General features: G+C 39.8%; 58 protein-coding genes and 2 pseudogenes (1 of these 60 running past the window's edge). 28 read left to right on the top strand and 32 right to left on the bottom strand.

Annotation, left to right across the window (positions count from 1 at the left end):
- From AC4EHK_RS18245 to AC4EHK_RS18225, 5 genes are all read left to right on the top strand, one after another.
- Positions 1–30: the 3' portion of a competence protein CoiA family protein gene (locus AC4EHK_RS18245; RefSeq protein WP_490980155.1), read on the top strand. Its footprint begins 1071 nt before the window's first position; only the last 30 of its 1101 coding nucleotides appear in the window; its start codon lies off the left edge, out of view; it ends in the stop codon at positions 28–30.
- 10 nt (positions 31–40) lie between these two features.
- A complete protein-coding gene (locus tag AC4EHK_RS18240) occupies positions 41–835 on the top strand; it encodes a hypothetical protein (protein WP_490980154.1) in 795 nt (264 codons plus the stop codon).
- A 194-nt stretch (positions 836–1029) separates the two neighbouring features.
- Complete coding sequence (locus tag AC4EHK_RS18235; protein ID WP_490980153.1) at positions 1030–1389, top strand: hypothetical protein; 360 nt, start codon at positions 1030–1032, stop codon at positions 1387–1389.
- Positions 1390–1737 carry a type II toxin-antitoxin system RelE family toxin gene (locus tag AC4EHK_RS18230; protein WP_490980152.1) on the top strand — a complete coding sequence of 116 codons (348 nt, stop codon included), beginning with the start codon at positions 1390–1392 and terminating at the stop codon, positions 1735–1737.
- A 290-nt stretch (positions 1738–2027) separates the two neighbouring features.
- Entirely contained in the window at positions 2028–2537 is a 510-nt protein-coding gene (locus tag AC4EHK_RS18225; protein ID WP_490980151.1) for a MepB family protein, read from the top strand.
- A 318-nt stretch (positions 2538–2855) separates the two neighbouring features.
- On the opposite strand, the gene AC4EHK_RS18220 is transcribed toward AC4EHK_RS18225, so the two are convergent.
- From AC4EHK_RS18220 to AC4EHK_RS18195, 6 genes are all read right to left on the bottom strand, one after another.
- Complete coding sequence (locus tag AC4EHK_RS18220) at positions 2856–3353, bottom strand: ferritin (protein WP_490980150.1); 498 nt, start codon at positions 3351–3353, stop codon at positions 2856–2858.
- A 311-nt stretch (positions 3354–3664) separates the two neighbouring features.
- Positions 3665–4732 (bottom strand): NAD(P)/FAD-dependent oxidoreductase, encoded by a 1068-nt coding sequence (locus AC4EHK_RS18215; RefSeq protein ID WP_490980149.1) that lies wholly within the window; start codon positions 4730–4732, stop codon positions 3665–3667.
- A 16-nt stretch (positions 4733–4748) separates the two neighbouring features.
- Positions 4749–5534 (bottom strand): ABC transporter ATP-binding protein, encoded by a 786-nt coding sequence (locus tag AC4EHK_RS18210; protein WP_490980148.1) that lies wholly within the window; start codon positions 5532–5534, stop codon positions 4749–4751.
- A gap of 27 nt (positions 5535–5561) precedes the next feature.
- A complete protein-coding gene (locus tag AC4EHK_RS18205; RefSeq protein WP_490980147.1) occupies positions 5562–6596 on the bottom strand; it encodes a FecCD family ABC transporter permease in 1035 nt (344 codons plus the stop codon).
- Entirely contained in the window at positions 6589–7605 is a 1017-nt protein-coding gene (locus AC4EHK_RS18200; RefSeq protein ID WP_490980146.1) for a FecCD family ABC transporter permease, read from the bottom strand. The genes AC4EHK_RS18205 and AC4EHK_RS18200 overlap by 8 nt, the downstream gene beginning before the upstream one ends.
- Positions 7606–7671: 66 nt before the next feature.
- On the bottom strand, positions 7672–8592 hold the full coding sequence (locus AC4EHK_RS18195; protein ID WP_490980159.1) for an ABC transporter substrate-binding protein: 921 nt from the start codon (positions 8590–8592) through the stop codon (positions 7672–7674).
- Positions 8593–9441: 849 nt separating this feature from the next.
- Here AC4EHK_RS18195 and AC4EHK_RS18190 point away from each other — a divergent pair.
- The 3 genes and pseudogenes from AC4EHK_RS18190 to AC4EHK_RS18180 all read left to right on the top strand — a co-directional run.
- Positions 9442–9867: a hypothetical protein gene (locus tag AC4EHK_RS18190; RefSeq protein WP_490980145.1), complete on the top strand. Its 426-nt coding sequence runs from the start codon at positions 9442–9444 to the stop codon at positions 9865–9867.
- A 73-nt stretch (positions 9868–9940) separates the two neighbouring features.
- Positions 9941–10198: pseudogene (locus AC4EHK_RS18185) on the top strand (IS3 family transposase); the annotation flags it as partial.
- Positions 10199–10351: 153 nt separating this feature from the next.
- Positions 10352–10654 (top strand): annotated as a pseudogene (locus AC4EHK_RS18180) (transposase); the annotation flags it as partial.
- 355 nt (positions 10655–11009) lie between these two features.
- Here AC4EHK_RS18180 and AC4EHK_RS18175 read toward each other — a convergent pair.
- The 9 genes from AC4EHK_RS18175 to AC4EHK_RS18135 form a co-directional block, all read right to left on the bottom strand.
- Positions 11010–11456, bottom strand: coding sequence for a DUF7878 domain-containing protein (locus tag AC4EHK_RS18175; protein WP_490980144.1), 447 nt, complete (start codon positions 11454–11456; stop codon positions 11010–11012).
- 120 nt (positions 11457–11576) lie between these two features.
- On the bottom strand, positions 11577–12116 hold the full coding sequence (locus tag AC4EHK_RS18170) for a hypothetical protein (RefSeq protein WP_490980143.1): 540 nt from the start codon (positions 12114–12116) through the stop codon (positions 11577–11579).
- A gap of 78 nt (positions 12117–12194) precedes the next feature.
- Complete coding sequence (locus AC4EHK_RS18165; protein ID WP_490980142.1) at positions 12195–12497, bottom strand: hypothetical protein; 303 nt, start codon at positions 12495–12497, stop codon at positions 12195–12197.
- A 497-nt stretch (positions 12498–12994) separates the two neighbouring features.
- The gene (locus AC4EHK_RS18160; protein ID WP_490980141.1) at positions 12995–13357 is read right to left on the bottom strand and encodes a hypothetical protein; all 363 of its coding nucleotides are present in this window, start codon (positions 13355–13357) and stop codon (positions 12995–12997) included.
- A gap of 106 nt (positions 13358–13463) precedes the next feature.
- Entirely contained in the window at positions 13464–13814 is a 351-nt protein-coding gene (locus AC4EHK_RS18155; RefSeq protein WP_490980140.1) for a hypothetical protein, read from the bottom strand.
- Between the two features lie 767 nt (positions 13815–14581).
- Positions 14582–15424: a metal ABC transporter permease gene (locus AC4EHK_RS18150; RefSeq protein ID WP_490980139.1), complete on the bottom strand. Its 843-nt coding sequence runs from the start codon at positions 15422–15424 to the stop codon at positions 14582–14584.
- Entirely contained in the window at positions 15370–16077 is a 708-nt protein-coding gene (locus tag AC4EHK_RS18145; protein WP_490980138.1) for a metal ABC transporter ATP-binding protein, read from the bottom strand. The genes AC4EHK_RS18150 and AC4EHK_RS18145 overlap by 55 nt, the downstream gene beginning before the upstream one ends.
- Positions 16078–16096: 19 nt before the next feature.
- Positions 16097–17674 carry a metal ABC transporter solute-binding protein, Zn/Mn family gene (locus AC4EHK_RS18140; protein WP_490980137.1) on the bottom strand — a complete coding sequence of 526 codons (1578 nt, stop codon included), beginning with the start codon at positions 17672–17674 and terminating at the stop codon, positions 16097–16099.
- 86 nt (positions 17675–17760) lie between these two features.
- Positions 17761–18774, bottom strand: coding sequence for a ZinT family metal-binding protein (locus tag AC4EHK_RS18135; protein WP_490980136.1), 1014 nt, complete (start codon positions 18772–18774; stop codon positions 17761–17763).
- A 528-nt stretch (positions 18775–19302) separates the two neighbouring features.
- On the opposite strand from AC4EHK_RS18135, the gene rarD reads away from it, so the two are divergent.
- The 5 genes from rarD (at position 19303) to AC4EHK_RS18110 (ending at position 24324) form a co-directional block, all read left to right on the top strand.
- Positions 19303–20214: an EamA family transporter RarD gene (gene rarD, locus AC4EHK_RS18130; protein WP_490980135.1), complete on the top strand. Its 912-nt coding sequence runs from the start codon at positions 19303–19305 to the stop codon at positions 20212–20214.
- A 785-nt stretch (positions 20215–20999) separates the two neighbouring features.
- Positions 21000–21701: a response regulator transcription factor gene (locus tag AC4EHK_RS18125; RefSeq protein WP_490980134.1), complete on the top strand. Its 702-nt coding sequence runs from the start codon at positions 21000–21002 to the stop codon at positions 21699–21701.
- The gene (locus AC4EHK_RS18120) at positions 21698–22645 is read left to right on the top strand and encodes a sensor histidine kinase (protein ID WP_490980133.1); all 948 of its coding nucleotides are present in this window, start codon (positions 21698–21700) and stop codon (positions 22643–22645) included. Before AC4EHK_RS18125 ends, AC4EHK_RS18120 begins: the two co-directional genes overlap by 4 nt.
- Positions 22646–22715: 70 nt before the next feature.
- The gene (locus AC4EHK_RS18115) at positions 22716–23648 is read left to right on the top strand and encodes an ABC transporter ATP-binding protein (protein WP_490980132.1); all 933 of its coding nucleotides are present in this window, start codon (positions 22716–22718) and stop codon (positions 23646–23648) included.
- Positions 23632–24324 carry an ABC transporter permease gene (locus AC4EHK_RS18110; protein ID WP_490980131.1) on the top strand — a complete coding sequence of 231 codons (693 nt, stop codon included), beginning with the start codon at positions 23632–23634 and terminating at the stop codon, positions 24322–24324. Before AC4EHK_RS18115 ends, AC4EHK_RS18110 begins: the two co-directional genes overlap by 17 nt.
- A 327-nt stretch (positions 24325–24651) precedes the next feature.
- Here the strand turns inward: AC4EHK_RS18110 and AC4EHK_RS18105 are convergent, their stop codons facing one another.
- Complete coding sequence (locus tag AC4EHK_RS18105; protein WP_490980130.1) at positions 24652–25554, bottom strand: DMT family transporter; 903 nt, start codon at positions 25552–25554, stop codon at positions 24652–24654.
- A 166-nt stretch (positions 25555–25720) separates the two neighbouring features.
- Here AC4EHK_RS18105 and AC4EHK_RS18100 point away from each other — a divergent pair, with 166 nt between their 5' ends.
- Positions 25721–26281 carry a helix-turn-helix domain-containing protein gene (locus AC4EHK_RS18100; protein WP_490980129.1) on the top strand — a complete coding sequence of 187 codons (561 nt, stop codon included), beginning with the start codon at positions 25721–25723 and terminating at the stop codon, positions 26279–26281.
- A gap of 414 nt (positions 26282–26695) precedes the next feature.
- Positions 26696–27397 (top strand): LuxR C-terminal-related transcriptional regulator, encoded by a 702-nt coding sequence (locus AC4EHK_RS18095; protein WP_490980128.1) that lies wholly within the window; start codon positions 26696–26698, stop codon positions 27395–27397.
- Between the two features lie 122 nt (positions 27398–27519).
- Here the strand turns inward: AC4EHK_RS18095 and AC4EHK_RS18090 are convergent, their stop codons facing one another.
- Positions 27520–27663, bottom strand: coding sequence for a hypothetical protein (locus AC4EHK_RS18090; protein ID WP_490980127.1), 144 nt, complete (start codon positions 27661–27663; stop codon positions 27520–27522).
- 735 nt (positions 27664–28398) lie between these two features.
- On the opposite strand from AC4EHK_RS18090, the gene AC4EHK_RS18085 reads away from it, so the two are divergent.
- From AC4EHK_RS18085 to AC4EHK_RS18075, 3 genes are all read left to right on the top strand, one after another.
- Positions 28399–28623 carry a hypothetical protein gene (locus tag AC4EHK_RS18085; protein ID WP_490980126.1) on the top strand — a complete coding sequence of 75 codons (225 nt, stop codon included), beginning with the start codon at positions 28399–28401 and terminating at the stop codon, positions 28621–28623.
- A gap of 421 nt (positions 28624–29044) precedes the next feature.
- Positions 29045–29287 (top strand): hypothetical protein, encoded by a 243-nt coding sequence (locus tag AC4EHK_RS18080; RefSeq protein ID WP_490980125.1) that lies wholly within the window; start codon positions 29045–29047, stop codon positions 29285–29287.
- A 111-nt stretch (positions 29288–29398) separates the two neighbouring features.
- On the top strand, positions 29399–29623 hold the full coding sequence (locus AC4EHK_RS18075) for a hypothetical protein (protein WP_490980124.1): 225 nt from the start codon (positions 29399–29401) through the stop codon (positions 29621–29623).
- A 192-nt stretch (positions 29624–29815) separates the two neighbouring features.
- On the opposite strand, the gene AC4EHK_RS18070 is transcribed toward AC4EHK_RS18075, so the two are convergent.
- Both AC4EHK_RS18070 and AC4EHK_RS18065 read right to left on the bottom strand, forming a co-directional pair.
- Positions 29816–30094 (bottom strand): hypothetical protein, encoded by a 279-nt coding sequence (locus tag AC4EHK_RS18070; RefSeq protein WP_490980123.1) that lies wholly within the window; start codon positions 30092–30094, stop codon positions 29816–29818.
- A gap of 81 nt (positions 30095–30175) precedes the next feature.
- The gene (locus AC4EHK_RS18065; protein WP_490980122.1) at positions 30176–30598 is read right to left on the bottom strand and encodes a hypothetical protein; all 423 of its coding nucleotides are present in this window, start codon (positions 30596–30598) and stop codon (positions 30176–30178) included.
- A gap of 196 nt (positions 30599–30794) precedes the next feature.
- Here AC4EHK_RS18065 and AC4EHK_RS18060 point away from each other — a divergent pair, with 196 nt between their 5' ends.
- Both AC4EHK_RS18060 and AC4EHK_RS18055 read left to right on the top strand, forming a co-directional pair.
- Positions 30795–31223: a DUF4181 domain-containing protein gene (locus tag AC4EHK_RS18060; RefSeq protein WP_490980121.1), complete on the top strand. Its 429-nt coding sequence runs from the start codon at positions 30795–30797 to the stop codon at positions 31221–31223.
- Positions 31224–31372: 149 nt separating this feature from the next.
- On the top strand, positions 31373–31744 hold the full coding sequence (locus tag AC4EHK_RS18055; RefSeq protein WP_490980120.1) for a hypothetical protein: 372 nt from the start codon (positions 31373–31375) through the stop codon (positions 31742–31744).
- A gap of 32 nt (positions 31745–31776) precedes the next feature.
- On the opposite strand, the gene AC4EHK_RS18050 is transcribed toward AC4EHK_RS18055, so the two are convergent.
- The 5 genes from AC4EHK_RS18050 to AC4EHK_RS18030 all read right to left on the bottom strand — a co-directional run bounded on the left by AC4EHK_RS18050 (position 31777) and on the right by AC4EHK_RS18030 (position 35094).
- Positions 31777–32094, bottom strand: coding sequence for a hypothetical protein (locus AC4EHK_RS18050; RefSeq protein ID WP_490980119.1), 318 nt, complete (start codon positions 32092–32094; stop codon positions 31777–31779).
- Positions 32095–32556: 462 nt separating this feature from the next.
- Complete coding sequence (locus tag AC4EHK_RS18045) at positions 32557–33045, bottom strand: hypothetical protein (protein WP_490980118.1); 489 nt, start codon at positions 33043–33045, stop codon at positions 32557–32559.
- A gap of 99 nt (positions 33046–33144) precedes the next feature.
- Positions 33145–33801, bottom strand: coding sequence for a tetratricopeptide repeat protein (locus AC4EHK_RS18040; protein ID WP_490980117.1), 657 nt, complete (start codon positions 33799–33801; stop codon positions 33145–33147).
- 497 nt (positions 33802–34298) lie between these two features.
- Positions 34299–34724 (bottom strand): hypothetical protein, encoded by a 426-nt coding sequence (locus tag AC4EHK_RS18035; protein WP_490980116.1) that lies wholly within the window; start codon positions 34722–34724, stop codon positions 34299–34301.
- A gap of 118 nt (positions 34725–34842) precedes the next feature.
- Positions 34843–35094, bottom strand: coding sequence for a hypothetical protein (locus AC4EHK_RS18030; protein WP_490980115.1), 252 nt, complete (start codon positions 35092–35094; stop codon positions 34843–34845).
- 468 nt (positions 35095–35562) lie between these two features.
- On the opposite strand from AC4EHK_RS18030, the gene AC4EHK_RS18025 reads away from it, so the two are divergent.
- Positions 35563–35766: a hypothetical protein gene (locus AC4EHK_RS18025; RefSeq protein ID WP_490980114.1), complete on the top strand. Its 204-nt coding sequence runs from the start codon at positions 35563–35565 to the stop codon at positions 35764–35766.
- 44 nt (positions 35767–35810) lie between these two features.
- Positions 35811–36044, top strand: a complete 234-nt coding sequence (locus AC4EHK_RS18020) for a DUF3953 domain-containing protein (RefSeq protein ID WP_490980113.1) — start codon at positions 35811–35813, stop codon at positions 36042–36044.
- Positions 36045–36351: 307 nt separating this feature from the next.
- Here AC4EHK_RS18020 and AC4EHK_RS18015 read toward each other — a convergent pair whose 3' ends face one another.
- The 5 genes from AC4EHK_RS18015 to AC4EHK_RS17995 all read right to left on the bottom strand — a co-directional run bounded on the left by AC4EHK_RS18015 (position 36352) and on the right by AC4EHK_RS17995 (position 41042).
- Positions 36352–36738, bottom strand: a complete 387-nt coding sequence (locus AC4EHK_RS18015; RefSeq protein WP_490980112.1) for a replication initiation protein — start codon at positions 36736–36738, stop codon at positions 36352–36354.
- Positions 36739–36883: 145 nt separating this feature from the next.
- Complete coding sequence (locus AC4EHK_RS18010) at positions 36884–37726, bottom strand: site-specific integrase (protein WP_490980111.1); 843 nt, start codon at positions 37724–37726, stop codon at positions 36884–36886.
- A gap of 150 nt (positions 37727–37876) precedes the next feature.
- Positions 37877–39388 (bottom strand): primase C-terminal domain-containing protein, encoded by a 1512-nt coding sequence (locus tag AC4EHK_RS18005; protein WP_490980110.1) that lies wholly within the window; start codon positions 39386–39388, stop codon positions 37877–37879.
- A 459-nt stretch (positions 39389–39847) separates the two neighbouring features.
- Complete coding sequence (locus tag AC4EHK_RS18000; RefSeq protein WP_490980109.1) at positions 39848–40195, bottom strand: DUF5388 domain-containing protein; 348 nt, start codon at positions 40193–40195, stop codon at positions 39848–39850.
- A complete protein-coding gene (locus AC4EHK_RS17995; RefSeq protein WP_490980108.1) occupies positions 40188–41042 on the bottom strand; it encodes a ParA family protein in 855 nt (284 codons plus the stop codon). The genes AC4EHK_RS18000 and AC4EHK_RS17995 overlap by 8 nt, the downstream gene beginning before the upstream one ends.
- 1101 nt (positions 41043–42143) lie before the next feature.
- On the opposite strand from AC4EHK_RS17995, the gene AC4EHK_RS17990 reads away from it, so the two are divergent.
- Positions 42144–42599, top strand: a complete 456-nt coding sequence (locus AC4EHK_RS17990) for a hypothetical protein (RefSeq protein ID WP_490980107.1) — start codon at positions 42144–42146, stop codon at positions 42597–42599.
- 732 nt (positions 42600–43331) lie between these two features.
- Positions 43332–43520, top strand: coding sequence for a hypothetical protein (locus tag AC4EHK_RS17985; protein ID WP_490980106.1), 189 nt, complete (start codon positions 43332–43334; stop codon positions 43518–43520).
- Between the two features lie 460 nt (positions 43521–43980).
- On the opposite strand, the gene AC4EHK_RS17980 is transcribed toward AC4EHK_RS17985, so the two are convergent.
- Positions 43981–45093 carry an AAA family ATPase gene (locus AC4EHK_RS17980; protein ID WP_490980105.1) on the bottom strand — a complete coding sequence of 371 codons (1113 nt, stop codon included), beginning with the start codon at positions 45091–45093 and terminating at the stop codon, positions 43981–43983.
- A gap of 425 nt (positions 45094–45518) precedes the next feature.
- On the opposite strand from AC4EHK_RS17980, the gene AC4EHK_RS17975 reads away from it, so the two are divergent.
- The gene (locus AC4EHK_RS17975; protein WP_490980104.1) at positions 45519–45659 is read left to right on the top strand and encodes a hypothetical protein; all 141 of its coding nucleotides are present in this window, start codon (positions 45519–45521) and stop codon (positions 45657–45659) included.
- A gap of 937 nt (positions 45660–46596) precedes the next feature.
- Here the strand turns inward: AC4EHK_RS17975 and AC4EHK_RS17970 are convergent.
- Positions 46597–46719, bottom strand: coding sequence for a hypothetical protein (locus tag AC4EHK_RS17970; protein WP_490980103.1), 123 nt, complete (start codon positions 46717–46719; stop codon positions 46597–46599).
- A gap of 600 nt (positions 46720–47319) precedes the next feature.
- Entirely contained in the window at positions 47320–47484 is a 165-nt protein-coding gene (locus AC4EHK_RS17965; protein WP_490980102.1) for a hypothetical protein, read from the bottom strand.
- Between the two features lie 4543 nt (positions 47485–52027).
- Here AC4EHK_RS17965 and AC4EHK_RS17960 point away from each other — a divergent pair.
- From AC4EHK_RS17960 to AC4EHK_RS17950, 3 genes are all read left to right on the top strand, one after another.
- Positions 52028–52243, top strand: a complete 216-nt coding sequence (locus tag AC4EHK_RS17960) for a helix-turn-helix domain-containing protein (protein WP_490980101.1) — start codon at positions 52028–52030, stop codon at positions 52241–52243.
- 298 nt (positions 52244–52541) lie between these two features.
- Entirely contained in the window at positions 52542–53981 is a 1440-nt protein-coding gene (locus AC4EHK_RS17955; RefSeq protein ID WP_490980100.1) for a DNA primase family protein, read from the top strand.
- A gap of 962 nt (positions 53982–54943) precedes the next feature.
- Entirely contained in the window at positions 54944–57019 is a 2076-nt protein-coding gene (locus AC4EHK_RS17950; protein ID WP_490980099.1) for a phospholipase D-like domain-containing protein, read from the top strand.
- The last annotated feature ends 652 nt before the right edge of the window (positions 57020–57671 follow it).

Genomic DNA, 57671 nt, shown 5'->3' with positions numbered 1-57671 from the left:
TTAAAAGAGATGATGATCAAAATCCAGTAGGAGGAGCGAAATGCAAAGGAAACAGCTAGCAATTGTTCCAAGAGAAGAAGTTCCTTGGTTGAAGAATGACCAGGTCATTGAATGTGAAAGTAACTTGCCTTATCCATACGTCCATTACCCACCACGGATTTCAGGTGCTTTCTTTGGCTTCCAAGAAAGTTGGGACAGCCCTTTGTACTTTTGTTCCTGTCAAAAAGTAGGAATAGAGCAGATTTTATTAGGTGATGGCACAAGAAACAGAAATGCCTTTCCGCGAATAATTGGCGACATGTGCTCCTTTAACTTTCGCTTTAAGGATACTCTATGTCATATTTGCAATCAGTTTCCCCCAACCTATGCGTATGCCTCATTAACAAAGACTCTATCGAAATTCCGTAGTATTTATGGCTACTATATTTTAGGGAAAACCTTTGAGCTTAATGAGGACTTTAGAATTTGCGAAAACATTATTCGAAATCGCATCGGCTATTATGAAATTGGAAAGAAATGGACACAGGAAGCTAAGCTCCTCGAACAGGTTAAGAAAGTCTTTCCTAATTACACGATTATCCATCAGTATCCCCTCAGCCACTTGCGTGCAGATATCTATATCCAGGAATTAAAATTAGTGATTGAATACCAAGGAGAACAGCATTTCAAACCAATTCAAGCTTGGGGTGGAATTGAACAGTTCAAAAAAATTCAAGAGAGAGATGCAGAAAAAATAGATTTGTGTGCCGTTCGCAGAATTCAAATTATTTATTTCACCTTTCAAGATGATTTAAATGAAGACTTGGTAAGAAATCGTATTTCTAAATTAATATAGATAATCCTCTATTTCCAAAACTAATTGATACTAGTTATGACGATTCCTAAAAAATAAAAAAATAAGAGCTGTAAAAAAAGACAACATACCACAGTACGTACGAAAATACGTATGATACTACAGACTTTTTTCTGTACTCGAATAATGTTCTATAGTATACTTTACTTAAATGAAACAATAAGGAGTTGATCACGATGAGTATTCATATTCCAGAAAGACCTAAGTTCAGCGATGAACAAATCACAGCGGCTGGAGTTGCTTCTAAAACGTTCGGTAAAGTACGAGCTGCTGCAAAAAATTCACCCCAATACATTTTGGCCAATAATAAGCTCGACAGTGTTGTGTTAGATTACGCACACTACCTCAAAATGTATCAAGAGCTTGAAACTTATCGCGAACTATTCTATATGGACGAAATCGCTCGTCGTGCTGAACACGCTGCTGCCCATCCCGAAGACTCTATCTCACTACGTGAAGCTGTAGGGGAAGTTAGTTATGCTCAAATTATGTCTAGTGATCCCGATGAAATTGAAGATGACGAGTTATTCGAATAAATGAGCCAAGATCGGTTTAAGATTCGATTCGATAAGAAGGCTCAAAGGGAATACGATAAGCTAGATGGCAGCGTAAAAGGACATGTGAATAAGGGATTAGCAAAGCTACGAACACGGGCTGATACACTTGGAAAAGAACTTGAAAATAAGCGAGATATGAAATTGCATGGTTGTAAGGAATTGAAGTTTAAAGGCAGTGGCATTCGAGTTATTTATCGAATTACAGGAAGAACAGAGGACGAGTTAGAAATCGTCATGATTCTTGGCATAGGAGATCGAGACGAAGATAAAGCGTTTAAAGATGCTTCTAACCGACTTGCAGATTTTTTAAAAAACCTAGAAAACTAAATAATTTTAAGAGACCTCCAGTAAGGAGGTTTTTTTATTTGATCATACTTTCAACAGTAAGGCTTCTATAGTAGAAAGTATAAACATACTATTTACTCTGCAAAATAATGGAGGAATAATAAAGGCAGTCTCCTACTTTCTATACTCAAGTGGTACATTTATAAAAGGATTCGCAAGAGTGCACACTCATGTCATGGCTTCCTGGTATGTTGGCTTAACAAGTTATTCGATTAAGAAAAGCTATTTTTCAATACACTGACCAACTAATTTTTAATTTAAGGAGTAGAACAGTGAAAGATTTTTATAAAGCATTATGCTATGTGAATGAACTAATTTACAAACCAAATCACTTACTTTTAAAATCGGTTCAAGAAGAAAAACAAAACGCTAAGTATGGTGCTGGTATATTTCAACTTTCTTCTAAAACCGTTCGATTCAGAGTGGCGAATACTACATCTACGAAAACAGGACAATTTGTTGCATTTTGGGAAAAAGATGAAAACAATAAAAATCAACCCTATTCATATGAGGAAGCACCAGATCTACTAGTTATAACTACTTTTAAGAGTGATTATGAGTTTGGACAATTTGTTTTCCCAAAAGAAGTTCTTCTCAATCAGCATATTCTTAAGTCCAATGCAACAAAGGGGAAAATGGCAATAAGAGTATATCCAGGTTGGGATGTACCAACCAGCAAGCAAGCGATGAAAACACAAGAATGGCAGTTGCCTTATTTTGTTGATTTGAGTAATTCAAATAATGCACCCAAAGAAAAAATGACAAAATTGTATTCTTATTAATTTTCTGCAGTCGTGGTGTACATTTACACGGAGTTAGTGAAACCAAATGTTGGGGATAAAAATGAGTATAGTATCGACAAATCCTCTAATACTAATAGCTTCTAAAAAATCATCAAAAAGGAAACTGAGCGACAGTGATGAAGTTTTCTAACTCATATGCAAATAACGTTTAAATAAAGTATCAAATAGCACTCAAGGTGACGTGATGTACTAAATCGATGGTTTAAACAGAACCATGGATAATACTCAATCTATCACTTCTTTCCATAAAATAAACAGCACACGATCTCAACCGTGGGCTGTTTGTTTTTGCTCGTATTATTCTTCCGGTTTTCTTGCAGCGAACTCGTCGTCCATTTTGAGGAAATACTCGCCACCTTCTTCGATGCCTTTTAAGCGAATAATCATATCCCGAAACATTTTTTCTTCTTCCGTTTGTTCTTCAATAAACCAATCCAAAAACGATAAGGTGGCATGTTCCTGCAGCTCATCCGCCAAACTTACCAATGCATATATGTTTGCCGTCACGGATTTTTCCTGCGCAAGTGAAGCTTCCACAACATCCAGGGCATTCGTATAATGGTTTTTAGGTTCTGTTAGCGCTTGGAGTATAGGTTGCTCATCCATCATCACCAAATATTGATAGAATTTCATCGCGTGAACATGTTCTTCTCGTGATTGGATTAAATAGAAATTGGCAAATCCATGGTATCCTTTTCTTGAAAAGTAGGACGCCATCGCTGTGTATGCATGTGACGCCTGAAGTTCGTTATTGAATTGATCGTTTAACGCTTGTGTCAAATTTGTTGGCAACATCTTAACTTCCTCCTCGATCTTAATTAACGTTATTGTAACATGGGTGTTGATTAACCATTGAATGACATAATTTACCTCAAGAATATGAAGCCAAAACATTCACTGTGGTAAAGCGCCTATTGGAGACGATTCTTTTCGACGATAAAAGGGAATCCGTAGAAGCCGTTTGGGAATCTCACGTGCGTTGAGTGGCCCAATTGCATCAATCGACAACCAAGGCGCAGTATTTTTGGCAAGTAAAAAAGTGTAAGACCTTTTTAGAATGACATTTATCTATGAAAAACGGTTTTCTTCACTTGTACTATTTTTAGTCACTTACCGATTAATTTATCGAGCTTTGTATTCTTGAAGATCGCTTTATTTTTGTCTTTAAACATATCATTATGCGTAGAGACGATCCCTCGATTGCTGGCACCCGGTTCAATAAACAATTTTGCTTGATTGACAGCCGTAGCTCCATCTGTAAAAGCCCCTGCAATAAGACGCAGCTTTCCATCGTGCTCTAAAATATCCCCGGCCGCAAATAATCCCGGCACTGAAGTTTCTCCTTTCGAATTGCCTGCTACTGTTCTTGAAGAGGCCATTTCTATGGGAATGGGACTGTTTTCCACTAACTCTCTTTCTCTTTCAAATCCATGATTAATAATGACTTCATCTACATCAATACGGATGGAGTCATTTTGGTTTTGATCCCATAAAATAACTTGCTGTATTGTTTCGTGATCAGGTGAAGCGACTAATTTTTCAATTTCCGTGTTCAATAAACATTGCACTGAGCTTTTTTGTAATTTAGAGATTTCAGCCTCATGTCCTTTGAATAACTCTTTTCGATATGTCAAATACACTTTAGCCGCAATCGATTCTAGTTCGTTCGCCCAATCAATCGCTGAATTTCCGCCGCCCGAAATCAGGATTCGCTTTCCCTTAAATTGAGTGAGTGACTTCACCGTATAGTGCAGATTTGTCACTTCAAAGCGTTCTGCCCCATCAATCTCAAGTCGTGTAGGCTCTAATATCCCACCCCCAACCGCCAATATAATGGCTTTAGAATAGTGTTCTTCGCCCGTTTGAGTATAGATGGTGAAAATGCCTTCCTCGTCTTTTGAAATGGAGGTAACTTTTGTATTGAGTACAATTTCAGGTTGAAATATTTTGGCTTGTCTCACTAAACGATCGACTAATTGATGGGCAGGAGCCGGATCCATGCCACCTACATCCCAAACCATTTTTTCTGGATAGACATTTAATTTCCCTCCAAGAACAGAATGGTATTCGATTAATTTCACCTTCATCTCACGACATCCACTATAAAACGTAGAAAAAAGGCCTGCCGGTCCACCACCAATTATGCTCACATCAAAAATTTCTTTAGGCTTCATGTCAAAACCCCTTCCTCTAGATTTTTCTTCCTTTTCCATATGGAACGCATACAGGTGTACCGTATAATGGATCTTTTCCAATTTCACAGCGCATGGAAAATACATCTTGCACCATCTGAGGTGTAATAACCTCCTCTGGTTTTCCTTGGGAATAGATATTTTTATTAAAAATGGCTACGATATGATGTGCATAACGACACGCTAAATTTAAATCGTGCAGAACCATAACTATCGTTCTGTTCTCCTTTTCATTTAGCTCAAAAAGAAGATCTAAAATTTCGATTTGATGGGATAAATCTAAATAGGTTGTCGGCTCATCTAATAAAAGAACATCTGTTTTTTGAGCAAGCGTCATAGCAATCCAAGCACGCTGCCTTTGTCCACCTGATAAGGAATCGACTGTTTTTTCTTCAAATTCTTTCATGCCTGTCAGTTCCAACACACGATTTACGACGGACTCATCTTCCGTTGACCATTGCTTTAGCCAACTCTGATGGGGATACCGGCCTTGTTTGACTAGTTGAAGTACCGTTAACCCTTCTGGAGCTAAAGGAGTTTGGGGAAGAATAGCAAGATTCTTAGCAACTGCTTTAGTAGACTGCTTTTTCAACTCCATACCATTTAATATAATTTCACCAGACTGGGGTTTGATAAGGCGTGCTAGAGATCGGAGTAATGTAGACTTTCCACAACCGTTGGCTCCTACAAAAACCGTAATCTTCCCCTTAGGTATGGTTAATTGTAGATCTTCAATTACTTGTGTCTGACCGTAACCTAAGGTTAAAGAGTTTGCTTGTAACATATTTTTTCTCGTCTCCTTTCTACTTCATTAGCTATTTCGATTTCTAAACAGGAGATAAATGAAAAAGGGTGCGCCAATAGCTGCGGTAAATACCCCTGCCGGAATGTCCAAAGGCAAAAAGGCAGTTCGAGCTACAAAATCAGCCAACACGACCATCATTCCCCCAATTAATGCAGAAACAGGGATTAGTGCAGCAAATGAACGCCCAATCAACAATCGGCCAATATGTGGCGCAATTAACCCGACAAATTCAATACCACCTGCAAAGGCAGCTGCAGAACCCGCTAGGATTACACTAATCAATAAAAGCAAAAAACGTCTGGATTGAACATTTACGCCTAGCCCAGTCGCAATTTCGTCGCCCAGTTCCTTTACACTTACAGAACGAGCGAGAAAAGCTGTTAACGGAATAAACAGAAGGACGAAAGGAAGCATCGAGTATACATGTCCCCAATTGGAGCCATATAGACTTCCTGTTAACCAAAGATACGCTTTCGTCGTGACAGCTGTATCACTCAAAACAAGCATCATCAGGACAATCGCTTTCATCGCAGCTGCTATGCCGATTCCGATTAACACGAGACGAATGGGAGTGACACCATTATTCCACGCTAATAGATAGATAGTTGCTGCCACGATGACGGCACCCAGAATCGCTGCTAGTGGCATGAATGTGGCGCTAACAGTTCCTAAGAAAACCACGATAAAGATAATCGCCCCCGCAGAAGCCCCGGCTGTTATACCGATGATGTCCGGCGATGCCAATGGATTTCGAATAATTGCTTGTAAAATAGATCCTGCCACACCTAAAGCTGCACCTACCATAAAAGCAAGATAGACTCTCGGAAGTCTCAATTCATTTAGTATAAAGTCTGGTTCTGCTAGGCCCAGTAAGTTTTTAATGACAACCCACGGACTGATAAAACTACTGCCGATCGAAAGACTCATGATAAGAATCACTATCGCTAATAAGCTTAGGATTATTACGGTGATCATCGTTTTCTTATCAACTTGAAACGAAAATTTTTCTGATTTATTTTTAACTGTGATGTACCTAGCCACTCTTCACTACCCCTTTCCTAGCAATGTAGATGAAAAAGGGGGTTCCGATTAACGCAGTCATTACACCAATCGGCATTTCTTGTGGCGCAATGATAAATCTTGCAATCACATCTGCCAGTAGAAGTAAACTCGCACCGATCAACGCACTCAAGATGGTCACCCAGCGATAATCAGGTCCGACTATCCCCTTTACTAAATGAGGAACAATTAAGCCAATAAACCCAATCGAACCAGCTACCGCGACTGAACCGCCAGCTAACACAATGACAACGGCACCAATTATAATTTTCAGCAAGACCGTTCGTTGACCTAAGCTCTTGGCTACATCTTCCCCTGCCAGTAATATCGTAACGGGTTTCCCGAGGAATAATGCAATTCCTAGCGCAATCATCATATAAGGTAAAATAGGGAGAATCATCTCTAAACTTCTGCCCGAAACGGAACCCGCTAACCAAAATAAGATGCTTTGTATTCGTTGTTCATCAATCACAAGTAATCCCTGTGTGAACGAAATAAAGAGAGCAGAAATAGCAGCACCCGCTAAAACAATCTTAATAGGCGATAATCCGTCTTTCCCCAGCGAACCAAGAAAATACACAGAAACCCCTGCGATCGCTGCACCTAAAAAGGCAACCCACATGTATGACTGCAACGAATCTATTGAAAAGAAAGTGAACGAAAGAACAATGAAAAATAGTGCTCCTGCATTTACTCCCAAAATATCTGGTGCAGCCAGTGGGTTTCTAGTCATTGCTTGCATCAATGCACCTGCAACAGCTAAATTGGCCCCAATAAAAGTAGCGATAATCGCTCTAGTCATTCGAGAGGTTGTCACGATAATGTGCTCGGTATTCGTTGAATCAAAATAAATAAGCGCTTCGATCGTCGTACGGAATGGAATTGAATTTTGTCCTACTGAGAGACTCAAGATAAATGAAAGGCTCATCACAATAATAGAGACAAGTAAAACAACTAATTTAAAAGGTTTATGAGATGATAACTTCCCCATATTGATCCCTGCTTTCTATGCTGATAAAGAGAATAAGGGACGGGATTTCTCCCACCCCTTACCTTTTTATTTTTCTAACCCAAATCGATCATACATATCATCTAACATGAGATTTGCTGACAGTATGCCTCCAGCCAGATTCCATACAATTTCGTCTACCTCGTAGACTCTGTTGGATTTAACCGCGTCAAGGTTTTCCCACAATGGATGACTGGTCCATTCTTCATAGTTTTTGACGACTGCCGGATCATTTTTATCCATGAAAATATAAAAAGCATCTGCATTCATTTCCGTAATACTTTCTTTATCTGTTAGCGGGAGGATCTCGAGACTATCATCCGCCATATTTTTAGGGCCCTCAAATCCAAGTTCAGTTAAAATCGATCCTGCAAAACCAGTATAGTAAATCCGCGAATGATCTGCTCTAAAATTCAACACAGAAACATGTTTTGGCGCTTCTTCACCCATCTCCGCTTGCAACTTTTCTTTGAAATCGATTACTCGTTCATCCCAATCCTCTAACACTTCTTGAGCTTCCTCTTCTTTGTTTAGCGCCTGTCCCATTAAATCCACCGTTTCTTTAAAAGCAAAAACAGTTTCATGAGTAATAGTCGGTGCAATGGCTGAAAGTTGTTCATACACTTCTTCATGTCGAACTTTTGAAGCAATGATTAAATCTGGTTTCAGTTTTGCGATTTCTTCTAGATTGGGTTGTGTTTCTTGTCCAACAATTGGGATACCAGCTAAATCATCTTTCAAATACTCATAAACGGGTTGTTCTGCCCAAGACTCAACAACTCCCACAGGCTTTACACCAAGTGCGACTGCTGCATCGTTTGCGCCTTGATAAAGAGTCACAACACGCTGTGGCGTTCCTTGAACTTCTGTTGTGCCCATCGCATGTGTAATGGTTTGACTCTCTTCATCACTTGCTCCAGCTGCAACATTACTTGTACTCGACGATTCAGATTTCCCACAACCTGCCATAATTAAAACTAGGGAGAATAACGCTATACTTAAAAATATTATTTTCTTTCTACTCCAATTCGAGCCCAAATCTCTTCACTACTTTCCTTTTTTGATTAAGTTATAAACGATAATGAAAATCATTATCAATTAGAACTTCTGTTTTTTATTATAAGCACTCTTTGCGCGTATTGCTACCTTTTCTTAAATTTTTTTCGATCTGACGAAAGAAAAAAAATAAAGTAACAATATTTCAAAGTTGATTCAAAACGTCTTCATTCGTCTTCCAATACGATTCTGCTTCTAATTTATGCAAAGAACCAACAAGCAACGTTAAAACCCGATCAAAAAAAGATACTAAAGTAATTAGTAGATCAGCTAAAAAGCTCGTATACTTGCGAAAAGATGGATGGAAAATGAATGAAAACTAGTTTTTTGATGACCTGAAATCCAGTTTAGGCCAAGCCATTGAATATGCTGAAGGCAACCAATCAAAAGCAAGAACAAAAACCGTAGCGATTAAGGAATTGGCAAATTTTTCTGCACAAGACATCAAAAGTCTTCGTTTGCAGATGAATTTAACTCAAAAGTCATTTGCTGCCCTCATCGGGGTGTCTGTCAAAACGAGCGAATCGTGCGAACACGGCACCAACCAACCTAGCGGTGCAGCCCGACGATTGCTAGAAATCTTAAGTAATCAACCGCACGTAGCAGAAGTACATCAAGTCGTCTTTGTCTAACCCAACTCTCATTGATTCAATTCATTTAGTAGAAAAAGGCTGACAAGTGGTAGTGCACCCCAAAAGTTAGAGTTAATAATCTAACTTTTGGGGTGTTTTTTCTCTGGTAAAGTACAATGAAGAATTTAAAGTGATGATTGTGAATGAGTATTTGAATGAGTGGTTAAGTTATGATCGATTAGCCGAAAAATACGGAATTCCAAGCAGCTCGCCAATCAAACAGTGGGTTCATGCGTGGAAAGTTTTTGTGAAAAATGGCATGCGGAAGAAACAGAATAATGAAAAGTATTCTGTTCAATTCAAGCTGGATGTCTTACACTTTATGAAACAGACAGGCGCTTCTTACCAAGATACGGCGATTCAGTTCAAAATGAACAACCCTTCCCTGATTGCGGCTTGGAACCACCGATTCCTGAAAGCAGGGGTTGCCGGCTTGGAAGAGCGAGGAAAAGACGACCATCCATGTCCAAGAAACCAAAAAACAAAGCTGAAGAACAAGGGAAACTTCCGTCCCGTGAAGAACAGCTTGAACGCGAGAATGAGTTACTTCGCTTAGAAGTGGCGTACCTAAAAAAGTTGAAAGCTTTCCAGGAAAATCCGAATGCCTACCTCGAAAAGCACAAACAAAAATGGCATTCGAACTCCAAGAAGAAGGATTCCGATTGAAGGATGTGCTGAAGATCATCGATCTTCCGGAAGCGACGTATCATTATCACCGTTCTCGTTCCGATTCAGCTGACCCCGACCGCGAATGGAAGGCACGGATCTTGGCGTTGTTCGAGAAACACGAGGGCCGTTATGGCTATCGCCGAATCCATGCGGCACTTAAGGTGCAAGGATACGTCATCAACCACAAGAAAATCCAGCGCCTCATGGGCGAATTGAACTTGAAATGCGTGAAATTCATCCGGAAATCCCGTTACAGATCGTATAAAGGAAAAGTCGGGATGAGTATGGCAAAACGGCCGACCCTCGACTTCGTGATGGAGTCACTGCATCAAGCCCTGCCGATCATTGAGGAGCAGGCGGTCTATCGCACAACTATTCATTCCGATCAGGGCTGGCATTACCAGCACCCCGCCTGGGTGAAGGCATTGAAGAAGCAACGGATCTTCCAGAGCATGTCCCGGAAAGGGACCTGTGCAGACAATGCGGCCATGGAGAATTTCTTCGGCCTCCTGAAGCAGGAGATGTATTACGGAGAAGCATTGGTGTCGTACGAGGAATTAAAACAGCGGATCGAACAATACATAACCTACTACAATAACGAACGCATCAAACAAAAATTGGCCGGCATGAGCCCGGTGCAATACCGGACACATGCCAGCCAATTAGCTGCATAAATAAAACTCTAACTTTAAGGGGTCACTACCCCTTCCCTGAAACCTGTCAGCCTTTTTCTTTATATTGTATGGGCTATGGAATGAACTATCTCTTATTTATAAGATTTCAGTACCCTTCTTTCTCAAATCCCTTGCCCCATCGAGAACGAATCCACCTATAAACCGAGTGGTTTTACATTTGTGCCAAACTAATAGATAGCAGACGTATAAACGCAAAAGAAAAGTGAGACTAATAGAATCAACAATTTGAATGTATCATTTTTTCTACTAAAATCAGTTTGCTCATTTTTCTCATAAGTCAATGGAATCAAGGTTTTGAATGGAACTTAATTAAATTTATATTACATTCAAATTGCTAGAATTTAATGAAATCTGAGTACCGGATATTGAATCTATTGATTAGCATTTCTTCTAATTCAGCCAAATATTGATCCACTGCTTGCAGTAAAACATCGGTATTTATCGTATCGTCATGTTTAAATTCTTGCCAAATCGAAAAGAGGTGCCACTGATTTTCGCTTTTTTTAATAAATGCTAAGATAGGCCCTTCTCTTTCATCATGTTCCATTGTGAAGTGATAAAAGCTGTTTATTGCATCTGAATCTTTCATTCGCCACTCTTTCAAATAGACTCCTAATTCAAGTAACGCAAGGGACGACTCTCTAAGGAAGCAAAAATGTTCAATTGTAATGTTCAATTCTCCCTCTACATCAATTAATAGTTTCCCACTTCTTTGGTGAAGTAATGCTTTCTCCAGTTTTAATAATGGATCTAGTTCAAAATCAATGGCTAGATTCACCATACAAGCCCTCCTCAGATGTCATTTTTGAATGTAACTTAATTGGCATTAAGTTACATTCGCACGAAAGAAAGCTATCTGGATTTCAGATGGTTTTTCATTAAACACGAACCTTTGGTTGATTCAATCTTCTTGCCGCCTATGCCAGATATCTTTGAAGTACTCGGACAATAACCCTTTTCCTTGGAACCTGTCTTCCAGAACAACTTGCAATTGTTGAAATTCATTCCTCAGTTCAAATTCATTATAGGTAAAGGAACCTATGTAAGAATACCGATATACGGGGTCGTCTGGATTTAGTTCATGAGCACGTTTCAACATCGATTTACCTTTTTCTTCTCGCTCTTCATCATCACCAAAGTAATACGGAAACAGAGAAATCATCCATCCGAAAATCCAGAGGAAATCTTCATGATCCTCGAAATTAGCTAATCCAAAATTCGTAACTTGAATTAATATGGTCGTTAACTCATCCAAGTCTACATTTTTGACCCCTAGAGGGACTTCTTCGACTAAGAGATACCAACAAAAGAAACCTAGGCGAATATTCACTTTTAAGTCCTGGGGGTTTCCCTGCCAGTTCTTTATTAAAAGCGATCTAGCTTCATTCCACTTTTCCTGACTTTCTAATGCATCCACTTCTGTCCATTGCCAATCTATCACAGTGCTTCACCACCCATCTTGAGTACTTGATATGAATGTAACGTAATTGGAGTTATGTTTTACATTCAACTCCACTTTTTATGGTTCTGAAATTCCGTGGCCGAGCAAGAGCAAGTAGATAAAAGTCGACAGTAGTACAAAGAATGCACCATTAGCTAGCACACTAAAGATAATAATAGGTATCTTTTTTGTTCTAATTCCTAATAACATAGCGATCAAGAAACCAACATCAATTAATAAATATAAGCTCATGCTAATCCAGAAATTCGCATTAGGAAATTCCCGAAAAATCATTAAAACCGCTAATGCAACAATAGGTAAAATCATGGTTAAAATAATTGGCTTTGCTTCGTTCTGACCTTCTTGAACTTGAGTTCTCACGCTTTCACCTCCGGTTCCTTTCCTTTTGTAGAAACCACTTTGAATGTAACTTAATTAGACTTATGTTACATTCAAAACCTGTAAAATTTCATTTCAAAAAAAGAAACCTTTACTGGAGAAAAATGGTATATACTATTAATTAAATTATTAAAAAGGGTCTAGTGAAAGGGACGATGACATGTTTAAATCAAATCTCACAAATCAGCTGATTAAGATTATCCTGATTTGGATTATTTACTTTGTAACATTTACTAATGGGTTTTTTTCCTATCCTCAAGATAGAATCTTTATTATTTTAGCTACAGTATTTTATATTATATTAACGATTTTTTACCTTTGGAGAATAAAAAATCCAAGCAAAAAAGTGCGGGCTGAACAAAGTGGAGTTTGAAAATAATACAGAATAGCGATAAAGGCCAGGCAAAAGATTCCCCTTTTTCCTGGCCTTTTCGAATGTAACTTAATTGCTAATAAGTTACATTCAGAATCTCGGTCGGTTACAACATTTTCTCTCTGTCAGGTTCTTTCAAAAAAGCATCTTCACCTTCATCAAAGCCTTCAGGCCTCCAATGATCTTCCGGCAATTCACTCTCCACGAACAATTCTCGGAGCTTTCTAATAGCTTCATTCCAAGACGAAAATACTTCAAAAACGTATGGTGGTTCTTCCTCATCATCATTCCAGACAGCCCATTTTTCATTAGGAAGCTGAGTAGCATGGTACCAGGTATCGCCTTCCATTTCATAGATGCCAAAAGTATTTTCCGAAGCAATATTCCAATCCGGATAACCCAAATCCTTCGCAAATTGATCGTATTTTTTAAAGAACAATTTATGCAAAAACTTTTTTAAATGTCCCATATCTTCATTTCCTACTTCCCCTATTTCCCTCGTACTTGAATGTAACTTAATTCACAATAAGTTACATTCAAATCAAAGAATTTATAAAACTGAAGTTGAACTGAAATTACTTTACAGCATCGTTTTTGTTATATAAATTTTTATAGCTAATGACCAGAAGAATGTAAATAAACACTAGGGATATAAAACTTCTAGCATTGAATCCATCAGTCGCTGAAGTTTCATCAAGTATAATGCATGCCGCTATAGCTAATATGCTAATGACACTAAAGAGAATAAATAATGGCTTGCGTGTTGAGAAATACTCTTGCTTTACTTCAATTACTAAATAAACGATTGCGAAGATAAGTGAAGCAATACGAGTTAGAAATAAAAATTCATACTGAAGAAAAAACGTTGCAACTAAAAAGCCGATCAATGCCAAAATCACGATTATAGTACTTAAATTTTTTTTCATCCTAAACTCCTCATATTTCATTCTTGTCTAAACAATATTTTTTAATACTTTAACTAAGTTTGAATGTAACTTAACTGCACTTAAGTTACATTCAGTTTCTAGTGAAAGACATATATGAGAATAAGTAAAGAGAAGGCCAGCAGAACAGATTTCACCCAAATTACCTTATTACTAACACCGGTCTTTTTTTCTAAATAGTATATGTAGTGGACTAGTATGAAAAAGCTAGCAAAAGTTAATAAAAAATTGGATGTACTCGCATTTCCTGTAAGTACTAGGTATTTCAAAAGTCCAAAAGCCAGTAAGACCATGCCTATTGAGGCAATTATCATATAGATGTAAGAAGTGCCAGTATTTTTCCTCTTCATATTTCCTCTTCCTCTCAAAAGTACAGGGGTGCTGAATTTAACCCTCTTTTCGTTTGTTTGTTTTTACTTATTAATTCATATACTTATTTTACCATTTTAAAATTTTAATAATAGATTTGTAGATTAACTTATTTATAATAAAAAGCGTTCGTAAAAGTACACTTACACAAACGAAATTAGGAAGAGACTTTGTATGAAGTCCCTTCCCTGCCGATAAGCTCTCATATGTAACTATATATTCAGTGCCACTGCGAAAATTCTACAATAAACGATTAATATCGATTTAAACGTTCAAAACGTTTAAAACACGAGCTTACTCATAAATAAGCCACAGCATTAATACATGCTGTGGCTTATTTTTCAGTTCCAGTACTCTTGTAAAAACTTTATATTAACTTACTAAATACTACCTTTATTAGAGATCTTATTCGACTTCATGTAACGTATGAACGTTTTGACTACAGTGCTAATACCAAAAATCGAAATCAAACACAACGTGATAGAAGCTCCTGGAGGAGTCCCCAGTTCGTAGGAGGCAACCAGTCCGCTCATCATCCCGATTAAAGCAATAACAATTCCAATCAAAGTCACTCCGTTAAAACTTTTACTTAAACGCATCGAGATAGCCGCGGGCAATACGATAATTGCTGAGACAAGTAAGGCGCCAACAATCGGCATGATGACGGCAATCGTGACTCCTGTCAGTACATTAAACAAGATGGACATGGCTTTAATAGGCAAGCCTGCTGTGTACGCGGTATCCTCATCAAAAGTCAACACATACATCGGCTTGCGAAAAAGGAAGTACAGAATCGCAATAATAATTGATAACCCTAGCAACACCCATACTTGTTGAACGCTTATGGTGACAATGGAACCAAATAAAAACTGATTGATGCTCAAGGTAGCTCCATTGTCGTTTAATCCCATCAAGACCAGTGCTAATGCCATTCCGACCGACATTAAAATCGCAATAGAAAGTTCGGAATAGGTTCGATAAACTAACCGCAAATACTCTAACAGCACGGCTACTATGACTACTATCAGGATATTGGTCAAAGTCGGATTTACTCCAATCAACAGTCCCAATGCGACTCCTGCCAGAGAAATGTGAGATAAAGTATCTGCCATCAGGGACTGTCTACGTAAGATCAGAAACAATCCCAATACAGGTGCGATTAATGAGATCAGGAAGGTGGCTTGGAAAGCTCTTTGCATGAATCCATGGAAAAACATCTCCACGGGGAGTCCTCCTTCCGCACCAGCTCAATATGCTTGTTTGCGTAATGACGAATTTCTTCATGATCATGGGTAACCATTAGGATGCCCTTCGCATGCACTTCACTGTTGTGCTTTAATAATTGATAAAATTCTTCACGGGAGCGGACATCCATTCCGGTCGTGGGCTCATCCAGTACAAAGAGGTCAGGGTCTGTTGCGAAAACTCGTGCAATGGAAATCCGCTGCTTTTGTCCGCCTGATAGTTCCCCTATTTTTTTATGGCGCATCTCCCACATCCCGACAGACTCCAATGATCGGCGTACGTGCTCCTTGTCTGCCAGCTCTAACCCCTTCAACCATTTCCCTCTTTGGTAGCGTCCGGATTGGACCAGTTCCAAAACGGTACTTGGAAATCCGGCGTTGAAAGCGGAAACCTGTTGCGAGACGTAGCCAATGACTAATTTCTCACCATCAAGGTTTTTAGGTGAAAGCTCGACGCTTCCTTTCGAAGGCTTTAACAAGCCAAGGATGTTTCGGAGCAGCGTCGTCTTTGCTGCTCCGTTTTCTCCTGTCAGCATGACAAAGTCACCTGCATCCACTTTAAATGAAATATTTTCAAGCAATGGTTCCTCTTCATATTGGAAGGCCAAGTTTTTTACTTCTATATAATGCATAAGTAAGCGACCTTTCTTTCTATTGAATACTTATTTGCAAAGCTTCTAAATTTGTACGCATCGCATCTACATAACCGAGATCCTGAGATTGCAATTCCTCGGATAATACTTCCAAGTCATATAGAACGGCCGTCTCTGTTCCAGTTTCATTCGCAACGGTTTCAGCAATTGCCGAATTGGCTCCTTGCTGATAATAAATAACAGGTACGTTATACTGTTCAACCAAATCACCAATTTCAGCAATACGGGAAGGGCTCGGTTCAACTTCTGTCGATAATCCGCCAATGGCAATCTGTTCTAGGTCATACCGCTCAGCGATATATCCGAATGCCTGATGCTGCACGACAAAAATGCGATCTTCCGCTCCTTCAAGGGCTGTTTTGTATTCTTCGTGCAAGGTTTGAAGTTCTTCATTGAAAGTTTCAGCGTTTTCTTGATAGACGCTTTCCCCTTCAGGATCCGCTTCAATGAGTGCATCGCGCACTATATTCACTTGCTCTTGCGCTAAAACCAAATCTAACCATATATGAGGATCTTCATTTTCATGATCGTCGATGACCACAGATATGCTTTCAGATTCGGCATACGTGTTGTCCTCGTCATCCAATAAAACTGCCTTTACTTCAAAACTGCCATTCTCCGCTTTGTATTCAAAGAGTTTCGTTTCTTGATCAGGTGCTGCCTCCCATTCGTCTTCAACGCTTTCGCGTGTGTACCAGTGCCAATGATCATAAGCTGTTTCTTCTTGTATCTCGGCGTTTAGCGTAACCGTGTCCCCAGTATGATAATGTTCTGCGAGCCCACTAATTGTCAGACCACCAGCAGCTTCATGGCTGGTATCCTCATGATCGTGTTCAGCTTCTTCACTATGATCATCATGCCCCTCTTCTGCATGGGAGGTTTGTCCATGATCATCAATCATAATTTCCACCGGTTCTGATTGGGCATACTCGCTGTGGTCATCACCAAAAAGCACAGCGCGCACTTCAAAACTTTCTCCTGCCGCTTCAAGTTCAAATGTAGATCCGCCTTGTCCAGATACAGCTTCCCATTCTTCAGCGGGATTTTCTCTCGTATACCAATGCCAATGGTCCAAATCCACCGCTTCATCCAGTTCTGCAGTCAATTCAATGACATCGCCTGTGTGATAGTGCCCAGCAACTCCGTTGATGGTTAAACTCTGAAGCGCACTTGACACCGTTCCTTCTTCATGGTGGTGAGCATCTGCTTCTGTTGAGTCCGCTCCATCCGCAGTCCTCGCAATGATCAAATCTTCTTTTTCAACGGTATTCAGCAAACTGCTCACCCAATGTTCCATTTCTTCACTGCTGTAGACAAAAACGTCTGCTTCGTTGACTCCGGCCACATCTTTTGCGCTCGGTTCAAAATGGTGGGCATCTTGTCCGGCAGAGACCATTAACGAAACGTCCGCTCGGTCCCCTGCCACGTGTTGGGCAAACTCATACATTGGATAAAACGACGCCACAACAGAAATCTGGTCAGTTGAACTGTTTTCTCCGTCTTCTTGATTGCATCCGGCAAGAACAGCAGCTGAAAGTATGCCCAGTGACAATGTAGTTAGCCAGGTTTTCTTCATAGTCTTGTTCTCCTTTTTTCAACACGCTAAATCTTTATTCAGGCATTGTTTGTAGTTTGTTCATTTTTGAAAGTAAACAGAGGCAATTAATGCGCCAGCATGTCACGAACTAAACCATCGGCATCCAGATCCGAAGGGTAATACGTTGGCCAATGAGTCACTTCTTCTAATAATTCCTCGCGGTCATCTCCCCAGTACAAATGATAGTGATGGGAATCGATTGGGTAGATGTTATGGTCGCTGAACTGGATATACTGAGGTGCCTGCTCGGCTCCGCCCGTCTTTTCAAAGATAAAGCGCACGCCCCGATTTCCTTTTTCATATTCCAGAATTTCATAGCCGCCAGAGGCATATTCTCCTGAATACTCTTCCTCCCCGTCAAAAAACGTAACGGTGCCCTCTTGGATGACAACGCGGTCTACATCGGTTACATAACCTGTTGTATAGTATTCTTTGTACTCCTCTGCTGTCATGTCGCCAGTTTCCGCTTTATGTGCGAACACTTCATCTAAATCGCCTGATACTAAATACGGATACACGGACTGCCAGTCGCCGTCCCAATCCGATAATTCGCGTTCTTCCACTTGGCTGTCTTCAAAATAACCGTTATAGATTTGGGTTGTTTCTTCGTCATGACCGTGATGATCATCAATAACGATCTCTACAGGTGCAGACTGAACTTCAGGTTCATGGTCATCTCCATAGAGCACCGCTTTTAGTTCGGTTCCATTGCTCGTTGCTTCCCCTTTAAAGTCGGCTGTTTCCTGACCAGAAACGGTCTCCCATTCTGCGCTGCTGTTCTCTCTGCTATACCAGTGCCAGTGGTCGCTCTCAGCGTCCTCTTCCAGAACTGCCGTTAGCTCGACTGCATCTCCCGTATGGTAATGATCCGCAATGCCTTCAACTGTTACTTCTTCGGGAGCCTCGTGATTCGTTTCTTCCCCCTTAGCATGTTCGTGTTCCTGTTCTTCTGTTGCATCTGTTTCAGCAGCCTCTTGTTCACCGGCATTACTGCTTGCTGTTTCTTCTGTTGACTGACATGCTACTAGAGCAAAAATGAGCAATAATAATCCTAATCCTTTTACTAACTGACTTCTCATAATTTCTTCCTCCTAATATTTAAATCGTAATAATTACGATTTAAATATTATATTTCTTAGTTGAAAATTGCAAGTACTTTCTAAAATATCTTTAATCACATCTTCAAATTCAGTATTTTTAATAAAAATATTACGACTCAGCGAAAAAAAGAAGCACATGCTTGAGCTTCTCTCCTGCGATAACCTATAGATATGTAATCCTATATCCTTTTGAAATTTGTTTCTTAAAACCTTGAGAACATTCTTTTAAATATATTTTTTTACAAAATTGGTTTTATAGGATTTTTTGATAAACTCTATGGGATTAGGATTTAGAATGTAACTTAGTTTTGTTTGTGTTACATTCATTCTCTACTCCTCAAACCGGATTAAAGAATATAAAAAGTTCTTGAAGTCTGGTAATATCTAATATTTTTGTAGTAAAGTTATTCAACTGATGAACTTTATCTATCCTTTACGTCATGTATTGTGGGACAACTATTAAAATCTGTTCTAATCTCTGTAAGAAATCAAGAAAGGCGGTTCTTTGTGAAACCAATCAACGAAAAAGACGGAATTATGTATGCAATTATTTCCTACATCATGTGGGGATTAACTCCAATTTATTGGAAACTACTTCAACACGTATCGCCTGGAGAAATCCTAGCTCAGCGGATTTTTTGGTCTTTTATTTTCATGCTTGTTCTCCTATTTTTTTTAAAGAAGCTCGAACTATACCTTCAGTTTGTAAAAGAAATTATTCAGAAGCCCAAATTATTCTGGTCTTTGTTTATAGCTTCTATTTTAATTAGTTCAAACTGGGGCATTTTTATGTGGGCGGTTATCAATGGAAGAATTTTAGAAGCCAGTCTGGGACAATATATCAATCCCATCACCAGTATGTTAATTGGTGTTATTGCACTAAAAGAAAAACTTAGAGGACAACAGATTGTCGCATTTGTATTGGCCGGAATCGGAGTACTGATCATTACGCTGCACTACGGCGTGGTTCCATGGATTTCATTGAGCCTAGCACTTACCTTTGGCTTTTATGGCCTCTTTAAAAAAATTATTAAAGCAGATTCTACGATTGGCCTGACGCTAGAGACGATGGCAATTGCTCCCCTCGCCGCTATCTACTTGACGTATCTTTTTTTTCAACCCGATTTCCAATTTTTCGATTCTGCTTCTACAACTATATTACTTATAGGAAGTGGCATTATTACAGCTCTTCCACTTTTATTATTTACTAAAAGTGCCCAAAAAATATCACTATCGATGTTGGGCATTCTGCAATACATCTCCCCAACCTTGTCTCTGTTCACTGGCGTCTTTCTTTACCAAGAAGCTCTGAGCACAGCCCATTTCATCTCGTTTATTTTTATTTGGTCAGCTCTTGTTATTTATACCTATTCTTCTATAACTGTTCAGAAAAAAAAGTATAAAGCAAAGACTTTGTGATCTAAGAACCTATTGAGTTTTATAACGATTCATAATAATGGATGTGAATGTAACTTGATTCACAATTAGCTACATTCACTAGCCTAATAAATAATGCTAGAATCGAAACTATCTTGCACCATTGTTTTTCTCATAAAAATCTCTATAGGCAATTGCTAAAAGACTAAACATAAATATCAAGCTCAAAAAAATTCTCGCATTAAGTTCATCAGTCCCAAAAGTTTTATCAAGCAAGATGCTGATAGATAAAGCACACATGCTGATGACACCAAAAAAGAATAAATAATGGTTTGTGTGATGAAAAATACTCTTGCTTCACTTCAATTACTAAATAAACGATTATATATCATACCAAAATAACCCAATACTCCCTGACTTTTGATAATGATGGATTAGAGCCAAAAAAGCATTAGTAAAAGGACAGTTCTGCGAACTAAAGGTCGAAAAATGAAATTATTATTCCTTTTTAATATGATAGTGTATATAAATAAAAAGAATTTCTACTACTACTTAAATTATTCAATTCTTCTTTTGCAGACTACGTTTTATAAATATTGAAATTTAGTAGTCATTAAATTGCTGTGAAAACATTAGAAGTTTTACCAAATTTACATGATCTCTTACCTTACACCTCTTAAGAAATAGAAGAGTTGTTACGAAATTTGAGGACGGAGAACAAGAAATCTCTATTCCGGCATGAAGAGTCGCTGTGCACCATTTAGCTGCTCTACCTGCATTAAATATTTGCTACTTTTAAACGAAGATGAAAGAAGGAAGTGATATAGGTGAACGAAGCAATTCTGCTAGTGGAAGATGATCACCACATTCATGAGATGGTTTCAACTCATATGAAAAGAGAGGGATACACTGTTACATCAGCTTTTGATGGAGGCGAAGCAATGTCCCTATTCTCAAAAGGGAATTACGATTTAGTCATTTTGGATTTGATGTTGCCAACTTCAAACGGATTGGATGTTTTGCAAATGATTCGAAATGAAAGTACGCTGCCCATTTTAATTATGTCTGCAAAAGGAAGTGACTTGGACAAAGCACTGGGACTGGGCTTTGGAGCGGATGACTATATTGCTAAACCTTTTTCTTTAATCGAAATGACAGCCCGTGTGAGAGCTGCCTTGCGCCGGTCAAAACAATATAGTCAAAAAACTCTAAATCAGTCAGAACAGGTTGTTAAAATAGGCGACATAGAAATTAACTTAGCAAATTTTTCTGTGATGAAAAAGGGAAAAGAATTAAATCTGACAGCTAAGGAATTCCAGATTCTCTGCCTGCTTGCGACAAATCCAAACCGCGTCTTTACAAAAGGCCAATTATTTGAGAATGTCTGGAAAGAAGCTTATTACGGAGATGACAATATCATTAATGTTCACATCCGACGCCTAAGAGGAAAAATTGAAGAAGATTCGTCTTCACCAAACTACATAAAAACCATTTGGGGTATTGGCTACAAGATCGAGGTAGAAAAATGATATATGTGTGTATAACTCTCCTTCTGCTGTTGATATTTGTCAGTTATCGCTATTATAAAATCCAAAAAACAATCGAAGTAGATCTTCCATATATTTCAGACAAACTAGACAAAATCATTGAAAATCAAACGACCGAAAGGCTCCTAGTAATGACCGAAGAAAAGCCCTTAAGGGAATTGCTAGTCAGCATTAACTCATTATTAGACTATCATCAGGAATATATGGCTGACGGTACACGGTTACGGATGTCCATGAATCGGATGCTCTCCAATGTTTCCCATGATTTGAAAACACCGTTGACTGTGGTGTTGGGATATATCGAGATAATTCAGCACGATAGACGCTACACATCCGCAGAACGGGAAGAACTGCTGGCAAAGGTAAATACAAAAGTAATCGAAGTTGGAAATCTTATCAGTAAATTCTTTGATTTAGCCAAGCTGGAATCAAATGATTGGCCTATCGAAATGCAAAAAATCAATATAAACGAAGTATGCCGTGAAACTATCCTTGGCTATTACGATATTTTAAGCTCTAAAGGTTTTGAAGTAGCTGTTGATATACCAGAAGAAGCAATTTTTATTCATGCTGATAGGCAAGCTATAAAGCGTGTTCTGGAAAATCTACTGTCCAATGCAATCCGGTACGGCAAAGAAGGAAAAGTGTTAGGTCTTGCACTGCAGCAAGAGGAAAATCAAGTCATCATTGATGTTTGGGACCGTGGCAACGGTATTAGCGAAAAAAATTATCATCAAATTTTTGAACGCCTCTACACTTTAGAAGATGCGCGAAGTTCTTCGACTGAAGGCAGCGGGTTGGGGTTAACCATCGCTAAAAGACTAGTGGAACGAATGAAAGGAAGCATCAACTTTACGAGTATTCCTTTTAAAAAGACCGTGTTTACCGTTAAATTTAAAAGCTGGGAAAACGTAAGGAATTCGTAAGGATTTAGTAAGTGAAACGACAGAACCTTTTGGTAAAGTGATTCTAAGAAGCAAGAGAGGAGAATTCAGTATGACTCATATTCTTAGAACGCATCAGCTGAACAAGACTTATAATGGCGAAGCAGTAGTTTCTGGAGTGGACATGAACATCAAATACGGAGAAATTTATGGATTTTTAGGCCCGAATGGTGCAGGAAAAACAACTATTATGAAGATGATCACTAATTTAGTGCGACCTTCAGGCGGGGAAATAGAGGTATTCGGAGAAAAAGTACACGATACTTCTTATGAATTGTTAAAAAGAATGGGAAGCATTATCGAATATCCAGTCTTTTTCGAAAAACTTACAGCAAGAAAAAACTTGGAACTTCATTGTGAATACATGGGCTATTACGATAAACAAGCAATTACAGAGACCCTAGCACTTGTTAATTTGGTAAATGTAGAAAATAAGCCTGTTAGAGACTTTTCACTTGGGATGAAGCAACGGCTTGGTCTTGCGCGTGCAGTTATAACAAAACCTGAAATCCTCATTTTGGATGAACCAGTCAACGGACTGGATCCTGTAGGAATGCATGAACTTCGTGATTTATTTGTGAAACTCAGCCGACAATACGGTATTACGCTACTCATCTCGAGTCACAATCTTTCAGAAATTGAACAGATTGCAGATACAATCGGTGTTATCCGTAAAGGAAAACTAATTAAAGAAGCTCCGATGGAGGAAATACGCAATGCTCATACCAATCACATAGAGTTGGTAGTAAAAGATTATTCCAGAGCAGCCTTCGTGTTGGAGAATAAATTGAACGTGCGAAACTTTCGAGTCAGAGAAGATAAAAATATCATTAACATTTATGATGATTTTTCACAGAATGATATCATTCAAATAATGACTCAAAATCAAGTAGCAATCGAGTCTATTATTTATAAAAAGCAGCCTCTTGAAGATTATTTCCTACAACTCATAGGGGGAGATGGTCCTAATGTTGAATTTAATTAAACTGGAATTAAAAAGGATGAACTTGAAAAGTGTAGCTTTGAGTTTTGTACTTATTAATGCGGCGATTATAGGTATGTTGATGTTACTAAGCATTGAACCGGAAGCAGCCTCTGAATTTTTAGCCAACGCAGATGACATCCGTGTATTAATTGAACTGTTTGCAATTGCAGCCTTTGTCATCTATGCTTCGGTCCTTTTGTCTCAACTAATTATTGAAGAATTCAAGAATAAGACCATTTCATTTCTATTCCTATATCCAATCAGCCGAAAGAAATTGCTCATGGCCAAGTTAATCATTGTCAGTGTCCTCACTTTTTTTTTCGTCTTCGCTTCAGTATTGATTGTCTACTACAGCTTTTCAGTTTTTAATAGCGTGTACACATTTACCTCTGTCAACTTAGGAGGTACATTGTCTCTGAGTTACATCGTTCACTTAGTGGTTTTAGCCATTGCATGTGCTGGACTTTCACTGATTCCGTTATTTTTTGGGATGAGGAAGTACTCAGTTCCGGCTACCATTATTTCAGCTATTGCCATAGTCGCCCTGCTGTCGTCTTCAGTGGATGCGAGCGATACCAATCTTTTTTCAATTACCGCAGTTCCTTTATTTCTGGGAATTCTCGGATTTTTCATTGCCAATTTAGTAGTAGGAAGAGCAGTAAAAAAAGATTTTTGATCAGTTGGGTAATAGAGACCGATTGCAATAGCTAAGACAAATATTTCTTAAAAAAGGCAATTCTTAGAGAATTAAGTGTGGGTACTTAATTCGACAAGAATGCCTTTTCAACTTTATTTTAACAATGTAAATCACTAGCTCTTTACATATATTTATGTTTTTGAATTGATATTCCTTAAAATCCCATTAAAAAATATAAGTAAGAGAAAAAGAGCTTCTAGTGAACTCGTGAAATGTAAACTTAATATTTCAATGTTTAGTTCCAAAATTATTTGATGTTCCATTTAAAATCATTAATTCTCCGTCGGATACTTTTAGCTTTTAATTTTAACTATCTGTATCAGAGACAGGTTTCTTCGTTCTTTGCTGCAGTAGAAATAATGTTAAGCCGATCAGAACGAATCCGATACCCAAGCCTTGCTGCAAAGTAATAAACTCACCCAAAATGAAATAAGCAAGCAGGCACGTTCCAATGATTTCCCCTAATATAGCCATTGAAATAATTGAAGTACTTAACCATTTCAACAGATAATTGAAAACGGTTTGCCCTAAAATTGTGGCAATAAACGCTAATCCGATAAAGGACCACCAGGTATTCGCAGAATAAGTGAAGAAAGGAGTTTGCTGACTGAAGGCAAAAATCCCTAAAAATACGGCACTGCTCCCATACCCAATAACCGCATAGGGGACAAGAGACAGACTTTTCCGAACATGCTGGCCAATGAAGAAGTAGGCAGTGATGATGCCAGCTGCGATAAATGCCAGTATATCGCCAAATAAGGCTAGACCACTGATTTGAAAATCCTGCCAGCCAATGATAATACTTCCGGCAAGCGCGACGAGAATGCCTGTTATAGCTCCTGTGCTGAAGCGCTCTTTGAATAGAAAATAGCCCCCAACCACTGAAAAGAGGGGCTGCAAGGTAACAATAACCGTCGAGCTTGCTACAGAGGTATAATTTAAGGATTCAAACCACAATACATAATGGGCTGCCAAAAATACGCCTGATAACAAGCCGAATCCCCATTGTTTTTTTGAGAGCAAGCGTAATTCTTGCCGGTTCTTTTTACTACCTAATAGGAAGGGCAAAAGCATTGCTGCTGCAAAGAGCATCCGGTAAAATGCGGTGATTTCTGCAGGTGCACCTGCCAACTTTACAAAAATGGCTGAAGTCGATAATGCAAATACACCCAAGAATAAAGCCATGTAAGCAATAAATGGTGATTTCAATGCTGGTTCCCCCTAAATGTCTGTTTACAATAATGAAATAAATCTACTATACTGTACAGATGTAAGTATAAAATACTTCTTTGGTAGATGGGAGTTTAATTCTCTGTGTTTAGTAAGTCAGCACAGAATGAAGGAATCAGACATTATGTTAGAAAGGAGTTATTCGATGAACAATCATCGCCTCGGGCAAACCGTGTTAAATTATCGGAAAAAAAATGGCATGACCATTCGTGAGTTCGCCGAGTCTGCAGGCATCAGCACCTCACTTATTAGTCAAATTGAACGAGGACAGGCAAATCCCTCGTTAAGTGTGCTTACACTGATTGCGCAAACTTTGAATGTCCCCCTCTTCACCCTCTTCATCAATGAAATTGATATGGATTCGCTTATATCCAGAAAACAGGACCGAAAGAATGTATATCGTGAGAATAGTGATCATATTGTCTACGATGTGTTGACACCCGACTTCATGAAAGCTCCTATTGAACTTTTAATAATGGATTTAAAGGCACAGGCAAGCACGACGGAAAGTCATTATTCACACGACAACCAAGAAGAAATTGCGGTCGTCATGAAAGGCAAAGCGTATGTCGAACTAGAAGGCACCGAATACTTTTTAAATGAAGGAGACGTGGTTCGCATTCCGCCAAATGTGAAACACCGTTTTTTGAACAAGAGTGATGAATCGAATCATATTTTATTTGTCCTAACTTCATCATTAGTGTAGATAGTGCCTCCCCATGTAAGTAGTAAAAGAAAAAGTAACTTGAAGTGGTTTCATAATAATCAACTTTCTCAACTTCATCATAAAAAGGCATGAACAGGTTCTCACTTGTTCATGCCTTTTTATTGCCTATTACTTTTAGAAAACCGTTCGTAAAAGTACAGTTTTACAGACGACGTGAGAGAAAAAGTGTACCAACTTCTATTTTTGTTAGTCTGATTTTATTTACAAAATTTTAGAATTCGATAGGATGCAATACAGTTTATGGCCTTCTACTAGAAAATGAATTAGTGATTTCATATAGTTAGCAATTTTAAATATAGATTTCAAGAAAACTTTGTTAAAACCAATTAATGTAAAAAATGGTATAATAGCTATTGTTCAATGAATACTTCAACTGGATAAAGGAGATATGCAATGTCTTATCAAGATACCAGTAATGGCACATCTATTATCTTAGCCGATTCAAATCGATTACTTGGAGAAGGATTAAAATTAATTCTAAATGAGGTAGAAAACAACTTTTCTGTCTCGTATCAAGAAGATAGCTTGAAGGATCTTAAGAAAATACTTGACCAAAATCAATCCGTTATTGTTTTAGCCGAATTATTTGATGGGGATACAAAGCGAAGTCATGAACTGAAAGAATTTCTCTCTGAATTTTCAGGTGCTGAAGTGATAGTCTACTCAGTGTCCACTGAAAAAGAAGATGTTTTAGAAGCTTTTAGGAGTGGGGCGGTCGGTTACTTGTCAAAAAGAGCCGATATTACAGTCGTTGTTGAAGCTTTAACAGCTGTTTCTAAAGGGTATTATTATATAGACCCTTATATTACACATTTTTTACTACAAGAATTTCATTTGTTAAGTCAAAACAGTCATGATACCGAACTTTTTTCGGTACAAATGAGTTCTTCTATTCCTCCTTCTCTTACAAAAAAAGAAATGGAAGTAACTCGGCTAGTGTCTCAGGGCAAGAGTAATAAACTGATTGGAAAATCTCTTAGGATTAGTGAAAAAACAGTCAAAAATCATATTTCTCATATTCTTACTAAACTGGAATTGAATGATCGAACTCAGTTAGCGGTAAGAGCCATTAAAAATGGATGGGTACTTTTATGAGGAAGTTCAACAAACTTTCTCAGTCCTTAACGGCAGTTAATTGGGTTTGGTAGAATTTTCTTTTACAAGTTTTTGCTTGCAGAAACCTTCTGATAGAGTGCGTGAATATCGACATTCTGCCGTTACCATTCGGGATTACTTTGAATCGGCATATCAAAAGTCTCCTCCATTTCGTTCATCAAGTTAATAAGCATTATTTTTTTTCGATTCTCGGGGTAATTGCCCTGCACGATCACTTCGTAGCGCTTAGTGTAGTAATTTAACATCGTTTTGCACTCTCCCTAAAGTGACTATAAGTCACAAGTAGTTTGGAAACTTCTTGTGTTTGTAAATCCCTCAACTTCTTAACCTGAAATTATATCTTAGTACTAAATATACCAAGTAGAAGAGAAATAGCTAATTTTGGAAAAAAGCATGTTTTTAAAGTTCTCCTCCAATACAAAAACTGATATGTAAAGTTGAAAAATTTTAAAAATAGTGTTTACATCTAACTCTAAGTCACTCCTTTTCTTTAAAAGGAAATATATTGTGAAGAAGCAATCGTCTTGTCTATAAATATAAAGCAGCGAAGATCAAGTCTAGCTCGCCTTTTTCAAAAGCCAGAACGCGTATCTCTCTGCATCGGGAATAATTTTAAGCATCAACGTTTAAGTCCCTATGCTTTCTCTCTACTATTCAGGATTTCAGGTAAATGTTGCATACTCATCTTTTTTGTAGTCAGTAAGCACCCATGACCCTGTCCCTCCCGATTCTGCAATTCCTTTGGAAGTACCTCAGTCTTCCGGAAAACCAGATTCAGCCAAAAAGCGAACCGGACGAGCAATAGCTAAATTCTGAAGTGCTGGATAGTAAGGCTCCGTTAGGATCATCTTGAATGTCAACTCGTCGATAGCTTCTATTTTTTTATTTTGATTAAACCTTGAAAAAAAAGGGTAAAACTAAGAATAAATAAACAAGTTCAGTCCAAAAGGACCTCAACGTCAGAAAAGAGCGCGATGGTTATGACCTATGATCACATTAAAAGTTTGCTTCAGCATTCGTTAAATTTCAATACCTCTTCCATCAGTCACTCTTTCTCGATTGGCGAGGAGAACCGATTGACGGTCCGGTGCATCCCCAGTACCTTCATCCTCGAAGTTACATCCAGTAAGGATCAGCAGGTCAATCATTACCTATCGATTGATCAAGCCGCTGAAGCCCTTTATCAAAAAATCAATGCGTATTGAGTGAACTGACCTGCTTGAGCAAGTATTTTTGTTTGATCGTTTCAACTAACTAGACTCATGGTTTTCTACGATACTATTTGAAACCTGTTTCTTGGGAATGAGTGTGCAACACACCCTCCCTCAATCTTTCACAAAAAATAGGTGAAAGATTAGGGAAAAGAGATGCAAAAAACACAGCTAGAGGTGCACCCTTGGCTGTGTTTTTTGTATTCAAGCATAATTCACAACACCAGTAACTTCTTCAAATGGAGTTGGCTTACTGTCTCTCCATTTCAAATAGCCGGTTCAGCTATTAGCAGTAAAGACCAACTTCAACGATTAGGGAACGTCGCTGCTTTGTGCTATACTAAGTACCTATAAAACAACTGGATTCTACCCGACTTTTCTTAGTCACTTTCCAAGATTGGAAAGGAGCTGCCGTATGAATTCTAGCAGCATTAAGAGCTTCCTCGAAACGATGTGTCAAAACAACACAGCCAGCATTAAGCAGGTATTTGCAACCGAGGAAGGGCCGAGTTTAACCGTTCGTTGTGTACATGGAACAAATACATTTGAGCTCATCCATTCAGAGAAGCAAGAAGTCCTCCATATCGAATCGGCTGATCAAGCAACAGTATATATTATGACGTTCATCACTTCCTATGAGTTGAGTAAAAACTTCTGATTTTTCAGGAGTTTTTTTATTTCGATTAAATCCAACGAAACAGGGTAAAATAAACATATAAAACAAGTTTGCCTAAAAAGGACCCCAACGTCAGAAAAGAGCGCAACGGTTATGACCTATGGTCACATTAAAAGTTTGCTGCAGCATTCGTGGAATTTTAATACCTCTTCAATCAGCCACTCTTTCTCGATCGGGAAAGAGAACCAGTTGACGGTCCGATGTATAACCGGTACCTACATCCTTGAAGTGACATCCAGTACGGATCAGCAAATTGATTATTACACGTCGATCGATCAAGCAGCTGAGGATCTTTATAAAAAAATCAATGCTCGTTAAACCAACTGACTTCCTTGAAAAGAGAGTCAGTTGGCTGGCTGTTCTCATATATTCAATTTCTGAATTACAGTCAAATCATGAAAACACAGACTAAAGTAAACCTTTGGCTGTGTTTTTTTCTGCACTTAAGGGCAATCAGTTGTTGGAAAGTGAATGTAACTTAATTGCTAATAAGTTACATTCAAAAACTGATTAAGGTTCTTTAAAACCATAGATGGCTACAAAAGTAAGGAATAGATATACGGCTAGACCACAAGCATTAAACGAAACTAAATAGAGTCTTACATTGCCTTTAAGCCCGAGTAATCCTAGAATGATCCCTGCTACACCGAAAATTAGCGGCAAATAGAAGTTTATCTCCATGATAAATACTAAAAGGTCAAAGCTTCCTGGAGAAGAAGGAAGTGCAAACGGTAAAATCATTAAAGCAAAACAAATTGCTGAAAGAATCGAGTAGATTTTTTTAAGCAAAATATCCCTCCTTCTGATTTACATCCTGTCTATATCTGAATGTAACTTAATTCACATTAAGTTACATTTAAACCAACCGCTTTAATTCATTTTAGGTCTTTTTAATATATACCTTGGCGCAGGTCCAAATCCTTGCTCAGCTTCAAAATAAGCTAACTCACCGGGAACGCATGAAATGATTGAAGGAAAGCCAAAACCGACAGCCTGTTCCAAAGCTTCTTGCAGCGGCAGTTCTTTTCCATCTATCTTTTCATTGTAAGATAGGGAGTAGCATTTTTTTTCAGCTCCGTTTTTTATAAGCAGCTCGTAAATGTCTTGTGGATCGGAGTTAGGCGGTGGAATTTCAATCATGTATTTCCCTTTTAACATCCTCTGATATTCATGACAAAGCCGATTCAAAGCATGATCTCTTTTCTTTGAAGAAAACAATTCGTAAAGCACTCTTTCTTGAACGTTTTTTTCGAAGAAAGATTTCACAATCAATTCTTCCATTTCCTTCTTCATTTTGTCTCCCTCTATTCTCTTTTTTTGTTAGGCCTTTCCTAATTCAAGCTCTTCTGAATGTAATTTAATGGCAGTTCAGTTACATTCAAAACTAATAAAAATTTCTAAAATTCCACTTTCTTGAAAAAGTGAAACTTTATTGGAAATTGATTGGTATAGTAATTATAGCTAATTAAACACTCAAGGAGGCAATTTCATGTATGTCATTGAACCATCGTTCTGGTTAAAATTACTTCTCTTACTCGCCGTTTATTTTTTATTAATGACTTTATTTAATACCATTTCGAGGCGTTTGTTAGGAGTCGAAAAACCAAAAGCGTTCTCACATAACCATGTTAATGATCTACATAAGAAAATTGATTGGGGTATCAGGATTCTTTTTATGGTCTTTATCGTAATCGGTAGCTTTATCAACGCAGTAAGACTTCCTCGTGAACCCTATTTACTACTGCAGCCTTGGTTTTTTTTATTTGTACTTATATCTATGACTGAAATTGTAAGAGCGATTATGGAACGAAAATATGCGAAGAACCCCAATGCCTATATTTATACGGTTGGCCAATTGGTTTTTATACTTGTATTTCTTATGTCGCTCTTTGCGACTGACTTTTTTGGTATTTTCTGACCTGATTGTTTACCTGTTTTTGAATGGAACTTACTTGCTATTAAGTTATATTCACATAGATAAATTAAGACTGGTACTTCTGTTGGGAATCGCCGTTTGTTATTCTTACTACCAGTTACGAAATTATCCTGTTTATAGGGGTGGATGAAATGCCAGAATTTCCAGAGGAACTAGACTTTTTAACGTTATTTGAATGTGAACCAAGCATGTTGGACAACTCGAAAGATTCTCCGTTTTACTACAGCCAAGCAACCTATCGTTTTTCAAATGGGGATGATGACTTCATCATTGAACTTTCTCCTTCGTATGGAGAAGTAAAAATCCAAGTCATCAAATCCGATTCGAACCGATTGGTTTCACTGATCGATTTAAAAAGAGTCCAGAAGTTTGAAATAACAGCAGATACAAAAGAACGCGCAAGCATACTTCTAACGATAATAAATGAAGACAGCCAACAAACAATTGAAATTGATTTCAAGCCTTACTTTAAACAGATTTTCAAAGAACATCTAAGCAGATAAGACAAGTTTCTATTCAATCAAATTCGAGTGAATTAATAATCAAAATGGAGATTAATCATATTTAGGCTTTCTAGATGGATAACACAATCTTCCATTGCTTTAGAGGCTAACAATTCATCAGGTAACTTCACCCATTTAGAGGCAATTTGGCTCAAAAATTTTTGTAATTGGTTTTCAGATAGATCATCTGTTTTTAATTCAATTTTATACATCTCGTCTATTTTCCAATAATCTTCAATTTTAACGATGGAAGCATTTATATTAAGGTTCTTGGTTAATTCTACAAAGGAAGCTGAGAATTTTGCTGCCTTTTCTTCGTTAGAAGCCTCAACGAATAAGGTAATTAACATATTTATCTCCTTTCAACTTCTCTATTCTACTTAGTTACGCTTTGTGAGATTTTGATTCTTTGATGTTCGAAATAAAGATAAGCGGAGAGATAATCAGTCCAGTCAAAAGAATCCAAGTAAGTAGCCAGTTATCCCCCCACGAAGTGAGTAGATAAACTAAACTAAAAAATGCAATGATTAGCGAACTATACTTTTCTAAAAATTTTACATAAGACCCGAACAAATTAACCAACTCCTCGTCAAAATATTTTTATAAACTGTCTTTATATGTACATGTAAGTCAAATTCTTCTTTTATATATAATACCAAAATAACCCAATATTCCCTGGCTTTTTATGATGATAGATTATAGTCAAAAAACTGTTCGTAAAAGTAAACTGTTACAGACACCAAGAGAGAAGAAGCCCTTTAATCAGCCTCTTCTCTCTTCGAATTCAAGCACTTTCTTATAAGTAGGGGTATTTAGATTTTCCCTTTTAGTTTATTGACTGCCTTTAAAATCTCTTTCCTATTTTTAGCACTCTTCATCCACTTAGGCAATCGGCTTTCAATACTCATATAATAAGTCTCGGACGGTCGAATGTTTTTTTCAAGATATGTTTCAACATAAATTAAATTGCTCTCGTTCAAGAACCATAATTGATGCCCACAACATGAAACCTGAAGATACAGAGGGAGGCCAAAATACCAATCAGCTTCTGGATTTTGTTCAAATAAGTTAAATTCATATTCATAATGATTTGATCGTTTTCTTGGATGCATATCTTTTGAGAAGCCACAAGTTTTACAAGCCACCCTCATGGGCTCATGTCCTTCTACTATAATTGACTCATCAATATCTAGCGCATTTTTAGGAGTAAACACTCTGGCACAGTTCTCGCACTTTGGACACTGGACCAAAAAAAGATCTGCGAAACTAAGCAACATTAGATTTCCCAACTTATCTTCCATCTGTACACCTCTATTCTTTAGTTCTGCTGCTAATCTGAATGTAACTTACTTGATATTAAGTTACATTCACACTGAGAAAAAATTTCAAATACGTTTAGCTTACTGGCGCAGCAACTTCTCCAAGTCGCGATAATTAACTTCAGTGATAAAGACGCCCGATACCATTTCATTGATGTACCGGATAATATCCAATTCATCATGGCCGTTCTCTTCACCTTCTATGTAGACAAACTTCACATTGGCTAAGCCTTTTTTAATCAATGTCTTCCCCAGATCTTTTCGTCCATATCCCATATAATGCTCCCCTAAATCTGTGTAGTTCCTAACAATATAGGGGTAATATTCGATTGACCGTTTTAATAAGAATTCGTACTTGTCCTTGTCCTTACCACGATAGTGATCGGCAAGCAGAAGCGAAATGACGGATGCCATTTCCGGGTCCGCCACGCTTTGTACTTCTTCGGCTTGATCCGCCAGTTCGTCGTCCAGTTCTCCTTGGAACCACGGGGTGAAAGACAGAATTAGGATAAAGAAAAGCAAATTTTTTTGGTGGTAATACAAAGCACCCCGGGCAAAGTCAGCTGCCTGTTCATAATCCTCATGTGGAGCTAACGCTTCCAGCATGATCAATCTATTCCATCCCTCGACATCATAGGGATTCTGCTCGACGTAGTCGATCAATAGCCTTTCAGCTGTATCCATTTTCCCTTCAATCACCAATGTGGTGATCTTTTTTTGTAATTCCTCATCAACCATATTCTCACACCACTTCTCGGACGATTATTTACATGCTAGAGTTACCAATAAACTTCAGAAGTGAATGTAACTTACTTGCTATTAAGTTACATTCAAAAATAAACACTTAATAAATACCCACTAGAAAGAATTGCAACTATTCCAGCTGTGATGCCTAGTGGAAACCTCGTTTTCTTGGAGACGGATTGGAAATTTTCATAACTCTGAGAAGAAGTACTCGCAGCCAGAAAAATAATAATAAAGACGATGCAAGATCGAATAACATCTGATGAATTAAATTCTTGAAGTGATTTACGAAAATTGTCTTCAGCATAAAAAAAACCTAGAAGTACAATTAGGGTTTTAAAGAAATAGAATGAGAATAAATGTACATATTTTATATTACCCAAAGAATAAAGACTCCTTTCATAAAGTGCCTACTGTTCAACAATTGAATGTGACTTAATTCACAATAAGTTACATTCGGATCCCTCGTTCTCTATTGCTTTCAAAGCGTATTATTTTTCTTTCTTTTTCGCATCTTCATCTTCTTGCCAAAAAGCTGGCCCCGTTACATCCGACAACCAAAACAAAACATCTTGTTCATGATTCTCGGGCTTTAAGTTGCTAATGGGCCCGGGATTAAAGGTGTAGTCCCCTTGTTGAATTTTTTCTTCCCTCACGTAGTCTTTGAAATGGTAAGCTCCATATCCTTGTACCGTATTTGTTCCTTCTGGTTGAGGAGATTCTTCTCTAATCGACGTATGGACCTCTGCTAAATAGCTAAAGAACCTGGACAGTGAAAGGTATCCTTCCGAATTTCCGACAAATGAAACGCCAACTTCATCGATTTTGATTTCCATTTTCGCTTTTTTTGAAAAATATGGATCAAAATCGTAAAATATCTCTTTCTCTTTTTTCATTTTCTTCTTTTTTTTCGCCATTTTATTTACGCTCCTCGATTGTTTTTCATAGGTTGTGAATGTAACTTAACTGCACCTAAGTTACATTCAAGTGTGCTAAAAACCTAATGATTTCCATAAAGTTTTTGAGTTTCTAACTCTACAAAGAATTAGCTTTTTTCTTAGTAATTATCTCTTCGTATTCTGCCCAACCAATATAGACAATCCCCATCAGTAAAGACAAGAAGCCCATTATACTCAATGGGTTTCCGATGTAGGAAAGCATAGCTTTAAACAACTCTTCATCCCACGAGACAACGTTACTCCCAAATATAGCTGCAGCCATATACTTTGAAGAAAATAATAATGCTGCAATTGCAATAAAACTAATTCCAGTTTCCCTTTTGTTCATTCCAAATACCTCCTCTTCTCCTAATTTTTAGTATATCAATTATCGAGGATGGCAGGTTGGAACTTTTAATTCTACGGAAAATACTTTAGAGTAGATTATAGGGAATATTTGTAAGTATAGATTTTAAAGGGGAAATATACGAATGGAGAAACTCTTTTGTTGACAGTTTTACAGATTTTATTCGCTACACTTGCAATAGGAATTTCTATCTTCATGATTTCCACAGACTCTTATGACTATCAAAACTATGCCACTGTTATCCTGATTTTCTTAATGCTTGTAATAGCAACTAGAGAATTTAAAGAAAGATGTCAGGATGGCTATTAATTGCTGTTGCAGGTTTTATATTGTTTGTAGCAGTTAGAGGGCTTTTATTTTTATAAGCAGCCCAAAATTTTGGTTTATGCTTTTAAAAGATACACACGAAAGAATGAAGTGGTGAAAAATTAGAAATGAGGAGAATTAAACATGTCTAAAATAAAAGGGAAAAATGGATTGCTGATCGTTATGGGCATTTTCTTGCTGGCTTTTGTTCTAGTTATTACTTCCAGCTATTTTAATACCAAACAAATTGACTCTTTAAGCACACAGTGCTCAGAAAATGATGGGAACACCGAGTTAGAAATACATAGCGCTCTTTTCGCCAGTTATTCGTTTGAATGCAAAAGGTAGGAGCCAAAAACGATGGGAAAGTGAAAAAAGGAAGGATGAGTTTTGTGTTAACGATTTTGCATATCTTGTTTGCGGTACTTACAGGCGGATTAGCTCTTTTTGGAATACTGACACAGAACTTTGATTATCAACACTTCATGGTTCTTTCTATGGGTTTGATGATACTCATAACGGGCATCAAAGAACTTCGAAAAGAGAAAAAAGCATTCGCCTATCTTATAATTTTAGTAGCAGCTTATATCTTATTCGTTGCGGGTGATCTGCTCTTAACATCTTAAAGCCCAGCAGTCCTTTTAAAAGTAAGTGAACCAGTTTACATATCACAAGTTCTCAGAAGTAACAGTAATTCTAATTACAAACCGAAAAGAAACTTATGAAGCTAAACAAACTCGAAAAGAAAAACATCTTTTACAAACTGTGGCAGGTCAAAGATAAGAAATTGAGTTTTAGATGATGAAGCATTGGGGATCAAGAATTTCATCAGCAATGACGACATTTACAATGAAACAGAATTAAATACTTCAATTTTTGCTGAGTTCTGCTTTCATCGTAAGTAAAGAAAAACAAAAGACATCTGCCACCAATTTAAAGGGACAGATGTCTTTTCAATTGCAAATAATAAGGGATTAGCTTTGGTGAAAGCGTAAATTGAATTGCTTCGGTATCTTTTAGATACGTAATGCTTCCTATCCAATGCGTCATCAACCATCCTCCATCTTGACGGGGAATTTCTACTACTTTAGACATTAACTCCTCTAGTATTTCTTTAAACTGTAACGGGTTAGTCACCCCTTCCAACTCAAGAAGAGAATACAACTCACGGATGGGAAGTTCATAGGTTTTATCCTCTTGATCCGTTTTATTTACCAAACCTGCCACTAGAAAAATAATCTTCTTTTCCACTTCAGTGAGCGGATTTTCTTGGTAAATTTCCATCGTGTATTTTTCTTTGCTATTAATCTCATACTCCAAATCGGAACCCCCTTCGTTTACTTCTTCTTTTCCAACTATATTTTCTCAGATTAAGACACTAATCCAAAATAACCTGTCTTAATCACATAAATTACCAGCAAATAAGTAACTCCACCAACATACACTTTGTTTATAAAATATGCAGTTACTTATAACGCTCAAAAACAAGCCTTAAAGCCGATGTAAGCGACGCAGATGTAATCCCCAGTAACTGCACCATTTCGTCGAAAGAGCTCTCCTGGACCTTATACAGATCATAAATATAAGCCATTCGAACCTCTTCCGTCTTAAACGGCTTTGGCAGCAATGCAGTTAAACCCGAATAGATATCTTTCATATTGTTCCGGACATAATCTGGCCCGTACTTTTTATCTGATGAAACCAGGTAATCATGTTCACGAAAAAGCGCTCGCTCCATCGCCTGCACAATCACCGAGACTTCCGCGGGATCCTCAAAAATCAACTGCCAAAAAACATCTTGGGATGTCACAAAGTTCATTTCGACCCGATCACCCAAATCACGAAAATGCCTGCTTTGTATCCGTTCAATCTCCCGCATCCTGAAACCAGCCATCGCGAAAAGAAAATAAAGTTTCGCATTTAACGCTAAGGTCGAATGCTGCAGCACTTTCTTCTTCTCTTTCGCGAAATCTTCATAGAAAAGGGTGGCAAGCTCCTTCTCTACCACCAATGCATATTCAAATTTCGGCATAAAATCAACCGGTACTTTCCCGACCTTCCACAAGTAATGAAAATACTGACGGATATGGTACATTTTTCGCTTTATTGTACTTGCCTTTAACCCCTTGTTTTTTTCTTGATCCAAAAACGCCCGAACATCAGCGGGTTTGATTTCATAAGGCTCCAGCTGCTTGTCATTCCGCAGATTAACAAAATGAACAAAGGCCTTTAACAGTTTCAGTTCGGTCACCAGCGTAACAGGAGAAATACCTTCTTTTAATCGATACTCTTCATAGCCATACAGCATCTACATCCTCTGCCCTTCTCTAGATACAATTAGTTTAACAGGTCAAAGAAGATCCCCAAAAGAAATTCCTTAAACTAGCTGAAATTACATAACCAAAAAACATACAGAGAAAAGAACACGTATACAGATATGTATTGGCAGACTGGACACTTACGACGAATTGAATTTTTTTCCAGTTATAGGCGGGTTTTCAGGAAACTTCGTCAGCAAAGCCAGTTGATTTTCAAGTTCCCATAGGGCGCTTGCATTTTCGCGTGAGCCATTCATTAAAGAGACCGCATTGTAGTACAAAGCACGGTGCTGCTGGTTGTATTCCAGGGCACACTGAAGAAGCACGGCGACAGAGGTCAATCCGGTCTGTGCGCTGCGCCCTTTGCCAATTCGTTTGATCAGCAGTTTCTTGGATTTCCGGATCACTTCGTTGAACGTGCTGCGGGACATGCCGACCGCTTCACACACAGCATTCTGCGTGGTCCAGATAATCGGCTGCACCGTACTGGCTTCCGATTGGATGTAGGCGAGCAAGTCCCCTTCCCACTCGTCATAGTGGCTGCGGACGCGATCTTTCCGTTCCTTCTTGAATTTGTACCAGCCTCCCAGGTGATTCGTGACAGGTATATCTTTTCCTGGAAGCCAAGCCTCTAGAAGTTCCCGGATATAGAGTTGGCTGGCGCCTTTGAAGCGCCCCTTATAGGCGCTCTTCACAATTTTCTGGACCTCGCTGTGGCGCACAGGCGTTTCCAGGGACGAATTGTATTCATCCAGCAGATCCAGGGTCTCCCCTTTCCCTTTTCCAGCACTGTAACAAGCCAGGGCGAGCGTATACATCAAGTTGTCCCGTCCGATTTGTCCGTCGCTTCCTTTGACGTGACGGGTGGCCAATAATTCCCGGAACCACTCGGCGTGTGTCGGATCCACTGCCTCCCCTTTCGACTCCACGACAAAGAGCCCCCGGTTCTGATCATCGTCCTGCCGTTTCGACCAGGCAATCAGGTTGTGCATGGAGAAAACCATCTGCTCGGAGAACCAGCGAACGTTGTCTTCGTTGGGCATGCGGAAAAAGCCAAAGTCATTGCACGAGAGGTCCACTCCCTGCAAAACCTTGGCCAAGCTGCGCCGGATGTTCTCGGAAATGCGTTTGGCCACCTTCAGTCCGCGGAAGTCGTTCTGGTTGCTGATGAACAGCGGCGTTTCCAGCACAAAATAGACCTGGAAGCCTTTGGGCGTCTCCAGGACCAGTGTTGGGATACCTACGCTGTGATCAAGTGCAGCGGTCAGGATTTCCGTATACGGTTGTTTCTTCGAGTCGATGTCGACCACGAACGTATTGATTTGCTGCAAGTTCTTTTCGGTGTGTCCCTTGAGATGCCGCTTTTCAATATCACTATACACTAAGTAGTTGTGTACATTGGGAGTCCAATGCGAAAGTTCAACAGAATCCTCCAAGAGAGTCTCTTTCGAGGTAATCACATACCCTCTCACACCTCCAGGTGTAGATAGATCTTCTTTGGATCGGGTTACAGAGATTGCACCTTTTTTATGTTTCTGCGTTTTCTTGTGCTCATTAATGATTTGAGGAAGGGAGGCAGAAGAGCCGATTTTTTTTAAGGTAGTTAAGCCTTCATGCAGTACGGTATCAATAATACTTAAAATCTTTTCCAAGCTCTTCTCACCCCTTCTATACTGCTAACTATATAAGAATTTCTAGTTAGTTCTAAATTATAGAAGAGTGCAACCCCTTATACAACAGGGTTTTCAAGCGTTTTCTTAATCAGTCTACATATCTACTTATCTACAAATCTACTTGTAGATATATTTACTTATCTACTTGTAAATATATCTACAAATCTACAAATCTATAAATTTACAAGTAGATTTGTAGATTTGTAGATATAGAGAATACTCTGTTGCAAAGGGATTTCATCTTAATTAAAAAAAGAAAATCTACATATCTACTTGTAGATTAATCTACAAATCTACAAATTTACATCTAGCTTTATTTATAAATCTACATATCTACTTGTAGATTAATCTACAAGTCTACATATCTACTTGTAGACGATTTTATGTAAATATCTAAAAAAAAGAGAGAGAAAATATGAACTATTTTCTCTCTACTTGTTATTTATTTTTACTCTTATATAAATCGAGAATAATCTCTAACTGTTTCTTTTCATCCTTAGATAAAATATTCGAGACGTACTCATCAATAAGAACATCTGTTAGCTGGTCAACTGTATCGGCAATGCCCAAGGTTACCATAGCATTTAACTTGTTTTTCATTGCAACACTCACACGAACGGTAGTGGTTTTTTCTGCTACGGGTGGGGCAGTTTTAACAACTGGTTTTTTTTCAAGAATTTCTTCCTTAGTTGCTTCTGGAAGATCACTTGAAGAAAAAATTGTTCTAGGAGTTAAAGTTTGGCTACGTTCAATCTTTTTAGGTTTTCTTTTAAGTAAATCAGACATCTACATTCGCCTCCCGTGGAGTAGGGAAATCTGATGGATCTGTCACAGCTTTTAATCTATCTAAAAATTCATTAGCAACACCTGTGTAATTGGAAATTACATTTCGATCGTGCATATCATCCTCAGTGATTCCTGTCATATCAAATCTCTTCAGTCGTTCCATATTCTTTACAATACCTTTAAATAGATTATGTTCTCCAAACAATTCCTTAGCATTTTCTAAAGTTAAGGTGTCGACTGCAGCCTGATTTTTTAAGAGAACTGGCAATATACCTAAAATGTCTAAATCCGCATCGTAGTCATCTATTAATGTTTGAAGATATTTCGTAAATGCTTCGGCCCCTTGCAAACTACGTTCTTGTGTTTGCAAAACCACAACTACATATTGCGAAGCATATAATGCCGAATCAGTTATTATTGAAAAAGTCGGAGGTACATCAATAAATATAAAATCAAAGTCTTTCTTTAAGGGCTCGAGCAATGAAGAAAAGAATTGAACTCGATCAACTTCAGAAGGGAACTTTTTCTCTAAAAACTTTGGATATAGTGCAAAATCGCTGAAGCTGGGTAACAAGTACAAATTTTCTTTAATTGGTGTAACAATACTACCTAAATCCTCACTTTGAATAGCAGACATTAAAGTCTTTTCAAAGCTTGTGATTTCATCCTCTAAATGAGTTTTTGTTCGTAAATAAAGGCTTGTAGCATTTGCTTGCGGATCCTGATCACTTAGCAATACTTTATAACCCATATTGGCTAGGCAATATGCAATCATTGTACTGTTTGTGGTTTTGCCTGTACCACCTTTAAAGTTTCCAAATGTAACTATAGTACACGAATTTGCCATTCTTATCCCTCCATGTTTAAAAACTGGTAACTATTGTTATGTCGAATTGTAGATTTGTAGATGACTAGATAAAACTGATAATTTTAATCTAACATTGTTAATCTCTAGATACAACGAAATAACAGACAAATATTAATTTTTACCAAGTCGTCTACAAGTAGATTTGTAGATTAATCTACTTGTAGATTTTATAATTATATTTGTTTTTGTCTTTGTAATTGAAAGAAATCTAATAAAATTAGGAGACGTAGTTTAAAAAGCAAAACTAATCCTTCTCAATACACTGGAAGATTTTCAAAATCCTATTATCAATAGTGATAATGGATTAACTGATTATTTCCATAAGAACACCTACAAATTAAACATAATAATCAAATTTTAATGAATACTTTAACGATGCTATGTAAATATTGAAGCAAATTCTACTAAATTTATGAAAGTGAAATTACAATTGGTCTAAGATGAGCACATGAGACTTGTACTAGACATTTTTTCAAAGAGTCTCTCGCTCCGTATCCCATAGAGTAATTGTTCTCGAATTTAAGGTATCACAAGGTACGTTCCAGCGCCCAGACCAAAGCTACGATCATGTATGACATGATTCGTTAGGTCGAGACTCCGAATTCCTTGGTGTCACGCGAAACCAGGAAAGACCCTTAGAAAATTTTGAATTTGGTACGCTGCATCATAGAAGCATGAGCGTTTCACAGAAAGCGAGAGGAGCGGTCCTTTTGTTTTTTCGTGTCTTTTTCACCTTATATTTTGTCCTGAGTGATTTCCTAGCCTCGTCTCAATTAGATTAAATAAACAGTGCATATTAATTCACGTACTGAATTTTTGTGAAGACCTTCTGCTGCATCGAATGGTTTTTGCTACGCGCTGGGGGCCGTGTCGACCAAAGCACCGTCATTCGGGCAACGGAGATGTTCGGGGAAGACAATGTATTTAAGAGCGTCATTAAGCACCTGGAGCGTTTGAAATAATGGGATATCACAGGTATTAGAAACGACGACCATCACGACCGTAAGTCGCATCGTACATTTTTGGATGTTGTCGACGAGATGGAAGAGAAGCTGGATCGGTTCGAGGGGGAGAACGCCCGTGTCTGAAGGGAGCAAGAAAGGCCCATTGATTCAAAAGAAGGTTAAGCCGAACACACTGGAGCGGCCGCGGCCCGTCATCATCAACAGTCCGAATGACTTCAAGTTCGACAGCGGGACGAAAACCGTTGACGAAAAACCGGCGCCTACACCGTTAATCAAGAAGACACCTAAAGTCGCACCGAAAGCGAAGGCGAAGCCCGTCAGCGAGGCCAAACCGGCTGCCGTGAAAGCGAATTCGGCTGTTGGCAAGCATGACATCGTGAAATCCATTAAAGTACCGCATGAACTACACACACAAATCGGGGTGCTTGGTAAGTTTATGGACGAGAACAAGACCTATGCAATTCTCTCGACACTCGTCGATTACTATGTAAAAGGCGAACTGACGGATCGGCAGAAAAAGCAGTTCGAATACATGACCGACTTTTTCAACGAAGACGACGATAAAAAATAACGACACAGAATAAATGACCCAACACGATTCCTTACTGAACACAGGGAATTCTTGTTGGGCTTTATTTTATTCGCAAGCTGACATGACGACATTGTGGTATTCCAACATGATGACATGCTTACCACGTAAAGATTAGCTGTAACAGGCTGCATTAAAAAGTTACCTTTCAGGTGCCGAGGCGGACAGTCGAAACCGCGCGGGTAAAGGGCTCGGCATTGAGTGAAAGGGCTGCGGTAAAAAGGTTACCTTTCGCGGTCTGTGTGAGGTTAACTCAAATCGCGTGCGTAAAGGGCTCGGCTTCACGTTGGAAGGGTTGCACAAAAAAGGTTACCTTTCATAAGGTGAAATTTCACTTTTTCACCTTTTGTTAAGGTAAAGTGTGCGCATACAAGAGGCACGCCGAAATAAAAGGTAAGAAATAATTTTTAAAAAAGAGATCATCAATGAAACAGGTTGAGAATGTCGATATCAGAAAGTTCAAAAAAGGTCTTTTAATGAAGAAAAAAACACGGCCAATACACTTGAAAGACCAAAACCTGTAGTAATAAATAGCCAAAACGATTTTAAATTCAAGAATGCACCATCAAATCCGACTGAGCCTGCGGGCAAAGATTCTACTTCTATAGAAAACACTGTGCCCTTCACATCAGTTGAGAGTAAGTCGAAAATTCCGATTCCCTAACCAATGTCAAAGCAGCCCCGTAAAAAATGTCGGTTGGAGGAAAAAATAATATGAAATCCATTAAAGTTGCGCACGATCTTCACATTCAAATTGGAGTGCTTGGAAAGTTCATGAATGAAAATAAAAGTTATGCGGTTATTTCAGAACTTGTAAAGTATTGCACAACAAATAAATTGACTGATCGGCAACAAAAGCAATTTGAATACATGACAGATTTCTTTAGTGCGGTAGGTGAGTGAAGTTTCCTGATTTGAAAATTAGCCTAGTGCTTTCCCAACAAATATCTACCTAACAAAGGTAGATATTTGAGAGATGGAATTCCAGGCTTGCTTAACTGCTACCTGTCTCTGTAAAAGTACAGAGTTGAACCCCAAAAGAAGAGTTCATTTCGTAGAAAGCCCGGTTCTATCGTATGTCAGGTTAATCAATGTGTGATTATTTAGTGATGAAAAACATAAAGAGGTTTTCACACGAAGGTGATACATAAAACTGAAGAATAGAATTTAGTTCAAACAACCTCATAGTACAAAACAAAAGGGCTGAGAAGTGATTCTCGGCCCTTTCTAAATTTTTTCTTTGATAAATACCGAGCCATTTCAATGACATAACCTAAATCACTAATGAATAAGTTTATATACAAATATGCCGTTTTTTTAAAAAACTTGACACGACCGATCAGACTTTTTGTTCTTTTCGTCTTCACAACTCCATCAATATATCAAATTTCTTTTTTTCATCTTCAGTAACATGCGTCTGCAAATAATCTTCCAACATAAAATCTCGCAAATCATCTGCGGTATCTGCTTTATTCAAAAAGACTAAAGCATTTAATTTATCTTGATGAGATATTTTTTTTCTAAAAGTAGTTGTTGTTTTATCTGATATCAGTTCTTTCTTAAGAGAATGTTTTTTTTCTGGTTCTTTATAATTTGTTTCCATATTCTCTGGCTTAAATTGGTTAGCAGGAGAGCTTTGCTGGGATATGTTACGTTCCATCTTCTGTTGCGCATTTAAACGCGAAATAACCTCTGCAGCCACATTCTTATACAGTTCATGAACTCTTGTGTCGTGCATGTCATTATCCGTTATCCCTGTAGTAGCGAATCGCTTTAAACGCGCCATTTCTTTCACAACGTTCCTGAAAAAATGTTCTTCGCCAAATAATTCTTTCGCACTTTCTAATGTCGCCAAATCCACAAGGCCATCGTGCTTCATAAGCACCGGCAAGATACCGATGGTATTTAAGCTTGCGCCATAGTCATCGACCAATGACTGTAGGTATTTCACAAATACTTCAGCTCCGTGGAGACTGCGTTCTTGTGTCTGCAACACGACCACAACGTAGTCAGACGCATACAACGCCGAATCGGTAATGAGTGACGCTGTGGGTGGCACATCAATAATTAGAAAATCGTATTCTTTTTTGAGAGGTCGCAACAGCGTTTCCAGATATTGTACACGGTCAGACTTCGTTGGAAATTTGTCGTACAGGAAATCAGGATAATCGATAAAATCCGTAAAGCTCGGCAGTAAGTAAAGATTTTCCTTAACCGGAAAAACAATAGACGCTAAATCTTCATCTTCGATAGCGGCCATCAACGTTTTATTGAATCTTAATTTCTCGCCTGTACTGGCCGACTTCGTTTTCAAATAAAGGTTGGACGCATTCGCCTGGGGGTCTTGGTCGCTTAGCAAAACCTTGTAACCCATTTCGGATAGCGCATACGCGATCATCACACTGCTCGTTGTTTTTCCCGTACCGCCTTTGAGGTTACCAAAGGTAATCACTGTTCCTTGTTTTTGGTCTGTCATTCTCTAATCTCCTCATTATTAATTGCTTTCGTCTACGAATTGAAACACTATATTTCTTGTTGTTGTATGCTACTATTTCCTTGCTGAAATATTTATCGTGAGCAGCATTTTATAAAGCCAAATTCCTTCAATAAAAAATTATCAACTATATTTTTTGAGAGCCCCCCAAAAAAAGTGTTTACAGACTAAAATAAAGAAGTAACTGAATTAAGCGCGTTTAACCAAAACCAACGTTTCATGCTGATTGCATTGAATTATGTTTCGAAAACGCTGAGGTGAGAGAGCTTTGCGAAACGTTCGAAATGGCACGTAAACCGCTACCCGCTGGGCAACGAATACGCACCGAAACTCACGTATTACAGCCGGTTCAAGCTACTGTTCCCGAAAATAAAAAAACTAAACTGGTTACCGGAGCGAAAACGCGTATGGCAAGGGAAGTCCATCACACAATGGTCAACGAAATGCTGTACAGCTGGAACACCGCGCCCGAAGTCATGAAGGCAAACAAATGGACAGAACGCGCCCTGATTTCACAGGCACAAGAAAAGGCACGACAAGCGAAGTAAGCCCAGTTCGGCGGGCAAGACCAGACGATCTTCAAAGAGTCGTTCCCGCAGTTCATCGAGTACCTGTTCCAGAACCCTTCTTACCGCGACGTTCACGCAAGCGCGAAAACAAAAGCGGCGGTCGTCTATGACATCATGCAACAAATCACAGACGCGCATTCGGTCGTATCCCGTAAAACGGGCAGAGACCCGCCAAAGACATTGGATTTAGCCCGGTACATCCTGGACGCGTATGTTTGACAACCAAATCACAAGGAGCAGGGGGCGCATTTCCCTCGGCTTCTTTTTTTGTCGCCTTGTTGTTGTCCTGCAACCTTGACTGACCATCCCGAAGCATACATAATAACGAATATTCATACACGTTTAGTGCATAGTTGCGACGCACTTACGGGTCGTTTAATCGGTTTTTTCCACAGGTTTTGACGGCTGGATTTGTTCCTGCATTATTCCTATTTTCCAGCTTTTTTTCCTATTCGGCATCCCATGTTCCTTTTTTCCAGGCGTTTGGGTCGTTTTTGCGGTTTTTCGCCAAAATCGGAGCATTATGGGTACATTAGTCAAAGATAGCCAAATAGGAACAAACGCTCTCATCAACTGGAATATTTTAACATAAACCAGTCGAATGTTCCTTTTTCTACAATGAAAAAACTTTAATATAGAAATATATAAAAATAACACCCATATATATCCATGTGTGTCCCGTATAAAGAGTTTCTTGGTTTAAAACAGGAACAAAGGAACAAATCGGTGAAATGATAGAACGAATCTACCACTCGGCGTATCTTATGAATTTTTTGGGGATATGCATCGGGATGACCAGCTGAAAAAAAGAGCCCCAACAGAAGAAGGTTCTCCCGCATCGATGCTTTCGGTGTGAATTAGGCTCAGTACTGGTCAAGGTCGATCCGTAATCCTTCTCCGACGAATTCTTCATACGTCATGACGCTTTCTTCTGCGTCGTAGAAGTCACGGCTGAGTTGTGGTATAGACGTGCTTGATCATCGCTGTTGATGGGGTGTTCGTGGGTGATAACGTAAAGCGCTGTCTGAACCGTGGCCATCGGTACGCTTGCGCCGATCCCTGTGACATTTTGCGACAGGTTCTTCGACGTGACCGTGTATTCGCATTCCGGTCGGAGTCAATTAGGAAACGGGCGTTGCGGGTTTTGCTGAGCGTATCCATGACCCAGAACGCATCCCGAATTGATGTGGCTGGATGAAACGAATAATCTGCGGCATCGCCGAGACGTTTCGCGTCTTTGAAATAGGCGTCGCGTGGCACGCCGTTTGGGCGGGTAGTCAACATCCTGGATTGTTCAGCCCATGATGCGCGTCGCAATCAGGCGTGTCGCTTCGGCGCTCGAATTGTTTTTCAGGCGTAAGTGCGGGTGTGGTCATTCCTTCAATTAGTTGAGTTTTTTGTGAGGCTGCTGCAGTAGGCACGCTGGAGAGACAAGATGCGTAACGGCACAGGGCACACAAAGTGAGTCACAGCAAGAGTTCGTATTAGGCACGCCGGAGCTATGTAAATAAGTACGCCCGAAAAGTCGCGACGTCCCGGCTATTTGCGCGCTGTCGTCCGTTTTAAGGGCATTTGGTTCATTCTCTTGTAATTATGCTTGTCAAATGTTCTGCGAGTCCGTGAAGGGCTACTGAGAGCTCTATTTCAAGTATATTATCCAATTTTTCAGGCGCGGTTCTTTAAATAGCGTTACGCCGAGGTATTTCGGGATGGTGTCTTCCTCCGAGGGTCCTTTGTTGAGAAAGCCGCGTTCGGTCTGGAAGACGCGGATGTTTCTGCTGTTTTCGGTGTCCATGTGTTTCAAACGAATCCCTTCTGTTTAGCATTGCGTGAATTTCTGAAAAAGTTTACCAGGTATTCTCGCTAATCACTTGCAGGAATTTGTTTGAGAACGAGCCCGAGATCTCGAAGACCGGTAATTGCGCGTTTTTTTGAAGCCTCGAACCGGATCTCAAAGCTTTCTCTGCTCTTTTTTGATTTCTTTCGTTTCGAGCATTCTGAACGGTTTCATTGCCTTGGCTATTAAGGGGTATCAACAATTCCTTTTTTATGATGGGCCGCAGATCGGCCAGCAAGGCGTCAGAGACATCCGTGCATATGCCCGATAACAATCCGCTCTTGTGCTTGATTCCAGCAGTTTAAACCGTGTGCACAGCATGTCATCTCCGATGCACATTTCGTGTCACATGCCCTATCGATGTCCAAGGTTTTAAACACGCGTATAAGCAGTCCGTTTTTTCTGTGCACTGCTTGACGTTTTTGGTTGGTGTGGCGTGCATACTGGTAGGTTGATTCGGGCATGTAAATAAAATGGAGTGGAAGGAGATCAAATGCCAGTTTCCCAGGATTTACGAGCGGGAACTTTAGGCGGGGTTTTTGAATGTTGACGTGTCCTAAGAAAGCAACCGAAATTAGCATGTGAATACACGGGATGCGCTCCGAGTGGCGTCTCTTTTTTGTCTGGTTTAAAAATACGGTCGGCGGACAGCCCCGCACAAATAAGTCAGGACTCCGCCCGAATGAGCACCCCGAAGGGGCCAGGAGCAGCGCGACACAGTGAGGAACGCGGTCAGCTTTGCTGACTGATAAAAAGGAGTGAAACGACCTTTGTCATACGCGTCCCTTATGCTCTTTGCCCAAATGATGTGCACAGCCCGCCCGCTTGCTTTGAGGGGCCGATTATTCAGTGTTCTGTAAGGCTCGTGACCTTTCTCTTAAACTTGGTTCTACACCCCGTCGCGGGGTTTACCCCTGAAAAGCCGCGGTGTATCAACGTTTCGAAAAATGACATACCCCCTTTTTGGAGGATGACTGTATGACAGCCCCGTCGTCCCTCTTTTGACCTAGTTGACGTACTCGACGCTTACTACTCGAGTACGCGGCATATTCGGGCTCGGATGCACCGCGGTGTTAAAGCATTCTTCGAATATGTTGCCCTCGGTTTTTCGTCGCGACTGTATGACAACATATTCGCCCCCAATTGTGCCACATTGGCACCGGGGGCGGGGTACTGGAACTGATCTTTTGTACCGTTTTGCGGCCAACTGCGGAGCGGGACCCAAACGGAGGTGCGTCGGGTGTGCATGACAAGCATCGTATCGTGAGCACGTGATGTGTTTGCTGTGCGTACTTTGTGTGCACAACGTGTCGTCTTTGTGCGTGACAGCATGACGACTTTAGCTGCGATTCCACATTTTATGACTTATTGATAACGCCGTGTGCACGGTGTGTCGCCCGCAGCCCACACAGCATGTGCAATTGATGTGCATGTTATGTGTCACAGGGTGCATATATAGCGGCTTCCATTGCGCGTGCATGACGTGTCGTTTTTCTGTGCAGCTCATGCGCGGTTGGTGTGCAGTTTATACGCACTGGCGCGTAAGTTCACGTCCAGGTTTATAACGTGTGCACGCCGTGTCGTCTCGGTGCAACATGCAATGCGCATCTCATGCCGCATGACGTACCGATTGTTTGCTTGCTGAGAGCGTGTGCATGGCGTACGCGTTTTCTGTGCATGCCATGTCGCCTTTAGTTGCCGTAGCGTGGTTACGATAAGTTGTGTGCACAACGCGTCGCCTTAGACTCACACGGTATGACGCTTTTGATTTGCATGACGTGCGTATTCGATAGCAAGTACCAGCGCGTGCACAGCGTGTCGCTTTTGGTTGACGCACCGTGCGCATTTTGTGCATCGTTTCGTATTTATGGTGTGAACATTGCCTAAACACAGTATGTATGTGCACGACATGTCGCATCGGAAACGCACAGACGTAACGCGGCGTGCATGTTTAAGCGAAGTCGGCGATGATACTTGGCGTGTGCAAGCCGTGTTAGATAGAGTTCATACGCTGTGACTGATTGAAGGACCACGATATGCCCATTTAAGGACAAAAGCTGCCGATGCCACAAGTTAGGCGCTAGCGAAAATCGCTGCGACAGCCTCTTGATTAACCGCCTCTGTCGGTAGCCACAAGGCATCGGTGCTTTTTTGGATAACAGACCGCGGCGCTTGGTTGCCCGAAATACCAGATCGATCAAGTTCGAAACAGCACCAGGTTCGAAAAACTCAGCGCAACCGCCGATAAAACACGCTTTATGTAATAAATCTAGGCATCAAGCGCAAAAATGCTTATACGTTGCGCTCCGATAAGCACACGCAACTGTCTGCCGAGGCGAAAGCCACAGCGATCGAACGAAATGGAGCATAGAGTCCTGCCCACGTACCGCTCCCGTTCATGAAATACCGGAGCGTGTATTACGTACGTAGACGATTTGATTATTAGAGATGCATTTGGACTCCGTCCATACTATTTTTATTTGTCTTACATACCTTGTTACGACAGATTGCTGGGAGAGAAACATTCAGCATGATTGCCTGGTAACGTTCCTCAGTTATTGCATGGAAAACCAATACTGAACAACTTCCGCCCCTGGTTGCGCCCATGTATCTCGCCCCGATATTTCGCCGCGGCAAGCATCAAAAAAGGCTTATTGAGGGGGACTCACGGTGTCATACGCTGCGAATAATTTTAGGAGGCGACTCACGGTGGCCAGTCCTGTAGTGGCGCGGCTTTGCGGGGAGGCATCGTGACACCGTGAGTGGGTCTGTTTTCCGTCAAGGTGGTGTGAGTCGTTGGTATAACTGGATTTCGCGGCGAGAGGACGGGGCGACCGTGAGTGGGGACTCACTGGGGGAAAGAGCATAAGAGGCGCGTATGACAAGCCCAATTTCACTCTATTTTCAGCCAGCAAATCCCACTAGCCTTTTGGCTTGGAAAAGGGCACTGAATCTCGTCTTATCACCGGATTCTTGTGCGTAACCTGCCCAGTAACTGACCGGAATTGGCGTTCATTTATATGTCTGACCGGAACATGTTCGTGTACGCAAGTGTCTCAAAGTGTGAGAAGTTCAGTGTACTGATCCAGCTTTGATTCAAAAAGGAATTTTTGGGTTTCAGAAAAAGGAAAATTTAATGGAATCATAATCCCATGACAAAGCATTTTATTAGACTGCAACGATTCTTTTTCTACTAATCTAAAGCAGCAAAGGATTGCAAGGAAAGCCACAAATATATTGGTATCATTTAGGAATTAAATCGACATCATCTACCAGGATCCTTCAGGCATGAACCGGTTGCCGATGGAATAGTTAGTGAACATCTGGATAATTGAATGAAAGTCGTTCGTTCTTGATGATCGGAGTGATAGAAAGGAGGAACCAGTTGTTCTAGCTCAACTAGTTCAGTACGAGAGGCATGCTCTTATAATAGCAATAGAAGGGGAAGAAGTGACGCGTAAGAAAAGCACCAGATCAAGAATGGGGAAGCCGTTGGTTGGGCGAAAGGCGAAGGTCATGAAAAGACGACTGAAAATGAGTTAACCGCCTTGATAATCGAAGCTGAAGAATTTCTGCCGTTTGATTCTATTAGCTTTACGAAAATCTAGACTTTGAACTCTTATCTAAATAAATATAAGTTAACGTATCAAAACCCATCGGAAGGAAAGAAGTGAATTTAGCTTCTTTCTTTTTTGACTTTATAAGTGTATTTTTACAAACATTAAGAAAGGTAACCTTTTTACCGTCATCACTCAAGCTTACCACCAAGCCCTGGAGGCATAGGGTTCTGATAGATTACATCTACACCCGAAAGGTAACCTTTTTTACGCGAGAAGTAACTTTTTAAATGCAAAAGATTACTTTTTAGACCGTCTTGGACTTGCCGGTCTTGCCTATCTTCGTCGGTGATACCAATCATGTCACAACTTTTCAGCCGCTCCGTCTTCTGGATGACAAGGTTAAAAAAATTGGACCACCATTCAAGGATCTCGTATCAGGCTGACGAAGTAGTGGTTTAGAAGTTACCTTTCATGATGTTGTGCATTTAAAAGGGTACCTTTCGCAGCGTCTTGAACAAGTGAAAGCACCGTCCGTAAAGGTTTCGCTTTGGACCGACGGGCTACAGTAAAAAGGGGATCTTTCAGGTAATCGAGACGGAAAGTCGAAACCACGCAGGTAAAGGGGGTGACATTGCGTGAATGGAGCCGCACAAAAAAGGTTACCTTTCAGGTACCGAGGCGGACAGTCGAAATCGCGCAGGTAAAGGGGTTGGCATTGCGTAAATAGTGCCGCACAAAAAAGGTTGCCTTTCAGAAAATTGAATAAACAAGTGCGGGGCATCCTCTAAAAAGATGAAATCTGCAGATACAAGAGTCGCAACGAAATAAGAGGCCAGAATAACCTATAAAATATACACTTTAAGTGTACAAAAAGGTAATTATATGGTATAATTAATTTAAGGTTGAGAAGTAAATACCTTATATGTACGGATATAGAAAGGGTGACGAACATGGCGACACTAGCTTCTTTGCGAAAGGTTCGCGGGTTAAGCGTACACCAAGTAGCTGAACACATGGGAGTTGCAGAACGCACCGTTTATTCATGGGAGCGAGGCGAGCGAGCACTCTCCGCTTACGACTTATACAAACTTCTGGCTTATTACCAGACGGATAGACTAATATCCGAAATCCCATCGCTTATACCGAAAAAAGACAAAGACGAATAAAAACTACAGAACAGGGAGTGAGCCAATTATGAGCACAACTACTATCGATCACACAGACATCACAACCCCCACAATCGTTGCGAGCACCGCAAACGGAAACATCACCCTATTACAGCCACCCACCAACATCAGTGTCCCCGAATATCTTGAGAAGTATATCGCTACGATTGCCGACCCTGGAATCGCGAACGATAATTTCTTACTTACCCTGGGTAAAGGCGCACTCGCTGCGAAAATCGCAGACATCGAGAATGCGAACTTAGCAGTCAAATTCGGCAAGAAACGCTTACCCGATAAATTGGAGTTTGAAGACACAGCCGTTTTGATGATGTCGCTGTACACGTTCCGAAATATCCAAATGACGGAAGACGAGGACAATGTAATCCTGGCGATGTACGACCCTACAAAAGGGATTTACAAAATCGGCACCAAAGTACCGTTTGAACGGATGGAGCGTATATCGCCGAAGTTCAAGAAGAAGGACATGGAAGACGTGCTGGACAAAATCACGCGAAGCGTACCATCGGTTAAAATCACATTGAAACGTAACCTGTTCGCAGTTAAGAACGGCATCTATGACAACAAGACGGGTAAACTGCAAGCGTTCCACCCAGACTACGTAACACTTACGAAGATTCCGGTTAATTACACAGAGAGCCTGACAAATCCGGTACTCACAGCGCCTGACGGTTTTAAATGGGACGTCGAGAGCTGGATTACTGACATATCGGACAACGACGCGGATACTGCCACATTAATCTGGCAGGTCATTGCTGACTGCATGCAGCCGAACCATTCGCGAGGTAAAAGCATTTGGTTTTACTCCGAAAAAGGAAACAATGGTAAAGGAACGGTCGGTCAGCTAATCAAGAACCTGCTCGGCAAAGGGAACTACTCGTCGTTGAGCGTCACAGACTACAAACATGAATACTTGAAATCAACCCTGATTGGTACCGCGGCGAACATTTGCGATGAGAACGATGTGGACGTATTTGTCGATTCGGTCAAAGACTACAAAGCCAGCATCACGGGTGATGACATCAATATCAATATCAAGTACGAAAAGCCGCGTTCGGTTCAGCTTCACACCGCTAACCTGCAAATGATGAACGGATTGCCGAAGACGAAAGACAAATCGGATTCATGGTACAGACGATTGATCCTTGTACCGTTCATGAAATCCTTCACGAATAATGGAGAGCGCAAGTATATCAAGGACGATTATATCGCCCGTGACGAAGTTCTAGAATACGTGCTACACAAAACATTGAACATGGACTTTGTCGAATACATCATACCAGCACGTTCGGCCAAATTGATGGACGAGTACAGAGAAAACAACCACCCGGTATTAGAATTCTGGAACCAGTTGCAAGATCAATTTGTTTGGGACTTACTGCCAACGCAATTCCTATACGACCTGTTTGTAAAATGGTCTGAACAGAACAATCCAAGCGGTTCAACCATCTCTAAAAGAAAGTTCACAAGCCAACTGACTACTATTACAGTAGCACAGGGTAACAAGTGGACAATCCCGGATAATAAGGACACCAAAACGCGCGGTGACAACGGACGTATGGACGGCGACGAGCCACTTATCACAGAATATGGTCTTGATCTGAAAGGGCGAGACGGTAAGATTAGCGAATGGATTAATCCGTCGTATGCTGGAGATAATCCAGTAATGAGACGTACATTTATACGCAAACCAATGTACCGAGGATTCGAACGGAAATAAAATAAAGACATATGAGCAAGGCAACTGACGTTATCAATTCTTTAGTTCTTTTTTTGTAGAAAGGGAAATCGTTGCGGTATTAACAGAGTAAACGGTTGGGAGCTTGGGATGTACCGCTCTCTGCGATTTAGGCGGTACAAGAACGGTATAATTGAGAAAAATAGCAGTACAAATGGAGATAGGAACCCGTCATATTCAAACGCACGGGTTTCGTTGTACTGCTTTCCCCAAGTTTGTGCCGCCTTTGTACCACCTTTCACAGTTAAAAGCGGTACGAGACTATTGCAGTTGTACCAAGTTTTTATGACATCTATTTGTATTCTGTACCGTTTGTACCGTCATTTTTTTCAGAGTCTTATAAAAATGCAATTAACCCATAATTCATATATAGAGAAAGTTGTTCAAAAAAGACGGTACAGGCGGCACAAACCGGATTGGGTGTCTGGCGCGGTTCAAACAAGGCCGTCTACCCGCTGCACGCCCAGTCTTTTTGATGTGACTAGGACGGCGTCACGATGCCGCATATCATTGCATAAACTAAATGTGTATCCATACTATAGTATTGATGTAATGTTGCTACTTGATTGGAGCGCTCTGCAGTTCGTCGGACGGGTCGGTCTACGTTGCCGCTGCCGCTCCTAGTTGGTTGAAGTGCTTCGTTGTACCTTTGTTCCTTGTTGGGACAACAATTGTTCTGGAGCACTTATTATAGACAAAATATTCAGATAAATGTTATAATGAAACCCTTCAAAGGCGATTGCATATCGTTGCAGAAGTAAACGAATCTTATGCTGGCAGGCACAGGTGTTTTACTTGTGGCAATGTGTGCGGATCAAAAAGAAAGACCTTCCTAATTTCGATTCGGGGGTCTTTCTTTTCGTTTAGTTTACATAGGGAGATGGAGGAAGTCCGGAAAGCTTGTGACTCGACCCAAAAAGAAGCGAATGGGAGGCAATGTAAAGATGGAAGAACAAAATCAGCTGAACTTATTTACAGAAGAAGAAGTGAAAGGCAGCAAAACGAATTTCTTACACGTTATCCATGATGGGGAAGTGAAAAAGAGAACGATGGACCAGCTCTTTGACAGCACGGCTTATAAAGAATTGAAAGCCATCTCATTCGTAGCTTCCCACAACTTCTTTTTCAAGACCGTTCGGGGTTTTCAATCTGTGCAGTTGATTCTCGGAATTGAGGATGGCCACGTAGCAGGGGGATTCGTAAAGGGGATAGGTGAACTGCTGGATATAGAAGCGAGGGTCTCCTATATTCAATCACTTCCGGAAGACATTCGACAACAAATCCTGCAAGACCGGTTCGAAATCCGGTTCTCGAAAAAAGGAACGCCCATTCATTCCAAAATTTATTTGCTCAAAGGCCCTGGCGGCACCCGCGTAATGATCGGATCTGCAAACTTCACTGTGACCGCTTTCAGTAATCAGCGACAATACGAAGAACTGCTTGTGTATGATGATTCTCCTTACTATGACCTTTATTTAACACGCTTTGAAAATATTTATGAAGAAACAGTGGATTACATACCCGCAAAAGTGAAATCATCTCTGTTGTTCGAACCGATTAACATCGCAGATCCGAAACTGATGAAGGAGATTCTGATTGATGAAGTCAAAGAAGGGCGGTTAGCCGTTGAGTTCACAGAGACTCATTTAGAAGAAATTCAATCGGAACAGGAAAAAGCCGGAAAGGAGAAAGAAAAAATTGTCGAATTCCAGCGTTTGATTGAAGTCATCACCAAGAAAAGCCGGAATTCTGGACAGCGGCGGCTGCTTACCGTAAAAGAACTGCAGAAAAAGACCGTCACGATTAAGAATAAATTCTCACATGTCAGCAAAAAAACCGCAAAAATCGATTCCCGGTTTCATCTGATTTATAATCCAATGAACCACCGGCTTTATGTACCTGTCACGCAAGAGGGGGAAAGCGAAGGCGACATGCTCGTTCCCTTTTCAAAACGCATCGTAAATCGGGAAGAATTAAAAAAACAGTTTCAGCTGATCGATCAGTTTCTGGATACCTATCGGTTATTCACCGTGCAAGACAATAAGCAGAATCAATCCAAGATTTTCGAGGCAATTCTTTATGCATTCGTATCCGCTCACATTTGGAAAATGCGGGACCACTACGTGAACGAAGAAGGCCGAGAAAACGTGCGAAGAAACATTCCCCCTTTTTTGATGATTGCCGGGCGGACAATGTCAGGAAAGACAACGGCACTGGAATTTATCGGCATGCTCTTGGGCAACACGCACCCTTACTTTTCCTATGAACAGGTCAGCAGCCGGAACGTCTTGTATGATTTATTTCATTCGGATAACCTAAACCCCATTGTGATTGATGAAATCGATGAGAAGTTCTTCAACAGCAAAGCGACCGATAAGGGGGAGCAGCTGATCAAAAATATCAACAATAACTTATCCTGTCAGCATCCCGTACTCATAGGCACAACCAACGCGACCGGCATCGGGATGAGTGCTCAAGCGATATCGCGCATGTATTATCTGCAAATTGATAATACCTTTGATAAAGACAAACTCGCTGAATCGAGCGCTCATTTAGGGGCAATTATGAGCGAGGTCAATGCTTCCCTTTTTCAGGATTTCACGGCGCGTTTAGGAGAGAAGATCCAATACGGAGAGCCTTTCTACTCGACAAGTGATTTCTTGAGGATTGCCCGAGACCTCTTCAAGGAATACTACGCCGAATTTGATGTAGCTCTTCCAGACTGGTTTCCTGAGAATAAATTCAATGATTATTATGAGCGTGGCAAACTAATTTGGCAGGAATTATACAGAAGCAATGCCAATTCATTTGATTTCCGAAAAGACAATACCGTGCTGGTGCGGACGGAGGAACTATCGGTCAATATTTCAGGGAGCTCCAACTTGATTGTCAATTACTTGCCGCCGCAATGCATTCAGGAAGACAGTTCGGTGCTCGTGCTTAACAAAGACCATTTTAAAGAATTCATTGAGTTTGACAAGCATTTCAAGCAAAGCTTTTTCCAGAAAATGTTTAAGTAAATTGTATCTCAAGCGGATGGGTATTTTCTTAAACCTCTTGAACCGAATTCCACTTTGAAAACCTTTTAATAAGGATGACTTATTATGTGTGAATTGCTCTTGCACCTATTCTTTATTTGACACCTTTGTATGAAGTTAAGCCTTTTCAATGTTGCTGTGGCCTTATGATTAAGTAGAAGAAAAAAGAGGAAATTTTCCGAAAGAAGCGCTGATGATCACCACCAGACCTTACTGGTTTTAAAAGTACCCGAATGTTATATCGCAGCAAATAAAAAGACAGACCCCTGTGGGGTGGCACTAAAAAGGTTACCTTTAGGTATTCGGAAAGGCCACATTTTCGGGTTACAGGGCTTCATTAAAAAAGTTACTTTTAAGGGCCGATATGGACAGTCGAAACCGCGTAGGCAAAGGGTTTGTCATTGTGTGAATGGAGTGACACTAAAAAGGTTGCCTTTAGGTATTCGTAAAGGACACACTTTCAGGCTAACGGGCTTCATTAAAAAGTTACCTTTCAACCGTTCGTAAAGGTGTACTTTTACGAACGGATTATTGGAGGGGCTATATAGTGTAGTTTATTTCGTTGAGCAGTAATGAATGTTAATATAGTAGTCAATCTATACAATAAATCAAAGCCCACGGAATTTAATAATTT

Source organism: Planococcus sp. TJ-307, assembly GCF_058268435.1.
The sequence above is the reverse complement of the archived record's forward strand: the minus strand, read 5'-3'. Positions and strand labels throughout refer to the sequence as shown.

Coding starts and splice junctions, on each gene's coding strand:
- AC4EHK_RS18240 (WP_490980154.1), top strand. CDS start 41: ATGCAAAGGAAACAGCTAGCAATTGTTCCAAGAGAAGAAGTTCCTTGG.
- AC4EHK_RS18235 (WP_490980153.1), top strand. CDS start 1,030: ATGAGTATTCATATTCCAGAAAGACCTAAGTTCAGCGATGAACAAATC.
- AC4EHK_RS18230 (WP_490980152.1), top strand. CDS start 1,390: ATGAGCCAAGATCGGTTTAAGATTCGATTCGATAAGAAGGCTCAAAGG.
- AC4EHK_RS18220 (WP_490980150.1), bottom strand. CDS start 3,353: ATGTTGCCAACAAATTTGACACAAGCGTTAAACGATCAATTCAATAAC.
- AC4EHK_RS18215 (WP_490980149.1), bottom strand. CDS start 4,732: ATGAAGCCTAAAGAAATTTTTGATGTGAGCATAATTGGTGGTGGACCG.
- AC4EHK_RS18210 (WP_490980148.1), bottom strand. CDS start 5,534: ATGTTACAAGCAAACTCTTTAACCTTAGGTTACGGTCAGACACAAGTA.
- AC4EHK_RS18200 (WP_490980146.1), bottom strand. CDS start 7,605: ATGGGGAAGTTATCATCTCATAAACCTTTTAAATTAGTTGTTTTACTT.
- AC4EHK_RS18195 (WP_490980159.1), bottom strand. CDS start 8,592: ATGGCAGGTTGTGGGAAATCTGAATCGTCGAGTACAAGTAATGTTGCA.
- AC4EHK_RS18175 (WP_490980144.1), bottom strand. CDS start 11,456: ATGGTGAATCTAGCCATTGATTTTGAACTAGATCCATTATTAAAACTG.
- AC4EHK_RS18160 (WP_490980141.1), bottom strand. CDS start 13,357: ATGGGACATTTAAAAAAGTTTTTGCATAAATTGTTCTTTAAAAAATAC.
- AC4EHK_RS18155 (WP_490980140.1), bottom strand. CDS start 13,814: ATGAAAAAAAATTTAAGTACTATAATCGTGATTTTGGCATTGATCGGC.
- AC4EHK_RS18145 (WP_490980138.1), bottom strand. CDS start 16,077: ATGCATTATATAGAAGTAAAAAACTTGGCCTTCCAATATGAAGAGGAA.
- AC4EHK_RS18140 (WP_490980137.1), bottom strand. CDS start 17,674: ATGAAGAAAACCTGGCTAACTACATTGTCACTGGGCATACTTTCAGCT.
- AC4EHK_RS18135 (WP_490980136.1), bottom strand. CDS start 18,774: ATGAGAAGTCAGTTAGTAAAAGGATTAGGATTATTATTGCTCATTTTT.
- AC4EHK_RS18120 (WP_490980133.1), top strand. CDS start 21,698: ATGATATATGTGTGTATAACTCTCCTTCTGCTGTTGATATTTGTCAGT.
- AC4EHK_RS18115 (WP_490980132.1), top strand. CDS start 22,716: ATGACTCATATTCTTAGAACGCATCAGCTGAACAAGACTTATAATGGC.
- AC4EHK_RS18110 (WP_490980131.1), top strand. CDS start 23,632: ATGTTGAATTTAATTAAACTGGAATTAAAAAGGATGAACTTGAAAAGT.
- AC4EHK_RS18100 (WP_490980129.1), top strand. CDS start 25,721: ATGAACAATCATCGCCTCGGGCAAACCGTGTTAAATTATCGGAAAAAA.
- AC4EHK_RS18095 (WP_490980128.1), top strand. CDS start 26,696: ATGTCTTATCAAGATACCAGTAATGGCACATCTATTATCTTAGCCGAT.
- AC4EHK_RS18090 (WP_490980127.1), bottom strand. CDS start 27,663: ATGTTAAATTACTACACTAAGCGCTACGAAGTGATCGTGCAGGGCAAT.
- AC4EHK_RS18085 (WP_490980126.1), top strand. CDS start 28,399: ATGACCTATGATCACATTAAAAGTTTGCTTCAGCATTCGTTAAATTTC.
- AC4EHK_RS18080 (WP_490980125.1), top strand. CDS start 29,045: ATGAATTCTAGCAGCATTAAGAGCTTCCTCGAAACGATGTGTCAAAAC.
- AC4EHK_RS18075 (WP_490980124.1), top strand. CDS start 29,399: ATGACCTATGGTCACATTAAAAGTTTGCTGCAGCATTCGTGGAATTTT.
- AC4EHK_RS18065 (WP_490980122.1), bottom strand. CDS start 30,598: ATGAAGAAGGAAATGGAAGAATTGATTGTGAAATCTTTCTTCGAAAAA.
- AC4EHK_RS18060 (WP_490980121.1), top strand. CDS start 30,795: ATGTATGTCATTGAACCATCGTTCTGGTTAAAATTACTTCTCTTACTC.
- AC4EHK_RS18055 (WP_490980120.1), top strand. CDS start 31,373: ATGCCAGAATTTCCAGAGGAACTAGACTTTTTAACGTTATTTGAATGT.
- AC4EHK_RS18050 (WP_490980119.1), bottom strand. CDS start 32,094: ATGTTAATTACCTTATTCGTTGAGGCTTCTAACGAAGAAAAGGCAGCA.
- AC4EHK_RS18045 (WP_490980118.1), bottom strand. CDS start 33,045: ATGGAAGATAAGTTGGGAAATCTAATGTTGCTTAGTTTCGCAGATCTT.
- AC4EHK_RS18040 (WP_490980117.1), bottom strand. CDS start 33,801: ATGGTTGATGAGGAATTACAAAAAAAGATCACCACATTGGTGATTGAA.
- AC4EHK_RS18035 (WP_490980116.1), bottom strand. CDS start 34,724: ATGGCGAAAAAAAAGAAGAAAATGAAAAAAGAGAAAGAGATATTTTAC.
- AC4EHK_RS18030 (WP_490980115.1), bottom strand. CDS start 35,094: ATGAACAAAAGGGAAACTGGAATTAGTTTTATTGCAATTGCAGCATTA.
- AC4EHK_RS18025 (WP_490980114.1), top strand. CDS start 35,563: ATGTCTAAAATAAAAGGGAAAAATGGATTGCTGATCGTTATGGGCATT.
- AC4EHK_RS18010 (WP_490980111.1), bottom strand. CDS start 37,726: ATGCTGTATGGCTATGAAGAGTATCGATTAAAAGAAGGTATTTCTCCT.
- AC4EHK_RS18000 (WP_490980109.1), bottom strand. CDS start 40,195: ATGTCTGATTTACTTAAAAGAAAACCTAAAAAGATTGAACGTAGCCAA.
- AC4EHK_RS17995 (WP_490980108.1), bottom strand. CDS start 41,042: ATGGCAAATTCGTGTACTATAGTTACATTTGGAAACTTTAAAGGTGGT.
- AC4EHK_RS17985 (WP_490980106.1), top strand. CDS start 43,332: ATGAAATCCATTAAAGTTGCGCACGATCTTCACATTCAAATTGGAGTG.
- AC4EHK_RS17980 (WP_490980105.1), bottom strand. CDS start 45,093: ATGACAGACCAAAAACAAGGAACAGTGATTACCTTTGGTAACCTCAAA.
- AC4EHK_RS17975 (WP_490980104.1), top strand. CDS start 45,519: ATGGCAAGGGAAGTCCATCACACAATGGTCAACGAAATGCTGTACAGC.
- AC4EHK_RS17970 (WP_490980103.1), bottom strand. CDS start 46,719: ATGGCCACGGTTCAGACAGCGCTTTACGTTATCACCCACGAACACCCC.
- AC4EHK_RS17960 (WP_490980101.1), top strand. CDS start 52,028: ATGGCGACACTAGCTTCTTTGCGAAAGGTTCGCGGGTTAAGCGTACAC.
- AC4EHK_RS17950 (WP_490980099.1), top strand. CDS start 54,944: ATGGAAGAACAAAATCAGCTGAACTTATTTACAGAAGAAGAAGTGAAA.